The following is a 54,262-nucleotide window of genomic DNA, read 5'->3' as shown; positions in this document are numbered from 1 at the left end:
CCGGGAGAACCTGGCCGCGCTGCGAGGGAATCCGCGGTTCGAACTGGTGGAGCGCGACATCGGCGCCGCGCCGGTGCTCGACCTCGGCGACCGCGAGGGCTTCGACCTGGTGGCGCACCTGGCCTCGCCGGCCTCCCCGGAGCACTACTTCCGGCTGCCGCTGGCGACGCTGCGCGCGGGCAGCGCGGGCACCGAGCACGCGCTGGAGCTGGCCGAGCGCACCGGCGCCCGCTTCCTGCTGGCCTCGACCAGCGAGGTCTACGGCGACCCGCTGGTGCACCCGCAGCCGGAGGACTACCGGGGCAACGTCAACCCGGTCGGCCCGCGCGCGGTCTACGACGAGGCCAAGCGCTACGCCGAGGCGATCACCACCGCCTACCGCGCCCGCGGCGTGACCACCCGGATCGCCCGGATCTTCAACACCTACGGGCCGAGGATGCGCGCCGACGACGGCCGGATGGTGCCCACCTTCATCCGGCAGGCGCTGCGCGACGAGCCGATCACGGTGACCGGGGACGGCGAGCAGACCCGCTCGCTGTGCCACGTGGACGACACGGTGCGCGGCCTGCTCGCGGTGGCCTCGGGCGAACGCGCCGATCCGGTCAACATCGGCAATCCCGACGAGCTGCGGGTCCGCGACCTCGCCGAGCTCGTCCGCGAGCTCGCCGGCTCCCGGTCGCCGATCGAGCACATCGCGGCGGCACCGGACGATCCGCGCCGCCGGTGCCCGGACATCGCGGTGGCCGCGGCGGAACTCGGGTGGCGCCCGGAGATCGACGCCCGCACCGGGCTGCGGTCCACCATCACCGAACGAGCCGAGGAGCGCCCCGCTCCCGTCGCACCTGGTCGATGACCGCGAGCCCGGCCCACCGCGCGACCTCCTCGGCCTCCGGGGCGAAGCGGCCGTAGAAGCTCAGCGTGCCCAGCAGCTCCGCGCGCTCGACCAGCGGCACGGCCACCACGCCCCGGATCCGGAACTCCCGCGCGGCGCGGGCGAATTCCGGCCAGAACGTGCGGATCTCGGTGACCGCGGCCAGCACCGGTCGTCCGCTGCGGGCGGCTTCCACGCAGGGACCGTCCCCGCGGGCGAACTGCACGTCGTCGATCGCGGCCGCGCGCCGGTCGGTGTGCACCGCGCCGAGGCCGTCGAGCAGCCGGGCGCACCCCATCTCCGCGCCCGGCACCGCGACGACGAGCCCGGTCAGGGCGCTGCGCAATTCCCTCACGTCGCCGGGCTCCCGTGCTCGGATTCGAGCACCTCCACCTCGTGCTCGACCCCCGCGGGAAGCCGGTGCCGGTGGGCCAGCGCGGAGGGCAACCGGCGCAGCGCGCCGAGCGCGGCCCGGCGGGCGGGCCCGGCGCGCACCGCCGCACCGGCCAGCCGGGCGGAGTCGCGCAAGGCGATGCCCACCGGGCGGCGCATCCAGGACAGCAGCACGGTGTTGCGCTGCTCCTGGGACAGCCGCCACCCGTCCCCGCCGCGCCTCGGCGACGGGTGGTGGTGGGCCACCACGTCGTCGACGTAGACCAGGTCCCACCCGTGCGCGGCGAGGTCGTAGGCCAGCAGCTTCTCCTCGGCGACGAAGAACAGCACCTTGCTGAAGCCCCGCGCCTCGCGGAAGGCCGAGCGCCGCACCACCGCCGCGCACGCGGTGAAGCCGAGGATCCGCGGGCCGGGCAGGCCGTCGCCGTCGGGCAGCGGGGAGGACCGCATCAGGTCGTTGACCGGGTCGGCCGCGCCCGCGTCGCCGACCAGCGTCCGCGCCGCGACCAGCCCGACGCCGGGGTGTTCGTCGAACACCTCCTCGGCGCGCGGCAACGCCCCCGGTCCCCACCACGAGTCGTCGTCGCTGAACGCCACGTACGGCGTGATGGCCCGCAGCAGCCCGACGTTGCGCGCCACCGCGCCGAGGTTGCGGTCCGAGCGCACCAGCGTCACCGCCGGGTGCTGCTCGGCGACCGCGTCCGGGGTCCCGTCGGTGGAGGCGTTGTCCACCACGATCACCGGCGGGCGCGGTTCGAGGCCTTCGAGGTGCCGCAGGGTGCGCAGCAGTTCCTCGCGGCGGTCGCGGGTCGCGATCACCACGCTGGTGCGGGCGACGGCGCTCACGGCCGCGCCCGCAGTTCCCGGACCAGCTCGGCCACCAGCGGTGAGCCGTCCTCGGCAGCGGCGGCGCGCTGCCGCGCCCGCGCCCGCCCGGTCTCCGACCGGCACCACGACCACCAGCGGTCCAGCGCCCGCCCCCGCTCGTCGCCGACGAGCTGCTCGGCACCGACCAGCGCGGGCCAGTCCCACGCCCGGGCCTGCTCGGTGACCTTCCCGCCGCCCGCGACCGGATCGACCGCCAGCGCGGGGACCCCCTCGCCGAGGGCGAACACCAGTCCGTGCAGCCTGCTGGTGAGCACCACGTCGACGCGCCCCAGCAACGCCGCGAACTGGTCGGCGGTCGAGCAATGCCGCCAGTCCGCGGTGTCCAACCGGGAATCCAGCACCACCGGGGCCGCGTCCAGCGCGCCCAGCCAGCTCCCGATCCGCTCGTGCACCACGTCATGCCTGCGGCGGGGGCCGTACTCGGGCTGGCCGGGGGCGAGCACCACGCCCACCACCGGCACGTCGTGCCTGCCCGGACGGGTCGCCAGGTCCAGTTCGGGCGGTGCGGTGCCGCCGTCGCGGGGCAGCACCACGTGGAACCCGTCCGCGCCACCGTCCACGACCGACACCCCGACGGCGATCCGCCTGCTGCGCGGAAACGCCTCGTGCAGGGCGTCGATCCGGTCCCCGGCCACCGGGCCGCAGGCGAAGACCACGTGGCTGTACTCGGTGCCGCGGGCGGCGTCCAGGTCCCACCCGCCGGGCACGAACCGGGGGCTCCACGCCACGTCGAGCGGGATGCCGTGATCGGACAGCCCGGCGGCCACCCGGCACATGCTGCGCACGTCGCCCGCGGTCGCCTCACCGCGCACGAAGCTCGGCCACCCGGTGATCAGCACCCGCATCGGCTCCTCCCTTCGCGTCTCACGCCCGTGTGCTACCCGCAACGGCCGGTCCGCAAGCGCACTCGACTGCACGGGGTGAGCGACCGGCGCGCATCGGGGGACGTGGTTTCCCGCGTCGCTCCGGAGGGTAGCGGTGTAGTGGGGCCGCCCGCCCCGGCGCAGCTCAGGGGGACGGGACGGCCGAAGTGGACGAAGCGGTGGAAGGCGGCACAGTGCGCGTACTCGGCATCAACGCGGTGTTCCACGACCCGGCCGCAGCGCTCGTCGTGGACGGACGGGTGGTGGCCGCCGCCGAGGAGGAGCGCTTCTCGCGGCGCAAGCACGGCAAGAGCCCGGTCCCGTTCTCGGCGTGGGAGCAACCCGAGCAGGCGGCGGCGTGGTGCCTGCGGCAGGGCGGGATCGACGCCGCGGAGCTCGACGCGGTGGCCTACTCCTACGACCCGGCGCTGGTGGACGTGGCACTGCCCGGCACCGACCCGACCTGGGAGTGGTTGCGGACCAGGTACGCCGAACGCGCGCCCGCCTTCCTGCGGACCGCGCTGCCCGGTCTCGACCCGGAGATCGTCCACTTCGTCCCGCACCACGTCGCGCACGCCGCCTCGGCGGGCCTGGCGGCGCCGGTGCAGGAGTGCGCGGTGCTCACCGCCGACGGACGCGGCGAGGACGTCTCGGCCCTGCTGGGCAGCTACCGGGGCGGCGTGCTGGAGGTCCTGGCCACGCAGTCCCTGCCGCACTCGCTGGGCCTGATGTACGAGGACCTCACCGAGCACCTCGGGTTCCGGCGCTCCAGCGACGAGTACAAGGTGATGGCGCTGGCCTCCTACGCCAAACCGATCTTCCGCGCCGATTTCGCCGAGCTGGTGCGCACCGACGGCGGGCGGTTCGAGATCGGCCGGATCGACTGGTCGCGCTGGGCGCCGCCGCGCCACGCGGGCGAACCGCTCGACGAGACCCACGCCCAGCTCGCCGCCAGCGTGCAGACCCGGCTGGAGGAGGTGCTGCTGGACCTGGCGTCCTGGCTGCACCAGCGGACCGCGCAGCGGGCCCTCGCGCTGGCCGGCGGGGTCGCGCTCAACTGCGTGGCCAACACCCGGCTGGCCGCCGAGGGCCCGTTCGACCAGGTGTGGGTTCAGCCGGCGGCGGGGGACTCCGGGACCGCGCTGGGCGCCGCGCTCCAGGTCTCCGCCGAGCGCGGCGGACCGGTCACCCCGATGCCCGGCGCCGACCTGGGCCGGGGCTGGACCGACGCGGAGCTCGAACAGGTGCTCGTCGACGCCGACCTGCGCTACGAACGCCCCGACGACCTCGCCGGGGTCGTCGCCGAGGCGCTGGCCGACAACCGCACGGTCGGGTGGTTCCAGGGGCGGGCCGAGTTCGGCCCCCGCGCGCTGGGGCACCGCTCGCTGCTGGCGCACCCCGGGCACGCCGACAACGTCGAGCGGCTCAACGTGATCAAGGGGCGCGAGCAGTTCCGCCCGGTCGCCCCGATGGTGCTGGCCGACCGGGCGCACGAGCTGTTCTCCCGCGGACCGCTGCCCAGCCCGTACATGCTGTTCGTGCACGACGTCGCCGAGGAGTGGCAGGAGCGCATCCCGGCGGTGGTGCACGTGGACGGCACGGCCCGCATCCAGACCGTGGACCGCGCCGATGAACCCCTGCTCGGCGCGGTGCTGGCGGAGTTCGACGCCAGGACGGGGTTGCCCGCCGTGATCAACACCAGCTTCAACACGGCGGGCCGGCCCATGGTGGACAGCCCGGTGGACGCCCTGGAGTGCTTCGGCGCCTCGCCGATCGACCTGCTGGTGCTGGGCCCGTTCGTGGTCCGGCGGCACGGGAGGTCGGCATGAGCGCCCCGCAGCGGCACCGCTACGCGGTCGTCATCCCCACCACCGGGCGGGAGAGCCTGCTGGCGCTGCTGCACGCCCTGGAGACCGCCGCGGGCCCACCGCCGGAGGAGGTCGTGGTCGTCGACGACCGGCCGCGCCCCGAACTCCCGCTCGCCCTGCCGCCGACCGGGCTGGACCGCCGGGTGCTCACCTCCGGCGGCCGGGGGCCCGCAGCGGCCCGCAACGCCGGGTGGCGCGGCACCGAGGCGGACTGGGTGGTGTTCCTGGACGACGACGTGCTGCCCGGCCCGTGGTGGCGCGAGCAGCTCGCCCAGGACCTCGACGACGTCGCGCCGGACGTCGCGGCGTGCCAGGGCCGCATCGTGGTGCCGCTGCCCGCGCACCGCAGGCCCACCGACGCCGAGCGCGGCACGGCGGGGCTCGCCGGGGCCTGGTGGATCACCGCCGACATGGCCTACCGGCGGGACGTGCTCACCGCCACCGGCGGCTTCGACGAGGACTTCCCGCGCGCATTCCGGGAGGACGCCGATCTCGCGCTGCGGGTGCAGGCGCTCGGGCACCGGCTGGTCAACGGCGGCCGGACCACCGAACACCCGGCCCCGGTGGGCTCGCTGCTGACCAGCGTCCGCGCCCAGCGCGGCAACGCCGACAACGCGGTGATGCGGCGCAAGCACGGCCCCGGCTGGCGCCGGCTCAGCGGGGAGGGGCCGGGACGCACCCGGCTGCACCTGCTCACCACGGCCGCGGCCGGGCTCGCTCCGCTCGCGCTGTCCCGCCGCCCGGCCCTGCGCCGCGCCGGACGGCTCGGCGCGGCGGTGTGGCTGGCGTCCACGCTGGACTTCGCGGTGCGCCGGGTGCTGCCCGGCCCGCGCACGCCCGCCGAGCTCGGCCGGATGGCGGTGAGCAGCGCGCTGATCCCGCCCGCGGCGTGCTGGCACCGGCTGCGCGGCGAGGTGGCGGTGCGGCGCCGGGGCCGGATGCCCGCGGCCGTCCTGTTCGACCGGGACGACACGCTCATCCACGACGTCCCCTACAACGGCGACCCGGACCTGGTGCGGCCGGTGCCCGGCGTGCGCGCCGCGCTGGACCGGCTGCGCGCCAAGGGCGTGCCGCTCGGGGTGGTGAGCAACCAGTCCGGCATCGCGCGCGGTCTGCTCACCGGCGACCAGGTCGAGGCGGTCAACGCCGAGCTGCGGCGGCTGCTCGGACCGTTCGGCACCGTGCAGGTCTGCGCGCACGGCGAGGACGACGGCTGCGGGTGCCGCAAACCCGCCCCGGGCTGGTCCGCCGCGCCGCCGAGGCGCTGGCCGTGGAACCCGGCGGCTGCGTGGTCGTCGGCGACACCGGCGGGGACGTCGGCGCGGCGCTGGCCGCGGGCGCCCGCGCGTTCCTGGTCCCCACTCGCCGCACCCGGTGCGCCGAGATCGAGCACGCCGCGTTGTCGGCCCAGGTCGCGCGCACCGTCTCCGAGGCGGTGGACCGCTTGCTGCGAGGTGGGGTCCGATGACGGCGCTGGTGGTGCGGCAGGACAACCTCGGCGACGTGCTGCTCGCCGGGCCCGCGGTGCGCGCGGTGGCGGCGGCCGGTGAGCCGGTCGCGGTGCTGGCCGGACCGCGCGGCGCCGCGGCGGCCGGGATGCTGCCCGGGGTGGACCGGGTGCTGCGGTGGTGCGCCCCGTGGATCGACCCGGAACCCCCGCCGGTGCACCGGGACGACGTGCGCGCGCTGGTCGACGAGATCGCCGAGCTCGCCCCGAGCCGGGCGCTGGTGCTCACCTCGTTCCACCAGTCGGCGCTGCCGATGGCGCTGCTGCTGCGGCTGGCCGGGGTGGAGTGGATCGGCGCGATCAGCGAGGACTACCCCGGCTCCCTGCTGGACCTGCGCCACCGCGTCGACGGCGACCCGCCGGAGGCCGAGCGGGCGCTGTCGCTGGCCAGGGCCGCCGGGTACGGGCTGCCGCCCGGGGATTCCGGGCGGCTGGCGATCGAGGGCCCGCTGCCGGACGTCTCCGGCCTGGTGGGCGAACCCGGCTACGTCGTGCTGCACCCAGCGGCCACCGCCCCGGCCCGGGAGTGGCCGGTGCACCGGTGCGCGGAGGCGGTGGCGCGGCTGTCCGACGCGGGCCACCGCGTCCTGGTCACCGGTACCGCCGCCGACCGGGAGCTGACCGCCGCGGTGGCGGGGGACCGGGGCGCGGACCTCGGCGGGGCGACCGACCTGCGGGAGCTGGCCGCGGTGCTGGCCGGGGCGGACGCCGTGGTGGCGCCCAACACCGGCCCGGCGCACCTGGCCGCGGCGGTGGGCACCCCGGTCGTCTCGTTGTTCGCCCCGGTGGTGCCGGCCGCGCGCTGGGCGCCGTACGGGGTGCCGACGGTCCTGCTCGGCGACCAGCACGCCCCGTGCCGGGACACCCGGGCGCGGGTCTGCCCGGTGCCCGGCCACCCGTGCCTGTCCGGCGTCGGGGCCGGGGACGTGGTCGCGGCGGTGCGGCGGCTCGGCGCGGTGCGGAGGGCGGCATGAGGATCCTGATCTGGCACGTGCACGGCTCGTGGACGACGGCCTTCGTGCGCGGCGGGCACCGGTACCTGGTGCCGGTCAACGCCGAGCGCGACGCCTGGGGCCGGGGGCGGGCCCGGACGTTCCCGTGGCCGGACGACGCGGTGGAGGTCGCGCCGGAGCAGCTGCGCGACGCCGACATCGACGTGGCGGTGCTGCAACGACCGTCCGAAGTGGAGCTCGTCGAGCGCTGGACCGGCCGCCGGCCGGGGGCCGACCTGCCCGCCGTCTACGTGGAGCACGACACGCCGCGCGGCCCCGCGGCGGCGACCCGGCACCCGCTGGCCGACCGCACCGACATCCCGATCGTCCACGTCACCCCCTTCAACGAGGCGATGTGGGACTGCGGCCGGGCCCCGACCACCGTCGTCGAGCACGGCATCGTCGACCCGGGCCATCGCTGCACCGCCGAGCTGCCGCGTGCCGGGGTGGTGATCAACGAGCCGGTGCGCCGGGCCCGCATCGCCGGGACCGACCTGCTGCCGCGGATCACCGGCGGCACCCCGCTCGACGTGTTCGGCATGGGTGTGCGGGACCTGCCCGGCTGGCTCGGCGACGACCGGGTGCGGGTCCACGAGGACCTGCCGCAGCGGGACCTGCACGCCGAGCTGGCCCGCAGGAGGGTCTACGTCCACCCCTACCGGTGGACCTCGCTCGGGCTGTCGCTGCTGGAGGCCATGCAGCTCGGGATGCCCGTGGTGGCCTTCGGCGCCACCGAGGCGGCCCGCGCGGTGCCGCCGGAGGCGGGCGTGGTCTCCACCCGGCCCGACGTGCTCGCCGACGCCGTCGCGAAGTTCGTCGCCGATCCCGATCTGGCCCGGGAAACCGGAGCTGCCGCGCGGCGCACGGCGCTGCGCGAGCACTCGCTCGGCCGGTTCCACGCCGCGTGGGACCGCTTGCTGGAGGAGGTGCGCGGATGAAGGTCCACCTGGTCTCCGAACACGCCAGCCCGCTGGCCGTCCTCGGCGGCGTCGACGCCGGCGGGCAGAACGTGCACGTCGCCGAACTCGCCACCGGCTTGGCCCGGCTCGGTCATTCGGTGGTCGTGCACACCCGCCGCGACGGCGCCGACCTGCCCGAACGCGCGGAGCTCAGCCCCGGGGTGACCGTCGAGCACGTGCCCGCGGGCCCGCCGAAACCGGTGCCCAAGGACGACCTGCTGCCCTACGTGGACGACTTCGGCGACCACCTGGCCCGGCGCTGGGCGGCCGACCCGCCCGACCTGGTGCACGCGCACTTCTGGATGAGCGGGCTGGCCGCCTGCCGGGGAGCCGCTGGGCTCGACCTGCCGGTGCTGCAGACCTTCCACGCGCTGGGCCGGGTGAAGCGGCGCCACCAGGGCGAGCTGGACACCAGCCCGCGGGACCGCCCGGCGCTGGAGGCGGGCCTGGCCGGGCGGGTGGACGCGGTGCTGGCCACCTGCTCCGACGAGGTCGACGAGCTCGCCGGGATGGGGATGCCGCGCGACCGCGCCGCCATCGTGCCCTGCGGCATCGACCTGGCCAAGTTCCGCCCGGACGGCCCCCGCTTCCCGCGCGGCGAGCGGCCTCGCGTCGTCAGCATCGGGCGGCTGGTCGAGCGCAAGGGGGTGGACGCGGTGATCGAGGCGCTGGCCGCGGTGCCCGACGCGGAGCTGCTCGTGGCGGGCGGTCCTGCCCCGCCCGCCTGGGACACCGACCCGGAGGTGGCGCGGCTGCGCCGGATCGCCCGGGAGCGCGGGGTCGCCGACCGCGTCGTGTTCCTCGGGCCGATCGACCACGACGACGCCCCCGCGCTGTACCGCTCGGCCGACGTGGTGGTCACCGCGCCGTGGTACGAGCCGTTCGGCACGGTGCCGCTGGAGGCGATGGCCTGCGGCGTGCCCCCGGTGGCGACCGCCGTGGGCGGCCACCTGGACACCGTCGTGGACGGCGGCACCGGACTGCTCGTGCCGCCCCGCGACCGCGCCGCGCTCGCCGCGGCGCTGCGCGACCTGCTGACCCGTCCCGCCCGGCGCGCCGACCTCGGTGCCGCCGGGGTGCGCCGGGTCCGGGAGAAGTACGCGTGGGACCGGCTGGTCCGCGACACCGAGACCGTCTACCGCGGTGTGCTGGCCGCCCGGCGCCCGCGCGCCACCGCGACCGGAGGTGCCCCGTGATCGAGGAACACTTCACCGCGCTGGGCGCGGCCGCGCAGCGATCCTGCGAGGCCGCTCCGACGCTGCGCCGCTGGGCGGCCCGGCTCGCCGAGGTCCTCGAATCCGGCGGGCGCCTGCTCACCTGCGGCAACGGCGGCAGCGCCGCCGAGGCCCAGCACCTCAGCGGTGAGCTGTCCGGCAGGTTCCTGCGGGACCGCAAGCCGTACGCGGCGATCCCGCTGCACGCCGACAGCTCGGCGTTCACCGCCATCCTCAACGACTACGGCGAGCAGGAGGTCTTCGCCCGCGGGGTGCGCGCGCACGGCCGCCCGGGCGACGTCCTGATCGCGCTGTCCACCAGCGGCCGCAGCCACAACATCATCGCCGCGGCCAAGACCGCCCGGGAGCTCGACATGGCGACCTGGGCCATGACCGGCCCGCTGCCCAACAGCCTCGCCGCGGTGTGCGAGGACGCGATCGGCGTCGAGGCGCCGAGCGTGGCCACCATCCAGGAGATGCACCTCGCGCTGGTCCACGCGCTCTGCGCGGCGTTCGAGGAGGAGATCTGCCGTGAACCTGGTGATCATCGGGGACGCCCTGCTTGATGCCGACCTGACCGGAACAGCGACGCGGCTGTGCCCGGACGCCCCGGTTCCGGTGGTCGATCTCGACGCCCGCCGCCGGCGGCCGGGCGGTGCCGCGCTCGCCGCGCTGCTCGCCGCCGAGGAGGGCGCGGACGTCACCCTGATCGCGGGACGTGGGGACGACGCCGCGGGCCGCGAGCTGGACCGGTTGCTGGCCGGTCGGGTCCGGCTGGTCGACGTCCCGTTCCTGGGTGGCACGCCGACGAAGACGCGGGTCCGCGCCGACGGCCGCTCGGTGGTCCGGCTGGACGCCGGGGACGGCACCGCCGCGGACGTGCCGCTCGGCGAGGCGGTGCAGGAGGCGCTGCGGGACGCCGACGCGGTGCTCGTCGCCGACTACGGGCGCGGCGTGGCGCGCAACACCTGGCTGCGCCGGGAGCTGTCCCGGCTGCCGCCGCACGTCCCGCTGGTGTGGGACCCGCACCCGCGCGGCGCCGAACCGGTGGCCCGCGCCGACCTCGTGGTGCCCAACCACGCCGAGGCCGCCCGGCTCAGCGGGGCCACCGCACCGGACGCCGCGGCGACCGCGCTGTGGCGGCACTGGGAGTGCGGGGCGGTCGCGGTCACGCTCGGCGCCCGGGGCGCGGTCGTGGTGCCGCCCGGTGCCCACCTGCCCGCGCCCGAGGTGCCCGCGGGATCCGACGTCTGCGGTGCCGGGGACGGGTTCGCCGTGGCGGTGGTGCGGGCGCTGGCCGCCGGCGCGCCGATCGCCGAGGCGGTCCGGGCCGCGGTCGAGGAGGCGAGCCGGTTCGTGGCCGCGGGCGGCGCGGCGACCTGGACCACCGAAGCCGAGCAGGGCGCCGGCCGGCAGCCGGGCCGTTCGGCGTTCGACCTGGTGCGCCAGGTCCGCGGCGGTGGTGGGCGGGTGGTCGCCGCGGGCGGCTGCTTCGACCTGCTGCACCCCGGGCACGTGAACCTGCTGGACCGGGCCCGCTCGCTCGGCGACGCCCTGGTGGTGTGCTTGAACTCCGACGATTCGGTGCGCAGGCTCAAGGGTTCGGACCGCCCGGTGGTCCGCGCCGAGGACCGCCGCAGGCTGCTCGAAGCGCTCGAATGCGTCGACGCCGTGGTCGTCTTCGACGAGACCTCCCCGTGCGAACTGCTCGCCGAGCTCCGCCCCGACGTCTGGGTGAAGGGCGGCGACTACGAGGTCGAGCGGCTGCCCGAGACCCGCGTGGTGGAGAGCTACGGCGGGCGCACCGTGCTCGTCCCCCTGGTGGCGGGCTACTCGACCAGCCGGCTGCTCAGCGGGGCGGCGGGCTGAACGGCGCGGCGGCTCACGCGCGCCGGAACACGCGGGCCGCGCCCGGCCAGGACGGGCGCGGCCGATCGGAAGGAGGCGCATGGAACAGCTCGGCAACGTCCTCATCACCGGTGGGTCCTCCGGTCTCGGGGCGGCCGCGGTGCGCGCGGTCGCCGCGCACGGGGGCACCCCGCTGGTGCTCGACCGCAACGCGCCGGACGAGCCGGTGAAATACCGCGTCGTCGATCTGGCCGACGGCCGGGCCGCCGAGCAGGCCGTTCGCGACCTGGCCGATTCGGCGGGCGGGCTGGACGGCGTGTTCAGCGCGGCCGGGATCGATTCGTGCGGATCGCTGGAATCGGTGCCCGCCGAGGAGTGGGAGCAGGTCGTGCGGGTGAACCTGCTCGGCACCGCGGCGGTGGCCCGCGCCGCGCTGCCCTACCTGCGGCGGAGCCGGGGCACCTTCGTCACCGTCGCCTCGACGCTGGGCATCAACGCGGTGCCCGATGCGACCGCGTACTGCGCCTCGAAGTTCGGCGTCGTCGGGTTCAGCCGGGCGCTGGCCGCCGAGACCGCGGGCGAGGTCGGGGTGACCGCGCTGGTGCCCGGCGGGATGCACACCGCCTTCTTCGACGGCCGCGACGAGCAGTACAAGCCGCCGCCGGACGCCAAGCTCAACCGGCCCGAGCACGTCGCCGAGACCGTGGTGTTCGCGCTGCGCCAGCCCGCGGGCTGCGAGATCCGGGAAATGGTGGTCTGCGCGTCGGAGGAGGGTTCGTGGCCGTGACCCCCGTGGTGCTCGTGCTGCGCGCCCTGGGCCTCGGCGACCTGCTTACCGCCGTGCCCGCGCTGCGCGCCGTGCGGGCGCACTGGCCCGGCCACCGGATCGTGCTCGCCGCCCCGAGGGGCTGACCTGGCCGGCCCGCGCCACCGGCGCCGTGGACGAGGTCGCCGGGGTCCCCGACCTGGCCGCGTTCCGGTGGTCCGGGCCCGCTCCGGACGTCGCCGTCAACCTGCACGGCAGCGGACCGCAGAGCATCGCGGCGCTGCGCCGCACCGGAGCCAGCCGGGTGCTCAGCCACGCGCACCCCGACCACCCCGAGGTGCCCGGCCCCGACTGGTCCGCCGACGAGCACGAGGTGCGGCGCTGGTGCCGCCTGCTGGCGCACCACGGCGTGCCCGCCGACCCGGCGGACCTCGGCTTGCCGCCGCCGGGGGCGACGCCGCTGCCGGGCGCCGCGGTGCTGCACCCCGGCGCCAGCCACGCCGCCCGCCGGTGGCCCGCCGAGCGGTTCGCGCGGGTCGCCGCGGCGCTCGCCGACCGGGGCGAGCGGGTCGTGCTGACCGGTGACCGGCGGGAGCGGGCGGCGGCGCTCGCGGTCGCCTCGGCGGCCGGGCTCGGCGAGGAGGCGGTGCTGGCCGGGCGCACCGGGCTCCCGGAGCTGGCCGCGCTGGTGGCCGCGGCCCGCCTCGTGGTGTGCGGCGACACCGGGGTCTCGCACCTGGCGACCGCCTACGGCACCCCGTCGGTGATCCTGTTCGGACCGGTCGCCCCGGCGCAGTGGGGACCGCCGGACGATCCGCGGCACGTGGCGCTGTGGGCGGGCCGCCGCGGCGACACCTTCGCCGACCGGCCGGATCCCGGGCTGCTCGCGCTGCACCCCGAGGACGTGCTCGATGCGGCCGGTCCGCTGCTGCGCGCGGAGGTCCCGCGATGAGCTCCGCGCGTCGCCTCGCCGTGGTCGGCGCGGACCGCACCGCCGCCGCGCTGGCCACCGGGCTGGCCGGGCTCGGGCACGACGTGGGGTGGGCCGATGGTGCCGCCACCGCACCGCCGCGGGTGTCCGGAGCCGACTTCGTCTTCGTCTGCGGCGCCGCCCGGTCCGTGGTGGACCGGCTCGGGAGCTGGATGCCGACCGGGTCGGTTGTGGTGAACTGCTGCGTGCCGCCGTGGCACGACACGGCGGAACTGCGCGCCGCGGTGGGACGCGACGTCCCGGCCGCCAGCCACCCGCTGAACCTGCGCGCCGGGCGCGCGGCGCCGGACGTCGCCGCCCCGGACCGGATCGTCGTCGGGGCCGCCGACGAGCGGACCCGGGAGGACGTCCTGTCGCTCTACGCCGGGGTCGACGCGCCCGTGCTGCGGACCGGGGTCCGCGAGGCGGACGTGATCGCCGCGGCCACCGATGCCTACTGCGTGCTGCGGCAGGAATTCTTCGACCAGCTCGCCGGGCTGTGCGCGGCCGTCGGCGTCGACGTCGACGGCGTGGTGGCGGGGCTGCGGCCGGACGAGCGGATCGATTGCGACGTCGAGCCCGACGTGGTGCCGCCGGGAGTGGCGTCGCTGCTGGACTTCGCCGGGGAGCAGCCGGATCCCGTGCTGCTCGCCTGGCGGTACCGCGGAACCGCGTGAGAGGTGAGCGCTGTGCCTTGGTCTCGTCGGATTGTGGTGGTGGGGACCGGTTATGTGGGGTTGACGACGGGGGCGTGTCTGGCGTCGTTGGGGCATCGGGTGGTGTGCAGTGATGTGGATGCGGTGAAGGTGGCGGCGTTGCGTCGGGGTGAGGTGGGGATTCGGGAGCCGGGTTTGGGGGAGTTGGTGGCGGAGGGGTTGTCGGCGGGGCGGTTGGAGTTCGTGGTGGGTTCGGCGGAGGCGGCGGCGGGGGCGGAGGTGGTGTTCCTGTGCGTGCCGACGCCGATGGGTGCGGGGGGTTTGGCGGACCTGTCGGTGGTGGAGTCGGTGGTGGCCGAGGTGGGGCCGGTGCTGGCTCCGGGTGCGGTGCTGGTGACGAAGTCGACGGTGCCGGTGGGGACGGCGGCGCGGTTGCGGGGGTTGGTGGGGCGGCCGGATGTGGGGGTGGTGAGCAATCCGGAGTTCCTGCGGGAGGGTTCGGCGGTGGAGGATTTCCTGCGTCCGGACCGGATCGTGGTGGGGTCGGAGTCGCAGGACGCGGCGGAGCGGGTGGCGGCGTTGTACGCGCGGTTGGGGGCGCCGACGGTGCTCACGGATGCGGCGAGTGCGGAGATGGTGAAGTACGCGGCGAATTGTTTTCTGGCGATGAAGTTGTCGTATGTGAATGCGGTGGCGGAGTTGTGCGAGCGGGTGGGGGCCGATATCGGGGATGTGACCGAGGGGATGGGGTACGACCGGCGGATCGGGGGGTCGTTCCTGGCGCCGGGTCCGGGGTGGGGTGGGTCGTGCTTGCCGAAGGACACGGCGGCGTTGTTGGGGGTGGCGGAGTCGGTGGGGTTCGAGTTCGGGTTGTTGCGGGCGGCGGTGGCGGCCAATGAGCGGCAGCGGGAGCGGGTGGTGGGCAAGGTGGTGGCCGCGTGCGGGGGGTCGGTGGCCGGTAAGCGCGTGGGGTTGTGGGGGTTGGCGTTCAAGGCCGGTACCGATGATGTGCGGGAGTCGCCGGCGTTGGCGGTGGCGGGGTTGCTGGCCGAGCGGGGGGCGGAGCTGGTGGGGTGTGATCCGGGGCTGGCGCATCCGGTGGACGGGATCGCGTTGGTGGAGGATCCGTACGAGGTGGTCAAGGGTGCGGCGGGGTTGGTGGTGCTGACCGAGTGGCCGGTGTTCCGGTCGATGGACTGGGCGCGGGTGGCGGGGTTGATGGCCTCGCCGGTGGTGGTCGATGCCCGCAACCACCTGGATCCGGACGCGCTGGGCCGGGCGGGTCTGGTCTGGCACGGCATCGGCCACCCCGCCCCGGACACCACCGGAGTGTGACCCGGGCCGCTCGCTCGTCCGGGTGGTCGTGAACGGAGTGAGGGGCACCCTTGTCCCAGTGTGTTGGGCAAGGGTGTCCCTCACTCCGATCCCGTCCCCGCGCACTATCGCCCGGAAGGGTGAGAGGTGGCGGAGGGAGCGGACGTCCTGATCGGACCGTCGTGCGGGTGCACCGTGGACGATCCGTCCGTACCGGGTGGACGTCGCGGCGGGACGGTGGCCCGCGAGGTCGCCGGTGCCAGGGCTGGACGTTCGCCGGACCCCGCGATCAGCGCGGAGCGTGGTGTGCCCGCGGCCTCGGGCGGTGCGGGCGATCGCGGCGCGGTCCGCCGGTTCGCCGCGCGCCCGGTGCGGACCCCGCCCCTGTCCGGCGCGTCGTGGCGGGGCCTGGTTCTTGACCGGCTGACCGGGTGTACGCGGCGCCGCGCCGGTAGCTGGACCGAGTGACCACACCGATCGTGGTCTAGCTCTGGCAGGCGGTGGCGGGTTGTAGTGATCACCGTGACAGCGATCGGATTCCCGCGGCGGCCGGTGGACCCCGGCCCCACGCCCGCTCCCGCTCGGGAGAACACCCTCCGGGTGCAGCGGGGAGTCCGAGCCCGGTCCGGGACGCGGCGCGGTGGCGCACCGCCCCTCCCCGGCCCGGGGAAGCCCGCCACCACGGGCTGAGCCGGGCCGCCACGATCTGCCGGCGCGTCCGGCTCCTTCGCACGAACGTTCCCTGACGTCCCAGGTGCACCCTGCCGGATGGAGGAGGCGGTGATCTTGACCCGTCCCGACGAGCCGCACCACACCCGGCTCACGCGCAACCTCAACGAACTTCTCCAAGAACTGCGGGTCGCCCAAGCGGGCGTCCAGATCCTGTTCGCGTTCCTGCTCTCGGTGGCGTTCACCGAGAGGTTCCAGACCGCCGGGGAAGGGATCCACGACCTGCACCTGGTGATCGTGCTGCTGGCCACGCTCGCGGCGGCGCTGCTCATCGCCCCGGTCGCCTGGCACCGGGTGCTGTTCCGCAAGCGGCGCCGGGCCGAGATCATCCGGGCCGCGAACTGGTGCGCGCTGGTCGGGCTGACGCTGCTGGCGGCGGCGATGACCGGCACCGTGCTGCTCATCGTGATGGTGGTGCTCGGCTCGGGCTGGATCACGTTCGCGATCGGCTCCGCAATCGGTTTCGTGTTCCTGCTGCTGTGGTTCGCGATGCCGTTGCGGATCCGGTGGCGGTGAGGCCGCTCGGGGAGCGCCGCTAGGTGAGCTCGCCGGTGGTGGTGATCCGCTCGGCGACCTCGCGGAGCTTGATGTTGCGGTTCTGCGAGAGCGTGCGCAGCAGGTCGAACGCCTGGTCGGCGGGCACCTTGTAGCGCTCCATGGTGATGCCGACGGCTTCGCCGATGAGCTGGCGGGTGCTGATCGCGGTCTGGAGCTGGGCCTCGGTGCGGGCGGTCGCGTAGAGCACCGCCGCGTGCGAGGCCAGCAGCCAGCCGACCACTTCCGAATGTTCGGTGAACACGTCCGCTCGCGTGGAGTACAGGTTCAGCGCACCGAGTTCGCGTTCCTCGGTGTAGAGCAGGAAGCCCAGCATGCTGCCCAGCCCGAGATCCCGGGCGCGCGGACCGAACCGGGGCCACCGCTGGTCGCAGGTACCGATGTCGGAGATCCGGTAAACGGGTTCGCGGTCGACCAGCGCGCTGAAGCAGGGGCCTTCGCCGAGCTCGCTCTGCGACCGGTCGGACTCGCGGACGAGGTCGCTGGTGGCCGCCGGGGTTTCCAGCGACCGGTCCGGGTGCAGCAGCAGGATGCCCGCTTGGTCGCAGCCCTCCACCAGGTCGACCGCGTGCGCGACGATCCGCTCCAAGGTCGCCTGCACCGAGGCCTGCGCGGCGAGGTCGCGGGCCATCTCGGCGAGCGCCACGGAGAACTCCCGCAGTCCCTCCGCCATCCGCAGCACCTCCGGTCCGGCGGGGCCTCCCGTCCGGCGCCCGGCGTGGCGCCACTGTAGCGAACGCGCTGCGGCCCGGATCACCGGTCGCGGTCCAACGCCTCCACCAGCGTCGGGTAGCAGTCCACCAGCGCGTCGATCCCGCTGATGTGCAGCGCGTGGGCCACCTCGTGCCCGGCCACCACCAGCCGCAGGCCGATGCCGCGCTGCTGGCACCGCATGTGCGCCTGGGTGAGCAGTTGCAGGCCGGGGATCCCGAGGAAGCCCACGGCGGTCAGGTCCACCACGACCGAACGCACCGAGGCGGACAGCCGCGGCCACACCGTCTCCTGCAGGCGGTCGATGCTGGCGGCGTCGACCTCGCCGGAGACCGTGATGACCAGTCTGGTCGGGTCGGGGTAGCCGACGGCGACCCGGACCGAGGCATCCGGTCGGGTGGTGATCCAGTCCGGAACGACGCCGGTGAGTTCGTCGATGGGCCGGGACTCTGCGGTCACGATCTGCCCCTTCGCGTCGAAGGCGCCGGGCCGACAGCACGTCGCCTCCCCCTCGCCGGGGGTGGACCGGCCTGCTGCGCTCGGGCGCATTCGTCCGGTATCGGCTGGGTGCTCAACCACCCGCAGCCTACCAACGGCGCGCGGATGCCACCACGAAGTCGCCGACCTCCGGCCCGGCCGGAGGTCGGCGACTCCGCCGATCAGGGCTGGAACAGGACCTTGATCGCGCCGTCGGCCTTGCGCTGGAACATGTCGTAGGCCTGCGGGGCCTCCTCCAACCCGACGCGGTGCGTGGCCAGGTCCTGCACGCCCAGCGGATCGGACTCGTCGGAGGCCAGCGGCAGCACGTCCGGGATCCACTTCTTGACGTGGGCCTGGCCCATGGCCAGCCGCAACCCCTTGTCGAAGAGCGTGAGCATCGGCAGCGGATCGCTCATCCCGCCGTAGACGCCGCTGAGCGAGACCGTGCCGGAGCGGCGCACCGCGTCGACGCACTGCTGGAACACCGCGAGCCGGTCCACCCCTGCCTTGCTCATCAGCGGTTCGGAGATCGACTCCGGCAACGCGCTGGCCAGCTTCTGGGCGAACTCGGCGCCGGGCGAGCCGTGCGCCTCCATCCCGACCGCGTCGATGGCCGAGTCGGCGCCCCGGCCGCCGGTCAGGTCCCGCACGGCCGTCGGCACGTCGTCGGCGTCGCGCGCGTCGATCACCTCGATGCCGTTCCGCCGGGCCATCTCCAGCCGTTCGGGCACCAGGTCGACGCCGATCGCGCGGGCGCCGAGGTGGCGGGCGATCCGGCTGGCCAGCTGCCCGATCGGTCCCAGCCCGAAGACCACCACCGAGCCCTCGGGCGGGATGTCGGCGTAGGCGACGGCCTGCCACGCGGTCGGCAGGACGTCGGAGAGGTAGAGGAACCGCTCGTCGGGCGGTCCCTCCGGGACCTTGACCGGACCGAACTGGGCCTGCGGAACACGCAAGTACTCGGCCTGGCCACCGGGCACGCTGCCGTACAGCCGGGTGTAGCCGAACAGCGCCGCCCCGCTGCCCTGCTCGCGGACCTGGGTGGTCTCGCACTGGGCGAAGTACCCCCGCAGGCACATCCAGCAGTGCCCGCAGGAGATGTTGAACGGGACCACCACGCGGTCGCCCGGCTTGATGTCCTTGACCCCGGAGCCGACCTCCTCGACGTAGCCCATCGGTTCGTGCCCGAGCACGTCGCCCGGGTCCAGGAACGGCGCCAGCACCTCGTAGAGGTGCAGGTCCGAGCCGCAGAGGCCGGAACTGGTGACGCGGATGATCGCATCGGTGTCGGTTTCGAGCTTCGGGTCGGGGACGTCCTCGACGCGGACGTCCCGCGGCCCCTGCCAGGTCACTGCCCTCATTCGGCTCCTCCGGTCGTCAGGCTCGCGAGCGGTGGAAGATCAGTCGGTAGAGCACCAGCAGGATCAGCGACCCGATGACGGCCCAGACGAAGCTCATGACGTTGAAGCCGGAGACGCCCTCCGCGCCGAGCAGGGTGCTGCCCAGCCAGCCGCCGAGCAGGCCGCCGACCACGCCGATCAGCATCGTGACGATGATGCCGCCCGGATCCTTGCCGGGGAGGATGAACTTGGCGATCGCGCCGGCGATCAGGCCGAACACGATCCAGGCGAGGATGCCCATGACGGCTCCCTCCTTCGGTTGCTCGCGCCCGGTGGGTTCCCCGGTGGCACGCCGGTCATGCACCCACCGTGTCCGCGCCGGTGGAGCGGACCGCCGGGCGGGTGGACCGGGTGTGCCGCTTTCGCGAGGCCCACGTCACCTTGACGTCGATACCCCCGGGGGTACATTCGGAGATGAGCGAGGAGGTGGTCGTTGTGGAGATGACGCCGGAGTTCGTCGGCGACGCGCTGACCAGGCTGCGCCGGGCGCGCGGGCAGCTCGACGGCGTGATCGAGGCGATCGAGGAGGGCGGTGACTGCGCCGCGGTCCTCACGCAGCTCGCGGCGGTGTCGCGGGCGCTGGACCGGGCCGGTTTCAAGATCGTGGCGAGCGGGATGCGCTACTGCGCCCGCTCCGGCGAGGACGGCGAGGAACCGAGGATGACCGAGCAGGAGCTGGAGCGCCTGTTCCTCTCTTTGGCGTGACGTGGGACCACTCCCGGGTGTTTACCCCGGGGGTATGTGGAAGGGAGCATTCCGGATGGTGCCGGAGATCGAGGTGGCGGCGCTGGCCGCCGCCCGGGACCGGGGAGCGCGGATCGTCGATGTGCGCTCGGCCGAGGAGTTCGCGCGGGGGCACGTCCCCGGCGCGGAGAACGTGCCGCTGGAGGAGGTGCTCGCCGCACCGGAGCGCTTCGCGGGGGCGGCGCCGCACGTGGTGTGCCAGGCGGGCGGCCGCAGCGCGACCGCGACCGAGGCGATGAACGCGGCGGGGGCCCGCGCGGTGTCGGTGGCCGGTGGCACCGCGGCGTGGGCCGAGGCCGGCTACGAGATCGCCACCGGCGACGCAGCAGGAGGAGGTGCGCGGTGCTGAGCGCGACGGGGGAAACGCGGGTGGAGGTCATCGAGACCTCCTCGCTCGGCGATCGCAGCTACCTGGCCACCGACGGCGAGGTCGCCGTGGTGGTCGACCCGCAGCGCGACGTGGACCGGGTGCTGGCCCTCGCCGGGCGGCTGGGCGTGCGCATCACCCTGGTGCTCGAGACCCACGTCCACAACGACTACGTCTCCGGCGGGCTGGAGCTGGCCCGGTTGACCGGTGCCGACTACGGGGTGGCGGCGGCCGACAAGGTCGCCTTCGAGCGGTTGCCGCTGCACGACGGCGACGAGGTCGCGGTGTCCGACGGGTTGCGGGTGCGGGCGCTGGCCACGCCGGGGCACACCTTCCACCACCTGTCCTACGTGCTCGTCGGCGCGACCGGACCGGTGGGCGTGTTCACCGGCGGCTCGCTGCTGTTCGGCACCACCGGGCGCACCGATCTGCTGGGCGAGCAGCACAGCGAGGACCTGGCCCGCCACCAGCACGCTTCGGCGGCCCGGATCGTTGAGGCGTTGCCCGATGGCGCGCAGATCTGGCCCACGCACGGCTTCGGCAGCTTCTGCTCGGCGTCCCAGGCGTCCGGCGATTCCGCCACCGTGGGCGAACAGAAGGAGATCAACCCGGCGCTGACCCTCGGCGAGGGCGAGTTCGTGGAGCAGACCCTGCGCGGGCTGGACACCTACCCGGCCTACTACGCGCACATGGGCGTGCAGAACACGGCGGGAGCGCCGCCGCTGGACCTGCGGGCCCCGGCCCGCGCGGACGCCGGGGAGCTGGCGCGGCGGCTCGACCACGGCGAGTGGGTCGTGGACCTGCGCTCCCGCACCGCGTTCGCCGTCTCGCACCTCGCGGGCGCGGTGAGCATGGGCCTCGACGGTCCGATGGTCACCTGGCTCGGCTGGATGATCGACTGGGGCGCGCCCCTCACCTTGCTGGGCGAGAGCCGCGAGCAGGTCGCCGAGGCGCAGCGGGAACTCGCCCGGATCGGCATCGACCGGTTCGCCGCCGCCGCGACCGGTGCTCCGGAGGAGCTCGCGGAGCACCCGGAGCGGCTGCGCGCCACCCCGACGGCCGACTTCGGGGACCTGGCCGCCGCGCAGCGCGGGCCGACCGCGCTGCCGCACCCGGACGTGGTGCTGGACGTGCGGACCAACGGCGAGTACCGCGAGTCCCACGTCGAGGGAGCGGTCCACGTGCCGCTCTACGACGTGCCCCGCCGGCTGGCCGAGGTGCCCTCCGGTGTCGTCTGGGTGCACTGCGGCAGCGGCTACCGCGCCGCGGCGGCGGCCTCCGTGCTGGAAGGCGCGGGCCGCGACGTGGTGCTGATCGACGACCTGTTCGGGTCCGCGGCGGAGTCGGGCGTGGCGATGGCGTCCTGAGGCGCCGCAGCGCGGCCCGCCTCGCGGGCGTCCGGTTTCGCGGGGGAGACCACCGGATATTCCCGGTGCGAGGGCCGGGGCTCCCCGGCCCTCGCACCGCCGGGGGTCCGGACCTCGGCCACCCCGCCACCCGTACCGGAGGGAACCAGATGAGCTCCGCAGCCCAGTCCCGCCGCGTGGTCGTCGTGGGCGGCACCGGCAACATCGGTACCAGCGTGCTCGAGGCGCTGTCGGCCGCCCCGGAGGTCGCCGGGATCACCGCGCTGTCCCGCCGCGCGCCCGAGGACCTGCCCGCCAAGGTCACCTGGCACGGCGTCGACCTCTGCGGTGACGACCTGGTCCCGCACTTCGAGGCGGCCGACGCGGTGCTCAACCTGGCGTGGATCTTCCAGCCGACCCGGGACCCGATCGCGACGTGGCGCAACAACGTGCTCGGCGCGCTGCGGGTGTTCGACGCGGTGGCCGCCGCCGGGGTGCCCGCGCTGCTGCACGCCTCGTCGGTCGCGGCGTACTCGCCGGGCCCGGAGCGACCGGTCGACGAGCGGTGGCCCACCCACGGTTGGCCCGGGGCCGCGTACAGCCGGGAGAAGGCCTACCTCGAACGGGTGCTGGACAGCTTCTCCCGGGAGCACCCGGAGATCCGCGTGGTGCGGATGCGCAACGCGTTCTGCTTCAAACCGGAGTCGGCCTCGCAGCAGCGCAGGCTGTTCCTCGGGCCGCTCGTGCCCGAGCAGCTCGTGCGGCCCGAGATGCTGCCGGTGCTGCCCGCGCTGCCGGGGCTGCGGTTCCAGGCGGTGCACAGCGACGACGTCGGGGACGCCTACCGGCGCGCGGTGCTCCAGGAGGTCTCCGGGGCGTTCAACATCGCCGCGGACCCGGTGATCGACAACGAGGTGCTGGGCGAAGTGTTCGGCGCCCAACGGGTGCGCACGCCCCGCGTGCTGGCGCGGACCGCGTTGGCCGCCGCGTGGCAGCTCCGGTTGGTGCCCGCCTCCCCGGAGCTGTTCGACACCTTCATGCGGCTGCCGCTGATGGACACCTCGCGGGCGCGCTCGGAACTGGGCTGGGAACCGGAGCACTCGTCGATCGACGCGGTGCGGGGCTTCCTGGCCGGGCTGCGCGCGACCGAGGGGGCGCCGACCCCGCCGCTGGCGCCGGAGCTGCCCGGCGGCCGGGCCGAGGAACTCGCCACCGGTGTCGGCCGGCGGCAGTGACGGCGGCACGGCGAAGTGCCCGGAGGGCGGCACGGGGAAGGGCCCGGAGGTTCGCCTCCGGGCCCTTCGCCGCTCGGCTCACACCGACAGCGCGTCCACCAGCTCACCGGTGCGCGGATGCGGCAACGACCGTGCCACGTCGGAGATCGCTATCATCCCGACGAGGCGGTCGCCGTCGATCACCGGCAGCCGCTTGACGCCGTGTTCGGACATCGTCGCCATGATCTCGTCGGGCGAATCGTCGGCGCCGATGGTGACCGCCTCGGCCTGGTTCAGGTCCCCGGCGGGGAAGGTCCCGGCGTCCCGGCCCTCCGCCACCACCTTGACCACCAGGTCGCGGTCGGTGATCACACCCTTGATCTTGTTGTCCGGGCCGCAGATGGGCAGGGCGCCGACGCCCTGCTCGGCCATCATCCTGGCCGCGTCCGCAGCCGTCTGGTCGGTGCGGACGCACTGCGGGTCCCTGGTCATGATCTCGCGCGCACTGCCCACGCTCATCTCGATCCCTCCACAGCGACAGGGGTGCACCGGGCGCGGGCCCGGCACCGCGGTCGTGGTCCGCGACCGGGAACGTCCCGGCCGCACGTCTGGCCTACCCGGCGTTCGCCGGTGCCAACCCCGGGCGCGGCGGCCGGTCGGTGCCGCGGTGGGCTCAGAAGTCCATCCCGGCGCGGAAGCGGTCCGCCAGCGCGCGCAGGTGGTCGACGGTGTCGTGGCGTTCCAGCGCGGCGCCGCGCAGCCGGTCCCAGGCGTCGACGAAGAGCTCGAAGTCCTGGTCGTCGTCGATGTAGAGGCCGCCGGCGACGTGCTCGACGAAGATGAAGTCCTTGGTGCCGTCGCCGAAGCGCATGATGGTGAAGTCGTTGGGCACGAACGGCAACCGCACGTCGAACGGCAGCACGTGCACGAAGACGCGCGGGTAGCGCCGTTCGAGCTGGAGCAGGTGCTCGACCTGGTCCAGCGCCACGGCGGGTTGCGCCCCGCCGGGCATCCGGTGGAACGCGCCCTCGCCGAGGATGAACCGGTAGTAGGGCGGCCGGTCGAGGTCGAAGACCTTCCGGCGGTCGAGCCGGTTGCGCACCAGCGGCGTCACGTCGGCGACCCGGTCCTCGGTGAACTGGGTGAGCATGTAGTGCTCGGACTGCAGCGGGCCGGGGATCCGCTCGCCGTGCCAGCTCAGCACCTCGGTCGCCGCGGGTTCCAGATCGGTGAAGGTGCGGAACCACTGCGGGATCGCGGAGCGGTAGCCGGACCACTGGCCGCGTTGGGTGCTGCTCGAACTCGCCAGCTCCAGCATCAGGTCGGACTCGGCCTTGCCTGCGCCGAACAGCTCGAGCAGGCGCTTGAGGTCGGCGGTCTTGACCGAGACGGCGCCCGACTCGATCTTGTTGACCTTGCCCTGACCGCAGCCGAGGAAGTCGGCGACCTCCTGCTGGGTCATCCCCGCCGCCGACCGCGCCCGGCGGATCTCGTTGCCCAGCTGCTTGCGCCGGGAGGTCACCGTGCTCGGCACCGAATCTCCGCTCGTCGCGTCGCCTCCACCGTTTCTCCCAGGGCCACTGTAGAACAGGTGATCGCCGGAGGTGGGTGGGCCGCGCGGCTGATCACAGCGCGATGCGGGCCGGGGAACTCTTTCGGATCAAGATTAATCCGGTAGGGGCGGGGTCGTCACGGACGGTCGAACCGACCGGCTCGTGCGGAATCGAGGAACGCCCGCCAGTCGGCGTTGCCGAAAACCAGCGCCACGTCGCCGGTGGCCCGCTTGGTGTCCCGGACGCCGACGGCATCGTGCCTGGTCAGATTGACCTCGACGCAGTTCCCGCCGTTCGGTCCGCACGCCTGTGCGGTCCGCCAGCCGGTTCCTGGCAGCGGAATCGGCGCGGGGGACTGGTCGTGCTGGCTCATGCCAATACTCCTTTCCGGCGAACGATCTTGGCGCAAGATTAATCTTGAATTAGGCTCGCTGGCAAGCAAGGGAAGAGGGTGAGCACCGCGGGGTCGGGGGGCTCCGGACGTTCTCCGGCGGGGAGTGCGTCGTGTGGCGGAGGGCGCGGATGCCCGGCGGGGGGCCGGGTGTCCGCGCCCTCGGTGGCGCCGCGTGGAGTTCGGCGGGAAGTTCCCCGTGCTCGCCGGTGCGACAGCTCCTTCCGCCCGCCAGCGAGCAGAGAGGTGTGCCGATTGCACCCGTTCCACTGGGTTCCCGCGGACGGGGAACGCCACGCCACCACCGCCGGACGTCCGCTCGGCGGATACTCCGATGGCACGGTGCTGGAGACGCTGTGCGGTCGTGAGCTCCGCGCGGTGAGCGGGGAGCTCGCCTGGCTGTGGTTCACCTGCCCGGACTGCGACCACGAGGCGCACCGCATGGCGGGTGCCCCGCTCCCGCGCCGCCACCGGAGCCGGGTCGTCCCTTCGTCGACCGTCTGAATCCCCGCCCGGCCGGGTCGTGCTCCCGGGGCCCGCGCCCCGTACCCATCGTGCGAACCGCGCCGGGCGGTCCCGAGGTGAGCGCCGCGCCGATCCGGCACCGGATCGGCGCGGCGTCGTGCGGCGGGTGCGCGCTCACTGCCGCCCGTTGAGGGCCTTGACCACCGCCGAGGTGCGGTCGCCCACCTCCAGCTTGGTGAAGATGCTGCGCAGGTGGTTCTTCACGGTGCGCTCCGAAATGCCCAGCGAGGTGGCGATCTGCCGGTTGGACCGGCCGTGCACGAGGTTGTCGAGGACTTCGCCCTCGCGCTTGGTCAGGTGGGTGAGGATCGGCGCGGGCACCGGGTCGTGGACGTGGTTGCGCGCCTGGCAGTCCCGGTCGAGCTGCGCCCGCAGCAGCAGGAGCTGGTTGATCTGTTCGAGTACCTGGTTGAGCGCGACCGAGTGCTCGACGGCTTCCCGCATCATGGTGGTGATCGCGGTGTCGAGGGCCCGGTCGTAGGAGCGGATCGTCACCGGACTCCGCCCGCCCTCGCTGTGCTCGCGTTGCTCGACACTGCTGCCCCCCGGTCGTTCCGTCATCCTCGCCGAGCCGTCTTCAGCGGCCACCTTGTATGTCGTCAGACAACCATCGGCGAGTGACCACGTCCGCCGATTTTCCCCCTAATGCCGTCGATCATGAGCCGAAATGACCACACCTGTGGTCCGGTCGGCGCACGCGAACCGAAAGTAGTAGGCCGAAGTGCTCATGGTCGTTTCCGGCTGACCGGCCGTAGGTTTGCGACCGCAAGCAGCACGAATCTCGGTGAACATGGGGGGTAGCCATCATGCGGGCTCCGTCGCCTGCGGGCCGCGTGTCCGGTTCTTCACCTGACGAGCACCAGAGCACCATCCCCGAACTCGGCGTGGACGCGGCCAAGGCGGCGGAGCTGGTCGGCGCACGGCTGAGCCAGGACGTCTCCCCGGACCGGAACCTGGCGACGTTCCTCACCACCTCCTACGAGCCGGAGGCGGCGCAGCTCTTCGGCGACTACCTCCGGTACAACCTCGTCGACCGCGAGCAGTACCCCGCCATCGAGCTCATGGAACAGCAGTGCATCCGGATGCTGGGCGCGCTCTGGGGCGAGGACCCCGGCCGCGTCGTCGGTTCGGCCACCACCGGGTCGAGCGAAGCGGCGCTGATGGCCGGGGTGTCGCTGCTGCGCCACTGGGAGACCAGCAGGGGCAGCGGCGGTCGGCGGCCCAGCCTGGTCATGGGGGCCAACGCGCACGTGTGCTGGCACAAGTTCTGCCGTTACTGGGGGGTGGAGCCGCGGGTCGCGCCCGCCCTGCCGGGTCGGCTGGGGCTGGACGCGTCGACCGCCCGGGAGCTGTGCGACGAGACCACCATCGGCGTGATCGGCATCCTCGGGTCCACTTTGGATGGGAGCTACGAACCGGTGGCCGCGATCGCCGGCGCGCTCGACGAACTCGAAGCCGAGCGGGGCGTCGACGTACCGCTGCACGTCGATGCGGCCTCGGGCGGGTTCGTGGCGCCGTTCCTCGATCCCGAGCTGGTCTGGGACTTCCGGCTGGCCCGGGTGCGCTCGATCAACGCCTCCGGGCACAAGTACGGGCTGGTGCCGCCGGGACTGGGCTGGGTGCTGTGGCGGGACCACGAGACGCGCAGCGGCAAGCTCACCTTCCGGGTGAACTACCTGGGCAGCCAGCACTCGCACGAGGAGCTGACGTTCTCCCGGTCGGCCGCGCCGGTGGTGCTGCAGTACTACAACTTCGTCCGCTTCGGTTTCCAGGGCTTCCGGTCGGTGCACGCCCGCAGCCGCGCGGTCGCCGTGCACCTGGCCGGGCAGCTCCGCGAGACCGGCCGGTTCGAGCTGCTCGGCGACGGTAGCGAGCTACCCGTGATCGCGCTGGCCGCCCATTCCGACGTCAAGCTCCGCCAGCTCTCGACCTACCTCGCCGACCTGGGTTGGGCCGTACCGGTGTACGAGCTCCCGCCGGACCTGGAGGACGTCGAGGTGCTGCGGATCGTCGTGCGCAACGACATGACCGCGGCCGCGGCCGACGCGTTCGCCGACGCCGTGCGCGACTACCTCTCCACCAGTACGAAGTGACCGAGGAAGGGGCACCCATGCATCCGATCCGCATCGTCAGCCGTCTGCTCACGAGCAGCCCGCCGGAACCGGGGGCAGGTCTGCGCCTCGGGATCTTCCAGGGCGAGAACCCGGTCGGTTCGCCGGGCGCCGTGGTCGAGAACCTCGACCGGATGGAGGAGGCGCTGGCGATCGCGGCCCGCTACGGCGCCCAGCTCTGCGTGTTCCCCGAGTGCTACAACACCGGGTACTCGCTGGGCCCGGCCCTGTGCCGGGAGCTCGCCGAGACCAGCGACGGGCACAGCGTGCGGACCGCCCGCAAGCTCTCCGAGCGCCACGGGGTGTCCGTCGTGCTGCCCTACGTCGAGCGCGGCGCCGGGGACGCGGTGCACGACTCGATCGCCGTGGTCAGCCGGGGCGAGCTGCTGGCGAACTACCGCAAGACCCACCTCTACGGCGCGGCGGAGCGGGCGAACTACGTGCCGGGGAGGAGCTGCCCCCGGTCGTCGAGCTCAACGGGTTCCGGGTCGGCGTGCTCAACTGCTACGAGTGCGAGTTCCCGCCGCTGTACCAGAGCCTGGTGCGGCGCGGCGCGCGGCTGGTGGTCGGCCCCACCGCCGCCGACCACCACTTCGTCCTGCACGACGGCGGTCCCACGCTGGTGCCCTACCCGGACGCCACCGAGCACATCATCCCGGCGATGGCCTCGGTGTGGCGGGTGTTCGTCGCCTACGCCAACCGGCGCGGCTGGGAGGTCTCCGAGCGCGGGCAGTGGGAATACCGGGCGAACTCCGGGGTCTGGGGGCCCGACGGGCGAGCGGTGGTCGCCGCCGGACCCGAGGAGCGCCACGAGGACAGCCTGCTGATCGCCGACTGCGTCCCCGCCGCGGTCACCCCGTTCAGCCCGGAGGGCGACCACACCGCCGACTCGCGGCTGCGCGTGGACGAGACGCTGCTGCCCGCTACCTGACGCGCTGGTCGGCGACCTCGGACAGGGGTGCGGTGCGCACCCCCTCGGCCTCGAACCGGTCGAGGATCGCCCGCGCGACCTCGACCGAGTTCGGCCGGTCCCCGTGCAGGCAGAGGGTGTCGGCGTCGACGGCGATCGCGGTGCCGCCGACCGAGGTGACCTCGCCCCGGAGCACCGCGATCGCCTGTTCGGCGCATCGCGCCGGATCCTTGGCCACCGGATCGGGTTCGATGATGATGTGCCCCGCGTCGTCGTAGTCGAGGTCGGCGAACGCCTCCCGCACCACCGGGTAGCCCTTCGCCGCGACCCGGTCGGCGGTCGGACCCGCCAGCAGCACGATCCGCACGCCGGGAGCGGCCTCGGCCACCGCGTCGGCCACGGCCTCGGCCACCGCCTCGTCCTTGATCGTCAGCCCGTACAGCGCGCCGTGCGGCTTGACGTGCCGCACCGGCACGCCCATCGAGTCGGCGATCGCGCGCAGCGCCCCGAACTGGTAGAGGCAGGCGTCGGCCGCCTCCTGCGGGGACATGGCCAGCGCCCGCCTGCCGAACCCGGTCAGGTCGGGGAATCCCGGATGCGCGCCGACCGAGGTGCCGCCGTCGGCGGCCAGCCGCACCGAACGCCGCATGGTCGCGGCGTCCCCGGCGTGCCAGCCGCACGCGACGTTGACCGACGTGACCAGCGGGATCAGCCGCTCGTCGTCGCCCAGCCGCCAGCGCCCGAAGCTCTCCCCCGCATCGGCGTTGAGATCGATCAACGTCCGCATCCGACCACCTCCCGGTCCGCTCCAGCACGCGCCGCCCCCCATTGAAGACCTCGGCCCCGGAGACTGCACCGCCCGCCGCTTGCCCGCGATACCCCGAAGGTGGGATCTTCGTTCGCGAGCACCATGCGCCGGTCACGCCAACGGCGCATCCTCGGATCAGGGTGAGGTACCTCTCCGCCGCTAGGAGGTCGACCGTGACCGGAACGAGGCTCCAGCTCCCGCCGGCCCGCTACGAGTTCGGCGGGGATGAATTCGTCTTCGTCGAGCTCGACCAGGAGATGAGCCTGCAGGCCAACTTCAAGGCCATGGCGATCACCGGGGACCTGCGACGGGAGGACATCGACGGCGTCATCGACATCTGCCCGTCCAACGCTTCCTACATGGTCCGGCTCGACCCGGACCGGCTCGACCCCACCGAGCTCGTCGACGAGCTCCGGCGCCTGGAGGGCTCGGCCGCCGAGATGCCGCCGGACTACTCGGTGCGGACCAGGATCGTCGACGTGCCGGTCCTGTTCGACGATCCCTGGACCCACGAGACCCTGATGCGCTTCCGGGATCGCCACCAGGACCCGGAAGTCACCGATTTGGAGTACGCCGCGCGCATCAACGGCTTCCGCGGCGTGCCGGACCTGATCGAGGCGATCTCCGCCGCGCCGTTCATCGTCACCATGCTCGGCTTCGTGCCCGGCCTGCCGTTCTGCTACCAGATGGTGCCCCGGGACCGGCAGATCGAGGTCCCGAAGTACGTCCGGCCGCGCACCGACACCCCGGAGCGTGCGTTCGGCTACGGCGGTGCGTTCGCGGTGGTGTACCCGGTGCGGGGCGCCGGCGGGTACCAGCTGTTCGGGATCGCCCCCGCGCCGGTGTTCGACCTGGCCCAGCGATTGCCGGACTTCACCGGGGGCATCGCCTTCCCGCGCCCGACCGACATCCTGCGGTACCGCCCGATCGACCGGGGCGAGTACGACGCGCTCCGCTCGGAGGTGGAGGCGGGCACCTTCCGCTACCGCATCCGGGACGTGGAGTTCTCCCCGCCCGAATTCCTCGCCGATCCCGACGGGGTGAACCGCGAGCTGCTGGAGGTGCTGTACCGGTGAGCGAGGTCATGGTGCGCAAGGGCGGCCTGTCCACCACGGTGCAGGACGCCGGGCGGGACGGGCAGTACGCGATCGGGATGCCGCCCTCCGGGGCGATGGACCAGTTTTCCTACGAGGTGGCCAACCTGCTGGTCGGCAACGACGCGGGCGCGGCGGTGCTGGAGGCCACCTACCTCGGCCCCGAACTGGAGTTCACCGACGCGCGGCGGGTGGCGATCACCGGCGCGGACAGCGCGGTGACCCTCAACGGCGAGCCCGTCGAGATGTGGCGGACGACGTCGGTGGGTGCCGGGGACGTGCTGGCGTTCCAGGGCATCCGGGCCGGGGCGCGACCCTACATCGCGGTCTCCGGCGGCATCGACGTGCCGCCGTACCTGGGATCGCGGTCGACCTACATGCTCACCGGGATCGGCGGCTTCGGCGGTCGCGCCCTGGCCGACGGCGACCGGGTGCCGCTGGGCGAGCCGGGCGCGCCGCCGCCGGAGGGCATCGAGGTGCCCGCGCGGTTGCGCCCGGAGCTGCCGGACGCGGTGGAGCTGCGCCTGGTCGTCGGGCTCTGCGCCTACCGGCTCACCGAGGAGGCGCTGAAGTCCTTCCTGGACACCCCGTGGAAGGTGACCAAGGACGCCGACCGGGTCGGGTACCGGCTGCGCGGCGGCACCCTCGGCTTCATCGAGCGGGAGCAGCCCTTCGGCGCGGGCAGCGACCCGGCCAACGTCGTGGACCTCGGCTACCCGGTGGGCTCGGTCCAGGTCCCCGGCGGGGACGAACCGATCGTGCTGCTCAACGACGCGGTCACCGGCGGCGGGTACGCCACCATCGGCACCGTGATCTCCGCCGACCGCGACCGCATCGCCCAGGCCCGCACCGGCAGCACCGTCTCGTTCGCCGCCGTGGAGGTCGATGCGGCGCTGGCCGCGCGCCGGGAGCGCAAGGCGCGGCTGGACGAGGTCCGAACAGCGCTGTCCGCGAACGTCCGATGAGAGGAGTGGTGCTGATGTCCACGGTGAACGCTCAGATGCCGGGCGTGTTCTACCGCCGACCGGCTCCGGACAAGGAGGCCTTCGTGGAGGAGGGCGTGGTCGTCGAGGTGGGGCAGACGATCGGCCTGATCGAGGTCATGAAGACCTTCAACGAGATCAAGGCCGACCAGGGCGGGCGGATCAGCAAGATCCTGCTCGAGGACGGCGACGAGGTGGAGCCGGGGCAGAGCCTGTTCGAAGTCGAGGACGCATGACGGGCCTCGGCCGGGTCCTGGTGGCGAACCGGGGCGAGATCGCGGTGCGGACCATCCGCGCCTGCCACGCGCTGGGCGTCGAGGCGGTCGCCGTGTACTCCGATGCCGACGAGCACTCCCGGTGGGTCCGGATCGCCGACCACGCCGTGCACATCGGCCGCTCGGCGGCGAGCAAGTCCTACCTGGACGGTGAGGCGCTGCTCAAGGCGGCGAAGCAGTCCGAGTGCGACGCGGTGCACCCCGGCTACGGGTTCCTCTCGGAGAGCGCGGAATTCGCCCGCTCGGTGCTGGACGCCGGACTGGTGTTCGTCGGCCCGACGCCCGAGGCGATCGAGCGGATGGGCGACAAGGCCACCGCGCGGCGGACCGCGCGCGACGCCGGGGTGTCGGTGGTGCCGGGCAGCGGTGCGGTCGCCGACCTGGCCGAGGCGGAGGCGGCGGCCGGGGACGTCGGCTACCCGATGCTGATCAAGGCCGCGGCGGGCGGCGGCGGACGCGGTATCCGCCCGGTCCGGGACGGCGCGGAGCTCGCCGCGGTGCTGCCCTCGGCGCAGGCGGAGGCGCGTTCGGCCTTCGGCGACGGCACCACGTACCTGGAGCGGGCGATCCCGCACGCCCGGCACATCGAGGTGCAGGTGCTCGCCGACGAGCACGGCAACGCGGTGCACCTGTTCGAGCGGGACTGCTCGGTGCAGCGGCGCAGGCAGAAGCTGATCGAGGAGGCCCCGGCGCCGGGGCTGCACGAGGTGACCCGGCAGGCGATCACCACCGCCGCGGTGCGGCTCGCCCACCACGTCGGCTACCGCGGCGCGGGTACGGTCGAATTCCTGGTCGACGCCGAGGAGAACTACTACTTCATCGAGATGAACACCCGGGTGCAGGTCGAGCACCCGATCACCGAGGCGATCACCGGCGTCGACGTGGTGGCCGAGCAGTTGCGGATCGCGGGCGGCGCGCCGCTGTCGTTCGCGCAGGACGAGGTGGACCGGCGGGGTGCGGCCGTCGAGCTGCGGATCAACGCCGAGGACCCGGACCAGGACTTCGCGCCGTCCCCGGGCACCATCGAACGGCTCGACCTGCCCGGCGGGCCCGGCGTCCGGGTGGAGACCGGCGTGGTGCGCGGCGATCGGATCAGCCCGTTCTACGACTCGCTGATCGCCAAGCTGGTCTGCTGGGGCGCCGACCGGGACCAAGCGTACGCGCGGGCCCGCCAGGCGCTCGCGGAGCTCGAACTCGAAGGGGTGCACAGCACCGTCCCGCTGCACCGGCGGCTGGTGGCCGACGCGGAGCTGCGCGCCGGGCCGGTGCACACCCTGTGGTTGGAGCAGCGGTTGGGGGAGCGCCCGGCCGACGCCGACCGGTAGCGCGCCGGTGTGGCGGCGGGCGCTGCTGGGTAAGCCGGGGGCGCACCGCGCAGCAGACCGGAAGGACGACCGCGATGACCGACCTGCCCCGCACCGCGCCGGCGCAGCAGCAGACCCCGCCCGGCACCACCGGCCCGATGGACCCGAAACCGCGCGACGAGATGCGCGACTACACCGGGGCAGGCCACTTGGCGGGGCGCAAGGCCCTGGTCACCGGCGGCGACTCGGGCATCGGCCGCGCCGTGGCGGTGGCCTTCGCCAAGGAGGGCGCCGACGTCGCCATCGCCTACCTCGACGAGTCCGAGGACCACGACGCCGAGCACACCGCCACGCTGGTGCGCCAAGAGGGGCGGCAGTGCCACCTGTTCCGCGGCGACCTCGCCGACGAGCAGCACTGCCTGCGGGTGGTCGACGAGGCCGCCGACCGGCTCGGCGGGCTCGACGTGCTGGTCAACCACGCGGGCACCCAGATGCCGGTGGACGACCTGTCGGAGATCAGCACCGAGCAGCTCGACCGCACTTTCCGGATCAACGTCTACGCGCTGTTCTGGCTGTGCCAGGCGGCGTTGCGGCACCTGCCGGACGGCGCGGCGATCATCAACACCGGCTCGGTGAACGCCCTGCGCGGCAACAAGGGCCTGATCGACTACTCGGCCAGCAAGGCCTCGGTGCACTCCCTCACCCAGTCGCTGGCCCAATCGCTGACCCCGCGGCGGATCCGGGTCAACTGCGTGGCTCCCGGTCCGGTGTGGACACCGCTGATCCCGTCGACCTTCGGCGAGGGCAAGGTCGAGGGCTTCGGCGAGGGGACCCCGATGGGGCGGATGGGCCATCCCGACGAGATCGCGCCCTCCTACGTCTTCTTCGCCACCGAGCGGCTCTCCAGCTACTACACCGGTGAGGTGCTGGCCCCGGTGGGCGGTGAGACGCACCCCGGCTGACCCGTCCAGCCGCAGTGGACGATCATCGGCATTCGGCACCGCCCTGCACCTGGCCGGCCCGGGTTCGAGCTTCACCACCGCCGCGGTCATCCCGGTGGACGGCGGCCGGACCGCCAAGGCGTGACCGCTAGCGGGCCTTCCGCTCCCTGGACCGAGGTGCTGCCGGTGCGGGACTACCCGTCGGCTGGTGCCACGAACGGGACGAACCCGGTGCGGCGACCGTCGGGGCGCAGCACGTGCCCGAGCCGCTTGCCGAAGCGCGGGGTGATCCAGCGGTCGATCACCCGGGTGCCGGGGGAACCCGGCGGCCAGGTGCTCCTCGAAGCCGTCGAGGTCCTCCATCCGGTGCAGCCAGACCTGCACCACCAGGTTCGCCTCGCTGCCGACGGTGACGCACAACCGGATCTCCGGCAGTCGGGAGATCGCGGTGGCCACCGAGGTGAGCTCGCGCTGCGCCACGTCCAGCCACAGCGTCGCGGCCACCTGCCAGCCCGCGGCGTGGTGCGCGACCTCGCAGCGGACCGAGACGTGCTCGTTGGCCAGCAGCCGGCGGATCGCCCGGCTCGCCGTGCTCACCGAGCAGCCGAGGCGGGCGGCGACCGCCGTCGCGGGCAGCCGCGCGTCCGGGCCGAGCAGCCGCAGCAGCTCCAGGTCGCGGGTGCCGAGCGGCTGCCGGGTGCGGGCGTCGCCGGGCCCCAGCGCCCGCTGCTGCGCGGGGGACAGCGAATCCAGCCGCCAGGACGCGGCTTCGCGGATGACCCGGCGGAAGAAGTGGGTGCGGGTGGCCCGCACCCCGGGCAGCGTGGCGATGTCGGCGGCCACCTCCTCGTCGAGGGCGAGGATGCTGGGTGCGAGCACGGTCAGCATCAGCTCGCGCCGCCCGGAGGTGGCGTCGATGTTCCACACCGCGCGGCGCCGGGCCAGCCGCGCCATCACCGCATCGCGGGCCCCGGGCAGGCACTCGACCTCGACGAACGCCCCGGCGTGCCAGTCGTGCCCGGTCCAGCCGGGACCGGCCACCGGGTAGGTGCTGAACCACGCCAGCCCGTCGCGCTCCAGCCGGGCCCAGCGCCGGGTCAGCGTCGAGGCGTCCACCTCCAGCACCCGGGCCAGCCGGGCCCAGGCGATCCGGGGCCGGATCTGCAACGCGTGGACCAGGCTCAGGTCGGTCTCGTCGACCGGGCAAGGATCATGCATCCGGGTGACCCTAGTGCGAATTCCGTGCGACGTGGGCCCCTTGCGCGCCGGGACCGGCAGCCTTCGCCGGGTCCGATGCCCCCGCGCTCCCGGAGGTCGAGGTGGACCTGCCGCCCGCCGCCCAGTCGCCGGTCCTGTGGACCGCCGCGATCGGGGTGTTCGTCGTCATCGTCGTGCAGTCGGTGCTCTACTGGCGCGCGGCGGTGCGCGCGGCACCCGAGGCCGGGATGAGCAGGGCGGAGCTGGTCCGCGCCTTGCGCACCGGCGCGGTGACCGCCATCGGCCCGTCGCTGGCGGTGGTGTTCGTCGCGGTCGGCCTGCTCGCGGTGTTCGGCACCCCGGCGGTGCTCACCCGGATCGGGTTGATCGGTTCGGCCGCCTTCGAGACCGCCGCGGCGCAGACCGCCGCCGACGCCGCCGGGATCGAGCTCGGCGGCGTCGGGTACGATGACCGGGCGTTCGCGCTGGTGCTGTTCACCATGAGCATCGGCGGGGCGGCCTGGATGGTCAGCACGCTGGTGCTCACCCCGCTGCTGCGCCGGGCCGACCACCGCATCCGCGCGCTGAACCCGGTCGTGATGACGATCGTGCCGAGCGCGGCGATGACCGCCGCGTTCAGCTACCTCGGCTTGGCCGAGACGCTCAAGTCCGGCGTCCACCTGATCACCTTCGTCGTCGGCGCCCTGACCATGGTGCTGTTGCAGGCCGCCGCGGCGCGCTGGCGGCAGCGGTGGCTCAAGGAGTGGTCGCTGGGCGTGGCGATGGCCGTGGCGCTGGGCGCCGCCGCCGTCGCGCTGTGAACCGGAGGAGGAACCCGATGGTCGACGACTTCGAGCGCACCACCTCGCGGTGGGGGCGCCTGACCATGCTCGTCGGGCTGGTGCTCTCGCTGACCGGGCCCGCGTACCTGATGTTCGGGCTCGACCACTGGCCGGGACTGGACCTGGTCGGCCAGGCGTGGCTGGCGGTGGCGCTGGTCTACGGCGTGCTGTGGGTCGCCGAGCCGGTGTCCTACTACCCGATGCTCGGGTCGGCGGCGACCTACCAGGCGTTCATGATCGGCAACATCGCGAACAAGCTGCTGCCCTCGGCGCTGGCCGCGCAGCAGGCGGTCGGCGCCGCCCAGGGCACCCGGAAGGCCGAGATCGCGGCGGTCACCGCGATCATCGGTGCGGCGGCGGTGCACCTGGCCTCGCTCTTGATCCTGGTCGGACTGCTCGGCACCTGGGTGGTGTCGGTCATCCCACCGCAGGTGCAGGAGGTGTTCGGCTACGTGGTGCCCGCGATCTTCGGCCCGGTGCTGATCCAGTCGGTGCTCGCCGCCGACCGGCCGCGGACCGCGCTGATCGCCGGTGGCTGCGGCGCGGCCGGGGTGTTCGTGCTGGTCCCGCTGGTTCCCGCCACGCAGATGTTCGCGATGGCGCTGTGCGTGGTGGCGGCGGTGGTCCTGGCCCTGCTCGTCCGCCGCCGCGACGCCGCCTGAACCGCCCGCCGCGGTGGCCGGATGCGGGCGGGGACGGGCGGGTGCGGCAAGATGGCGGCCGAACCACGTCGCCGAGCCACCGCGAGGGCCGCCCGATGAGCGATCGCACCGCGCGCAGCGCCGCCACCCGGCGGCGCTTCGTGGACGTGGCGTTGCGGCTGTTCCGGGAGAAGGGCTACGCGCAGACGTCGATGACCCAGATCGCCGAGGCCGCGGGCGGCAGCAGGGCCAACCTCTACCTGTACTTCAACAGCAAACCGCAGCTCGTGCTGAGCCGGATGCGGGAGCTGGAGCCGGAGGTGGTCGAGCTGTACTCGGCGCTGGACGCGCTGCCGGACCACGGGCCGGAGGCGATGCGGGGCTGGATCGACCGCGCCCGGGGGATGTGGCGCCGGTACGGGGCCGAGTTCGAGGCGCTCACCCAGGCGACGAGCGCCGAACCGGACGTCCTGGAGGACTGGCTGGGGCTGCTGCGCAGGCTGTGCCGGAATCAGGTCGTCCTCTACCGGGACTGCGCCTCCGAAGGTGAGCGGCTGGACCGGGAGGCGCACCTGCTGGTCCTGATGATGAGCCTCGAACACACCTTCCACTTGTTGTACGTGCGCGGGCGCGTCGAGCAGGAGGAGCGGATCCTGGCCGCACTGGCCGTGCAGTGGGCGCGGCTGTACGGCCGCTGACCGAGCCGGGGACCGTCGGGGAGCTCGCCGGACGGCGGGGCTCACAGGTCGATGACGAGCCGGGGACATCCGCGGGCGGCGCGGGACACGCAGATCATCATGGTGTCCCCGGCCTCGTGCTCGGCCGCGGACAGGATCGAGTCGCGGTGGTCGGCGCGGCCGGACAGGACGCGGGTCTCGCAGGTGCCGCAGGTGCCCTCCTGGCACGACGAGAGCACCGGCAGCCCGGCGTTCGCCGCGGCGTCGAGCAGGGTCTCGTCGGCGCCGACGTCGACGACGGTGCCGGATGCGGCGCACTCCACCTGGAACGGGGTGTCCGGTTCGGCGCGTTCCACCGGTTTCGGGGCGAACCGCTCCAACCGCAGGGAGTCCTTCGGCCACCCGGCCGTGGCCCGCTCGACGGCCCGCAGCAGCGGTTCGGGGCCGCAGGCGTAGACCAGGGTGCCGCGGCGGGCGGTGCCGAGCAGGCCGGGCACGTCGATGAGGCCGGCTTCGTCCTGCGGGACCAGGGTGACCTTGTCGCCGTGCGCGGCGAGCTCGTCGAGGAAGGCCATCGAGGAGCGGCTGCGCCCGCCGTAGACGAGTTCCCACCGCGCTCCGGCGCGCTCGGCTTCGGCGATCATCGGCAGGATCGGAGTGATCCCGATGCCACCGGCGACGAACACGTACCGGTCGGCCGGGGCCAGCCGGAAGTTGTTGCGCGGCCAGGACGTCGTGACCGTCGAGCCGGGGACCAGCTCGTGCGCGGCCGCCGACCCGCCGCGGCCGTCCGGCTCGCGCAGCACCCCGATCCGGTAGGTGGTGCGGTCCTCGGGGTCGGAGGACAGCGAGTACTGCCGCACCAGCGTTCCGTCCGCGCCGGGCAGGTGCAGGTCGAGGTGCGCGCCGGGCTTCCAGCGGGGCAGGTCCCCGCCGTCGGGGTGGCCGAGGGTCAGCGCGACCACGTCGTCGGCCACCTGCTCGCGCGCGAGGACGCCGAGGTCGAGGGTGCGCGCGGTGCGCGTGCGGGAACGCCGCACGTCGGCGGTGTCCCAGCTGACCCGCAGGTTCCGGCGGATCGGGACCAGGGCGGTCCGCCGGAAGTCGAGCTCGACGGGTTCGTCGGGGCGCAGCGACGGCAGCCGCTCGAACAGCACCTGCAGCCCGGTGGGCCCCTGCACCCGGGCCAGCGGGTTGCCCAGGCAGGTGTGCCGCCCGGTGGAGAACGCGAGGTGGTCGGTGGGGTCGGGGCGGTGGACGTCGAACTCGAACGGCCGGTCGCGGTGCGCGGGGTCGGTGTTCGCGCTGCTCAACGCCACGTGGATCATGTCGCCGGCGGGAATGGTCACCCCGCCGATCTCGACGTCGGCGGTGGCGCGGCGCGAGGTGAACGTCGACGACGGTCGGCGGCGCACGGTTTCCTCGAACACCCGCGACCACAGCTCGGGTTCGGCCAGCGCGTCCCGCAGGGTGTCGGTGTCGCGGGACAGGAACAGGATCGCGTTGGCCATCGCCTGCGCCGTGGTGTCGGTGCCGGCGGCGGCGAACTCGGCGATGTGCAGGCCGATGCGCGCGGTGTCCAGGGACCAGGTCCCGTCGGCGTCGCGGGCCGAGGCCAGCACCGAGATGAGGTCGTCGGCCTCGGAACCGCGTCGGGACTCGATGATCTCCCGCAGTTCGAGGTTGGCGGCCACGAACCGATCCCAGATCGCCAGCCGGTCGTCCTCGGTGATGTCCTCGTGCGCGCTGGAGAGCACGACGAACAGGTCGTCGCGCACCTGTTGCAGCATGGGTTGCCGGCTGTGGTCGAGGTCGAGCAGCGCCATGATCGTCTGGGTGGTCAGCTCCAGGCAGTAGTCCTCGACGATGTTGCCGGAGCCGTTGTCCTCGAACCGGTCGACGATGCGGTGGGCGCGGGCTTCGATCTCGGGCTGGAGCCGGTCCATGCGGTCCTTGAGGAACCCGCGCTGGGCGATCCGGCGGGTCTCGGTGTGCTCCGGCGGGTCCTGGCCCACGATCATGTGGGACACGAGTTCGGGCGGGAACACCGCGCGGTGCTTCTCCGGGACCTGCGCGGCGGTGTTGGCCGCCGAGGAGAACGCCTGCCAGTCGCCGAGGACGCGCAGCGCGTCCTCCCGCCGGGTCACGACCCAGCCGTGCAGCCGCTCGTACCAGAACACCGGGGTGTCCTCGCGGGCGGCGGCCAGGTGCAGGGCGGGATCGCGGTAGTAGGCGTCGGCGAAGACGTCGAACCCGTGGGCGACCGGGCAGCGGCCGGTTCCGGGGCGCGTGCTGGTCATCGGGGTCACCTCACTGGTCGCGGACCGCCGCGGCGGTGATCGAGGACAACTTCTGGAAGCGGGCGACGTTGTCGCCTTCGTCCATCACGCCGGAGGACAGGAAGCAGAACGACACCCCGGAGGCGGGGTCGACCCACAGCAGGGAGGAACCGGCGCCGTAGGAGCCGAAGGTGCGCGGGGAGACGAACGGGCCGAAGAACCGGGCGTGCGTGCCGGTTCCGGCCAGGGCCATGCCCAGGCCCATGGTGCCCGGCGGCGGGTCCCACCTGCGCGCTTCGGCGACCATGCCGTAGAGGTCGTTGATCTCGTCCCCGGTCTGGTTCGTGGTGGCGAAGTCCAGCACCGCTTCGCCGATGAGCTGCTCGCCGGCGGCGGTGCGCCCCCGGTTGCGCAGCATCTCGGTGAAGGCGAAGACGTCGTCGACGGTGGACACCGCGCCGACCCAGGGCATTTCGGCGTCGGTGCGGGCGATGACCTCGTCGAGGCATTCGATGTCATCGGGTTCGAGCCAGGAGTCGCCGCCGGTGAGGACCTTCAGCGGCACGGCGCGGTCCCGCCACTCGGCGGGCAGGCCGAACCGGGTGTGCCGCATGCCGATCGGGGCGAAGACCTTGTCGTGCACGAGCTGCCGGAACGACTCGGCGCCGTAGGCGCGGCGGGCCATCTCGCCCAGCAGCGCGTGGTTGATGGCCGCGGAGTAGTTCAGGTTGGTACCGGGTTCGTGGACGACGTCGACGGAACCGAGCGCGTCGATGACGTCGGCGAGCACGGCGAAGCGGTCCGGGCCCAGTCCGGGGTTGGGGGTGGCGGGCATCCCGGCGCGGTGGGTGAGCAGGTGGGCGACGTTGATCCGGTCCTTGCGGGCGGCGCGGAACCGGTCGGCGCCGAGGAATTCCGGGACGAGGTCGACCACCCGCGTGGACAGCATCAGCTTGCCTTCGCTGAGCGCGCGCAGCACCAGGGCGTTGGTGAAGCCCTTGGACATCGACAGGATGCGGTAGACGTCGGTGGGTGCGGTGGGGCGTCCGGTGGCCGCCTCGGCGTGGCCGTAGCTGCCGCGCAGCGCGATCCGGCCGTGGCGGGCGACGACGATGTTGGCGCCGTGGTAGTCGCCGCGGGCGATGTCGTCGCGCAGGGTTTCGTCGAGCACGTCGAGGAACCGGCGTTCCAGCCCGGGGACGTCGGTGATGCTCACCTGGTGCTCGTGGCCGTCGGTCATGGCGGTTCGTGCGGAGGGATTCGGCGGCATCGGGGCCTCACACCATCAGGGCGCCGCCGGAGGGCGACAGCGTTTGGCCGGTGAAGTGCCGTCCGGCTTCGGAGGCCAGGAACAGGACGGTGCGGCCGACTTCGCCGGGGTCGGCCACGCGTTTGAGGGGTTGCAGCGCCAGCAGCGCCTCGACGTGGTCCGCGCCGGACGCGGTGAACATGGCGGTGTCGACACCGGCGGGCGCCAAGGCGTTGACGCGGATGTCGAACGGTGCCAGTTCGGCGGCCGCGGACTTGGTCAACCCGACGATCGCCGCCTTGGACGCCGGGTAGTAGGCGGGCATGGGCAGGCCGATGAGCCCGGCGACCGAGGCGAAGTTGACGATGCAACCGCCACCGGCGTTCTTGAGCAGCGCGACGGCGGCGCGGATGGCGTAGAAGGTGCCGTTGAGGTTGATGGTGACCACGCGGTCGAAATCGGCGTCGGTGATGCCGCCCAGGAACTCGGGGTGGAAGGACTCGCCGGCCTTGGCGGCGGTGACCATCCGGTCGTTGATGCCGTCGACCCAGGCCTGCTGCTGCGCGCCCGGGGTGGACACGCCCGCGGCGTTGACCAGGATGTCCAGCTTGCCGTGGTCGGCCCCGACCTGGGCGAAGACCTCCTCGACCCCGGCCGAGTCGGACACGTCCACGGCGAAGCCGCGGGTGCGCGGCAGGGCGCTGAACTCGCCGTCCAGCGCTTCGCGCCGGAGGTCGATGCCGTAGACGGTCGCCCCGGCGTCGGTCAGCGCCCTCGCCGTGGCCAGGCCCATGCCGGAGGCGGCTCCGGTCACGACCGCGATGGCGTCGTCCACTCTCATGCGGTTCTTCCTGTCGTCGCGGGACATCGGTGCTCGTGCGCGCGGCCACCGCCGCGGGATGCGGCGAGCATGCCAAAGAACCTAGACACCTGTCCAGATCCAATGGCAAGAAACTTGGACAACCTGTCCAAGTCTGCGTCCCGTTTCGGCGGCGGCCGGTCCGATCGCCGCTCGCAGCCGTGACCGCCCACGGCCGGTCGGCTCTCGTCCGGCCCCGAGGGCCTGCGGTCAGCGCGGTGGCCCACTGCGCGGTCTCCGGCCCGGCCGACAGCACTGCGCGCCCGGCGGATTCCCCGCCGGGCGCGCGAGCACCCCGATCAGCTCGGCAGCCCCAGGGCGGCCGGGAGGTCGCCGATCCCGGCGAGGACGTCGGTGGCGCCCGCGGCGCGCAGCTCGGTTTCGCCGTGGGCCCCGGTGCGCACCCCGTAGACCGCGCCCGCCCCGGCGCGGAGGCCGCTGACCACGTCCGAGGTGGTGTCGCCGACGACGACCATCGCCCGCACCGAGCTCGTCCCGGTGCGCAGCAGCGCGGTCAGCGGCAGGTCCGGATGCGGTCGGCCGCGGCCCGCGGTGGCCGGGCACAGCGCGACGTCGGCGATCTCCCGCCAGCCCAGCGCGTCGAGGATCGCCTCCTGGGTGGCCTGGGCGAAACCGGTGGTCAGCGCGATCCGCACGTCGGCGGCGCGCAGCGCGGCGAAGGTCCGCTCGGCGCCCGGCAGCGGGGTGCACGACCCCTCGGACACCAGCTCGGCGTAAGCGTTTTCGAAGGCCTCGTTGGCCTCCTGCGCCCGCTGCTCGTCACCGCCGGTGAGGTGCCGGAACACGGTGATCTTCGACTGGCCCATCGTGGCGCGCACGTGCTCCAGCAGCGGCTCGGGGCCGGCCGGGCCGATCAGTCCGGTGCGGTCGGCCGCGGCGCGGAAGGCGCGCTCCACCAGGCCGTCGTCGGCGACGGTGGTCCCGGCCATGTCGAACACGACGAGTTCGACGGACTCGGTGCTCATGCTGTCTCCTCCTGCTCGGACGCGATCTGGTCCAGGACCGACTCGGCCAGCCCCATGCTGGTGGTCATCCCGATCCCGGTGGTGACGGTGACGACCCGCACGCCCGGCAGCGGTCGCTCCACCATGAACTCGTGCTCGGGCGCGCTGGCGTAGACGCCCTGCCACCGCTCCCGCACCCGCGGCGCGCGGCCGAACAGCCGCTCGGTCTCGGCGAGCAGTACCTCGAAGCCGCGCTCGTCCTGGAACGGCGGCGCCGCGCGGTCCCGGGCGTGGGTGTCGCCGACGATGGTGCTGCCGTCGGGCAGCCCGGTGTACATCTGGTTGAGGTCGAACCCGGCGAGCTCGGGGTGCTCGGCGTGCAACCGGTCGCGCAGCGCGGTGGTGCTCGGGCAGGCCCGGAAACCGGAGTAGCGCACCATCGACCAGCCGGTGAACACCGGCAGCGGCAGCGCGGCCCCGAGGTCGGCGCGCAGCATGTGCAGCCGGCACCGCTGCACCCGGTAGGCGTCGGCGAGCTCCGGGAACAGGTCGCCGACGTCGTGGTTGAGCGCGACGACGACGTGGTCGGCGGTGAAGGTGCCGCGCGTGGTGCGCACCGAACCGGATTCCACGCCGAGCACCGCGGTGTCCCGGTGGAAGGCGACGCCCTGCTCGACCAGCCAGGCGGCGATGGCCGGAGCCGCGCTGCGCGGGTCGACCTGGAAGCACCAGGGCAGCAGCGCGCCGCCGCGCAGGGCCGGATCGGCGATCGGGGCGCGGGCGGTGACCTCGTCGGGGTCGAGCAGCCGGATCTCGTCGGCCTCCCGCAGTTCGGCGAACTCGCGCAGCACCTGCCACTCGTCCTCGGCGCGGGCGACGGCGAGGGTGCCCTGCTGGCGGTGCCAGAAACCGGCCCGTCGGGCCAGTTCCAGCCAGTGCGGCCGCCCGGCCCGGGCGAACTCCAGGGCGCGGCCGGACTGGGCGGTCACGCAGCAGTGCCCGAAGTTCTGCACCGAGGAGCCGGTGGTGGCGGCGCTGCGGTCGAGGACGGCGACCGACAGGCCGCGGCGGTGGGCGTGGTAGGCGTGCGCGAGGCCGACGATGCCCGCGCCCGCGATCACGACGTCGTGGCGGGGTGGATGCACGGGTCGATCCTGTCCTGGTCGACCCCGTCTTGTCCATACAAGTTTTGTCTTGTCACGACATGTTCACCCGGTGATCGTCCTCGGGTCCTCCCCGCCGAGCGCGTTGGTGATCGTGAAGGTGACCCGTTCCGGCCGGTAGCGGTCGTCGGAGTGCTCGAAGGGCACGCCCGCGGCGGTGCGGCTGGTCCGGCGCTGGCGCAGCAGCGGGGCCCCGCGCTCGATCCCCAGCGCCTCGGCGTCCACCTCGTCGGCGAGCACCGCGTCGAGCACGTGGGTGATGGCGGCGAAGTCGGCGCCGCGCGCGGTGAGGTGCTCGGTGATCGACCCGCTGTCCGGGTCGAAGGACAGCAGGTGCCCGCCGACGTCCTCGGTGAACGCGCTGCGCTCGACCAGCACCGGCTCGCCGTCGAGGTAGCGGGCCCGCAGCACCACCACGACGAAGTCGTCCGGACCGAGCCCGAGCGCCTCGGCCACCGGCCCGGGCGCCCGCCTGCGGGCCACCTCCAGCGTCCGGCTGCCGGGTTCCCGGCCGCAGTCGCGCGCCCACCGGGAGAACGGGGTGAAGCTCCGCAGGCTCTGGCTGGGCTCCGGGCTGCGCACCACCGCCGGGCGCCCCTGGGTGGCGGTGATCAGCCCTTCGGCCTTCAGCGCGGCCAGGGCCTGCCGGACCGGTCCCCGGCTGACGCCCCACCGGCGGCACAGCGCCGACTCCGAGGGCAGCGCCTCGCCGACCGCGCGCCGCCCGGTGCGGATGTCCTCGCGCAGCGCGTCGGCGATGAGCCGGTGCCGTGGTTGTGCCATGACCGCCTCCCGGGTGTCCGTCGCGGGCACGGTACCGCCCCCGGCTGCGCGATCCCTCCCCGGTCCACTGCGGACTCCGTTGTCCGTCTGCTGTGGACACCGCGGCGGGAGCGCCGGGCGGCCGGGTCCGCGCGCCGCGCAGCGACGTAGAATCGGCGCCGACGACGCGCCCAGCACCCCAGGACGACCATGAACGCGAAGGAACCCGGCGGGTCCCCGGTGGCGGGGGCCCAGACCCTCGACCGCGGCATCCGGGTCCTCTGGCACCTCGCCGGAGAGCCCGATGGCGCGACGCTGACCGAGATGGCCCGGTCGCTCGGGTTCAACCGCAACGCGCTGCACCGGATGCTGGAGACGCTGGCGGCGCACGACCTGGTGCGCCGCACCGAGGACAAGCGGTTCCACCTGGCGCACGGCCTGGTCGAGCTCGCCGCGGCGGTGGACGGCGACCTGCGGGCGCTGGCCCGTCCGGTGCTCACCGAGCTCGCCGACGCGGTGCTGGCCACCGCGCACCTGATGGTGCCGATCAGCGACGCCGAGGTGCAGGCCGTGCTCGTCGTGGAACCGAGGCTGACCGCGGCGCACATCGCCTTCCGCACCGGGCAGCGGCACCCGCTGCGCCGCGGGTCCGGCGGGCTGGCGATCCTGGCCGGTCGTCCGGCGCGCGAGGACGACCCCGCCGAGGTCGTGGAGGCCCGCGCGCAGGGCTACGCGGTCTCCACCGGCCAGGTGGTGCCCGGGGTGATCGGGGTGTCGGTACCGGTGCCCGCACCGCCGGGCCGCGCGGAGGCCAGCCTGGGGGTCTCCCTGGTCGACCCGGACGCGGTCGAGAAGGTGACCCCCGAGCTGGTCGAGGCCGCGCGGCGGCTCAGCGCGCAGCTGTTCGCCGCCGGATAGCGCCTGTACTCCTAACCCCTGTGCTCCTGGGGCCTGTGCTCATGGGAGCTGTGCCGCCGCGCGGCCTCGGTGCCCGCGGTGCGGCCCAGCACGAGGGCGTGCGCCACCGAGTTGCCGCCGCCGACGTAGCGCTCGCCGAGCACGCCGCCCGCCGCCTCCCCGGCCGCGTACAGGCCCGGCACCGCACGTCCGGCGGTGTCCAGCACCCGCGCCCGGTCGTCGATGCGCAGGCCGGTGTGGGTGCACACCAGCTCGCCCGGCACCATGCGCACGGCGTGGAACGGGCCGGTCGCCACCGGGGCGAGGTGCGGGTCGGCCCCTTTGGCGGCCAGCGATTCGTGGCGCAGGAAGTCCTCGTCCACGCCCGCGGCCAGCAGCGCGTTGAACCGCTCGACGCTCGCGGTCAGGTTCCGCGCCGGGACGTCGATCAGCGCGGCCAGCTCGTCGAGGGTGTCGGCCCGGCGCACCGCGCCCGACTCGACCTCGGCCAGCACCCGTTCGGCGGTCCAGTCCGCGTAGCCGGGCGGCAGCGCGGTGCGCGCGGTCTCGTCGAAGACCGCCCACACCCAGCCGCCGTGGTCGGCCAGGATGCCGGGGCTCACCGCGTACGGCGCGTCCTCGTCCATGCACCGGTTGCCCCGGGAATCGACGTGGATCCGGGACGGCGGCGGGAAGCCGCTGCGCCAGTGGTGGAAGCGCTGGAACTCGGCGGTGACCAGCAGCAGCCCCCAGCCGGAGCCGAACAGCGCGAGGTCGTGCCGCTCGGCCAGGCGGACGTGGTCGCCCCGGCTGCCCGGCGCGGCCACCACGAACAGGTGCTCGCCGGCGATCGCGGCGTCGGGGAGGTGCTCGCGCACCAGTTCGGGGTCGCGGGCCAGCCCGCCGCTGGCCACCACCACCGACTCCGCGGTGACCGAGGCGTCGTCGACCACCACGCCGCGCACCCCGTCCGGGCCGAGCAGCAGGTCGGTGGCCCGGCTGCCCAGCGCGAGGTCCACGCCGAGGCGCCGCCGGGCCCGGTCCAGTGCCAGCACGAGCCCGTAGCCCTGGTCGACGGGCACGTGCCCGCGCCACACGTCCTCCACGCCCGCGCGGGTCAGGCCCGGGGTGTGCGCGTCACCCGAGAACCGCGCGGGGATCTCGACGCCCAGGTCGAGCAGCCAGTCGACCATCGGTCCGGAGCGTTCGCAGAACGCGCGGGTCGGCCCGGGCAGCACCCGCCACTGGTTGAGGTCCATGTAGTGCTGGAACATCCGCGACGGCGAGTCGGCCACGCCGAGCTCCCGCTGCACGCCGGTGGCCGAGGCGGTGAGCATCCCCGCCGAGAGCTGCGTCGAACCGCCGATCTCGTCCTCGGATTCCAGCACCAGCACCCGGAGTCCGCCTTCGGCGGCCGACACCGCGGCGGCCAGCCCGGCGCCGCCCGCGCCGATCACCACCAGGTCGTAGTCGTGGTCCTCAGACATGCTGGGAGCCCCCGTCGACGGGCAGCACGGCGCCGGTGATGTAGCGGGCGCTGTCGGACAGCAGGAACTGCAACGCCCCGAAGACCTCGACGGGCGCGCCCACCCGGCGCAGCGGCACCGTGCTCAGCGCCCGGTCGAGGGCGGCCGGGTCCTCCCGCACCCAGCGGGTCATCTCGGTGTCGATGAAGCCGGGCGCGATCGCGTTGACCCGGATGTCGTCGGGCCCCAGCTCGACGGCCATGCAGCTGGTCAGGTGCCGGACGGCGGCCTTGGAGGAGTTGTAGGCCGCGCGGGTCACCCGGACCCGGACCCCGGCCACCGAAGCCATGTTCACGATCGCGCCGCCCCCGTGGCGCCGCAGGTGGCGGGCCGCGGTCTGCCCGCCGTAGACGACACCGTTGACGTTGACCTGGTAGGTGGCGGTGACCTGGTCCGGCGGGATGTCGGTGAACCCGGCCTGCGGGAACACGCCCGCGTTGTTCACCCAGTGGTCGACGCGGCCGAACTCCTCCAGCCCGGCCGCCAGCAGCGCGTCGTGGTCGTCGGGGTCGGTGACGTCGGTGCGGCGGGCCAGCACGCGGCCGGCGCCTTCGGTGGCACCGCTGTTGATCTTGTCGGCCAGCGCGGCCATGCCGTCGCCGTCGATGTCGCCGCCCACCGCGTGCACGCCGCGCCGGGCCAGCTCCTCGACGAACACGGCGCCCATGCCGCGCGCGGCACCGGTCACCACGACCACCTTGCCCACGAGCTCGGGGTAGCTCGCGGTCAGCGGTGCGGCGTTGGCCCGCGTCGGGTTGCTGCTGGACTCAGTCATGGGAATCTCTCCTGGTGTGCTGCGGGCGCCGGGCGGCGCCCGCGGGGATCAGTCGACGGAGACCGCGCGTTCGGCGATCAGCCACCGCCCGTCGACGCGGACGAGGCGGTCCCGCAGCGTCGTGACCCGCAGGATCCGCACCGCGCCGTCGGATTCGGTGCGCACGACGAGCAATGTCGAGCGGGCCACCAGTTCGTCCGCGCTGCCGGGATCGACGCAGGTGCCGGTGACGACGTGGCGGGTGCGGGGGTTGGCCGGCGCGAAGGCGGCGGCGAACCGGGTGAGCGCGGCCCGCCCGCGCACCGGCTCCGGGTAGGTGGGGGAGCGGAACACGCCGTCCGCGGTGAACGTCGCGGCCCACCCCGGCCCGTCCCCGCCGTCGATGGCGTGGGACTGGCGGCCGAGCAGGTCGAGGACTTCGGGCAACGCGGTGCTCATCGGTCCGCCAGGGCGCCGGTGATGCGGTGGTAGGTCCCGCCGGAGACCAGCCCGCCGTCGACCACCAGCTCGGTGCCGTTGATGTAGGAGGCGTCGTCGGAGAGCAGGAACGCCACCGCGCGGGCCACCTCCTCCGGGGTGGCGAGCCGCCCGGCCGGGACCGACCGCAGGCTCTCCTCGACGAACCGGGGGTCGCCGGAGTGCAGCAGCGGGGTGTCCACCAGCCCCGGGTGCACCGAGTTCACCCGCACGCCGCGGTCGGCGAGCTCCAGCGAGCCCACTTTGGACAGTCCGCGCACCGCCCACTTGGTCGTGCCGTAGGTCGCCGAGAAGTAGCCGAGCATCCCGGCGATCGACGACACGTTGACCACCGAGGCGCCCGGCGCCAGCGCCGGGTACAGGAACTTCATGCCGTAGAAGACGCTGGAGAGGTTCACCTCCAGCACCCGGTGCCAGTCGGCCACGGACGTCTCGGCGATGCCGGCGCGGAAGCTGATCCCGGCGTTGTTCACCAGCCCGTGCAGCGGGCCGTCGAGCGCGGTGGCCAGCTCCTGCCACCCGTCCGGGTCGGTGACGTCGAGGTGGTGGGCCCGGCAGCGGTCCCCGCCTTCGGCGGCGGCCGACTCGGCCGCGGCGAGGTCGATGTCGGTGACCAGGACCGAGGCGCCTTCGGCGGCCAGCGCGAGCGCTTCGGCGCGGCCCATCCCGCCGCCCGCTCCGGTCACCACCACGGTGCGGCCGTCGAAGCGGCTCATCGCGCCAGTTCCTTCCCCTTGGTCTCGGTGACGGTGATGGCGGCGCCGAGGCTGATCAGCGCGCACGCGACGAAGAACCACGACGGCGCCAGGTGGTTCCCGCTCATGCTGACCAGCAGCGTCGCGATGAACGGGGCGGTGCCGCCGAGCAGCATGTTGGTGATGTTGTTGCCCAGCGCGATGCCGCTGTAGCGGAACCGGGCCCGCAGCATCTCCGCGTAGGCGGCGAAGGACACGCCGTTGACCACCGAGATGCAGATCAGCAGCACGGCCGGGGCGAACAGGGCGAGCGCGGCGGGGCCGTCGGCCATGAGCATGAACATCGGCACGCCGAGCACCGTCGCGGCCACCGAACCGCCGATCAGCACCGGGCGGCGGCCGAACCGGTCGCCCAGGTACCCGGCGACGGGCAGCGTGATCACGCCGACGACCATCGCGACGCAGGTGGCGGTGAAGGCGAACTGCGGCGAGCGCCCGCCCGCGGTCTGCAGGTACGTGGCCGAGTAGACCGAGGCGATGTAGTAGCCCCCGGTGATCACCGCGCCCAGCAGGACGATCCGCACGATCTGCTGCCAGGCGGTGCGCACCAGCTCGAAAAGCGGGACCTCGGCGACCTCGTCGTCGTCCTTGAGCTCCTCGAACTGCTCGGTCTCCGACAGCGAGCTGCGGATCCACAGGCCGATGAGCCCGATCACGACGCTGAGCAGGAACGGCAGCCGCCACGCCCACGCGGTGACCTGCTCGGCGGTGAACAGCGAGGTCACGCCCAGGGCCATCAGGGAGGCGAACAGCGAGCCGAGGTAGGTGCCGGAGTTGACCATCGAGGTCTGGAACGCCCGCCACCGCCGGGGCGCGTGCTCGGAGACGAACGAGTTCGCCCCGCCGAGCTCCCCGCCCGCGGCGAAGCCCTGCAGGCACCGCGCCAGGGTCAGCAGCGCGGTCGCCCAGACGCCGAGGGTGGCGTAGGTGGGCAGCAGCCCCATCAGCGCGGTGGCCGCGGCCATCAGCAGGATGGTCCAGGTCAGCGCCTTCTTGCGGCCGTACTTGTCGCCGATGTGGCCGAAGAAGATGCCGCCGGGCACCCGGAGGAAGAAGGCCACCGCGAACGCCGCGAAGGTGCCCAGCAACGCGGCCGTGGGATCCTCGGCGACGAAGAAGTGCGTGCTGATCAGGGTGGCCATGTAGCCGTAGATCCCGAAGTCGTAGTACTCGACGACGGTGCCCAGGATGGCGCCGCGGATCACCTTGGCGTTGGCCTTGTCGGGGCGCGGTCCGGCCTGGTCCTCGGCAGGAGCGGATACACCCCCGGACGTGGAATTCACCATTGAATGTCCTTACTGGGCCCTCCGGGAGCCGGAGCCGCATCGGAGGTGAGTTCAAATAGTGAGCTGAGCGCTCAATTAATGGGAAGTATAGGAAGGCTGTCCCGGTCTTGGCAATGGTCCGCCGCCGCGAACGGGCAGTGCGATTCCGCGGGCAGTGCGATCCCGGCCGGTCGCGGGTGCGTCGCGCGGGTTCCATGAGATAGTTCAGGTATTGATTAGTTCGCCGCGACGGTGGGAGTGCGCATGTCCGAGCTGGACTTCTGGTCGTTCGTCGAGCGCGCCAACCGCCGGCTGGCCGCCGAGTACGGCTTCCGCCACCAGTTGGCGACCGAGGTCCTGCTGACCCTGAACCGGGCGTCCAACATCGTCACCTACGACCTGGAGGCGGCGGTGCACCGGCCCCGCGGCCGGTCCTGGTCGGGCTTCCGGCTGATGTTCGTGACCTGGCTGGCCGGTCCGCTGGAGCCGAAGAAGGCCGCCGAGCTCACCGGGATGAGCCGCGCGGCGGTGTCCAACCTGGCCAAGGGTCTGGTCGGGGACGGGCTGCTGGCCCGCGCCCCCGGGGAGCGCGACGGCCGGTCGGTGCTGCTGTCGCTGACCGAGGCGGGGCACCAGGAGATCGTCGAGGTCTTCCAGGCGCACAACGACCGCGAGCACGAGTGGACCAGCGTGCTCACCGAGACCGAGCAGCGCATCCTCGTGATGCTGCTGGACAAGCTGATCACCAACCGGGACCAGTTCGACGTCCGCGGCCGCAACTGAGCGCCCGCCCGCGGCGGTGCCGGGAACCGAGCACCCGGGCGGGTCTTGCGGTCCCACCGAGTTGGTAAATACATTAACTACCCGCGCCGCGGGCGATCCGGCCCCAGGTCTCAGCGAGGAGGCGAGGTCATGGCGTACTACCGGCAGATCGGTGAGGTGCCGCCGAAACGGCACACCCAGCACCGCGGGCCCGACGGCGGGCTCTACTACGAGGAGCTGATGGGGGAGGAGGGATTCTCCAGCGACTCCTCGCTGCTCTACCACCGCGCGCTCCCGTCCGCGCTGGTCGACTCGACCGAGTGGGAGCTGCCCGACCTGACCACCGAGCCGAACCACCCGCTGCGTCCCCGGCACCTCCGGCTGCACGAGCTGACCGGCGCCGACGGGGTCGCCGAGCGCGACGTCGTCACCGGGCGGCGCCTGGTGCTGGGCAACGCCGACGTGCGGATCTCCTACGTCGTCGCCGGGGCGGCGTCCCCGCTGTACCGCAACGGGATCGGCGACGAGTGCGTCTACGTGGAATCCGGCTCCGGCACCGTGGAGACGGTGTTCGGCGCGCTGCCCTTCCGCGCCGGTGACTACGTGGTCCTCCCCCGGGCCACCACGCACCGCTGGGTGCCCGCGGGCGCGGAGCCGGTGCGGGCCTACTGCATCGAGGCGAACTCGCACATCACCCCACCGCGCCGCTACCTGTCCCGGTTCGGGCAGCTCCTGGAGCACGCGCCGTACTGCGAGCGCGACCTGCACGGACCGACCGAACCGCTGCTGGCCACGGGCACCGACGTCGAGGTGCTGGTCAAGCACCGCGCCAGCACCGGGATCGTGGGCACCCGCTTCGTCGTCCCGGAGCACCCGTTCGACGTGGTCGGCTGGGACGGCTGCCTGTACCCCTACACCTTCAACGTCGCCGACTTCGAGCCGATCACCGGGCGCGTGCACCAACCGCCGCCGGTGCACCAGGTCTTCGAGGGCGAGAACTTCGTGATCTGCAACTTCGTGCCGCGCAAGGTGGACTACCACCCGCTGTCGATCCCGGTGCCCTACTACCACTCCAACGTCGACTCCGACGAGGTCATGTTCTACTGCGGCGGCGACTACGAGGCCCGCAAGGGCTCCGGCATCGGCCAGGGCTCGATCTCGCTGCACCCGGGCGGCCACTCGCACGGTCCGCAGCCCGGCGCCTACGAACGCAGCATCGGGGTGGAGTTCTTCGACGAGCTGGCCGTCATGGTCGACACCTTCCGCCCGCTCGAACTGGGCGAGGGCGGGCGCGCCGCCGAAGACCCGGAGTACGCCTGGACGTGGGCGGGAGGGCGGCGCCGGTGAGCGAGCTGCCCGCGTTCGCCCGCGCGCTCTGCGACGACGCCGCGGTGTTCCCCCCGGGGCTGGCACCGCTGGCCGAGGCGGTGCCAGCCCACCGCGCGCACCGCGCCGCCGCGCACGCCGACCTGGTCGGGCCGCTGGTGGTGGGCGCTGCGGCCCTGCCCGAGCTCGGCGGGCTGATCACCGACGCGCTGGACCTCGCGGTGACCGCCCCGGGCGGACCGGCGCAGCTCCCGGGGCTGTTCGCCGACCTCGCCGGGCTGCCGGTGCGGTTGGCGGCCCTGGAGGTCGCCGTGCCGGACGGGGCCGCCCCCGCCGCGTTCCTGGCCGAGCTGGACCGGGCCTGCGCGCCGGTCCCGGAGGTCGCGGTGTTCGTGGAGGTCCCCCGGGACGACCGGCGCCCGGACCTGCTCCGGGCCCTGGCCGGGACGCGGTACCGGGCCAAGTTCCGCACCGGCGGGGTCACCGCCGACCTGCACCCGGACGAGGCCGAGCTGGCCGCCGCCGTGCACGCCGCCGTCGGTGCCGGGATCCCGTTCAAGGCCACCGCCGGGCTGCACCACGCGCTGCGCAACACCGATCCGCGCACCGGGTTCGAGCAGCACGGCTTCCTGAACCTGCTGCTGGCCACCGACGCCGCCGCCGACTGCGCCGACCCGGCGGAGATCGCCGCGGTGCTGGCCGAGCGGGACGGCGAGCCGATCGCCCGGCGGGTGGCCGCCCTGGACGCCGACCGGGTCGCGGCCGTGCGCGCCCGGTTCCTGTCCTTCGGCACCTGCAGCATCATCGAGCCGCTGACCGAGCTGGTGGACCTGGGCCTGGTGCCCGCCGCCGCTCGCGGCGGAGGAGGGGACCACCCGTGACCGTCATCGACATCCCCGAAGGTTCGCCCTTCGGTCCCGCCAACCTGCCCTACGGGGTGTTCTCGACCCCGGGGATCGCGCCGCGCGTCGGGGTCCGCGTCGGCGACTCGGTGCTGGACCTCGCCGTCGCGCTGGACGAGGAGGTGTTCGCGCGACCGACCCTGAACCCGTTCATGGCCCAGGGCCACGCCCGCTGGGTGCAGGTGCGGGAGCGGATCACCGCGCTGATCGCCGGCGAGGTGCCGGACGCCGCGGTGCACCCGGTGGCCGAGGTGGAGCTGCACCTGCCGTTCGAGGTCGCCGACTACGTCGACTTCTACGCCTCGGAGCACCACGCCACCAACCTCGGCAGGCTGTTCCGCCCGAACGCCGAGCCGCTGATGCCGAACTGGAAGCACCTGCCGGTCGGCTACCACGGCCGCTCCGGGACCGTGGTGGTCTCCGGCACCGACATCGCGCGTCCGAACGGGCAGCGCAAGGCGCCCGACGAGGAGGCGCCCACCTTCGGGCCGTGCCGCCGGCTCGACATCGAGGCCGAGCTGGGCTTCGTCGTCGGCACCGGTTCCGAGCTCGGCAGCCCCGTGCCCTGCGAGGAGTTCGCCACCCGCGTCTTCGGCGCGGTGCTGGTCAACGACTGGTCCGCCCGCGACATCCAGGCCTGGGAGTACGTCCCGCTGGGCCCGTTCCTCGGCAAGAGCTTTGCCACCTCGGTCTCCCCGTGGGTGGTGCCGCTGCTCGCGCTGGAGGCCGCGCGGGTGCCGACCCCGGAGCAGGACCCGCGCCCGCTGCCCTACCTGCGGGAGGGCGAGCCGTGGGGCCTGGACATCGACCTCGCGGTGGACTGGAACGGTCGGCGCGTGGCGAATCCCCCGTACCGGGAGATGTACTGGTCGCCCGCGCAGCTGCTGGCGCACCTGACGGTGAACGGTGCTTCCACTCGGACGGGTGACCTTTACGCCTCGGGTACGATCTCCGGGCCGGAGAAGGACCAGCGCGGTGCGTTCATCGAACTGACCTGGGGCGGTAAGGAACCGATCGAGATCGGCGGTTCCGAGCGCACCTTCCTGCAGGACGGTGACGAGGTCGTGATCTCGGCCACCGCTCCGGGTGCGGACGGGACGCGGATCGGGTTCGGCCAGGTCTCCGGCCGGATCGTGCCTGCAGAAGGAGGAGCGCGTTGAGCAAGGTGGTCGCGACACCGGCCGAAGCCGTCGCGGACATCGGAGACGGTGCGTCGCTGGCGGTCGGCGGGTTCGGGGTGTGCGGCATCCCGGACCGCCTCATCGCGGCGATCGCCGCCGGTACGGCGTCCCGCTTGGAAGTCTTCTCGAACAACTGCGGCGTGGACGGCCACGGGCTCGGGGTGCTGCTCGACGCCGGTCGCATCGGGCGGGTCACCGCCTCCTACGTCGGG

At 73.8% G+C, this 54,262-nt stretch carries 54 protein-coding genes and 4 pseudogenes (2 of these 58 cut by a window edge); 34 read left to right on the top strand and 24 right to left on the bottom strand.

The window, feature by feature from the left end; all coding sequences use genetic code 11:
• Window positions 1–853, top strand: the 3' portion of a protein-coding gene (locus ACQP0T_RS16150; protein WP_433868807.1) for an NAD-dependent epimerase/dehydratase family protein. Its footprint begins 119 nt before the window's first position; 853 of the gene's 972 nt are visible here — the last part of the coding sequence; the start codon falls outside the window, past its left edge; the stop codon is at window positions 851–853.
• Here ACQP0T_RS16150 and ACQP0T_RS16145 read toward each other — a convergent pair.
• Genes ACQP0T_RS16145 through ACQP0T_RS16135 form a run of 3 tightly spaced genes read right to left on the bottom strand, consistent with a single transcriptional unit; the run spans window position 804 to window position 2,997 of the window.
• On the bottom strand, window positions 804–1,226 hold the full coding sequence (locus ACQP0T_RS16145; RefSeq protein ID WP_433868806.1) for a GAF domain-containing protein: 423 nt from the start codon (window positions 1,224–1,226) through the stop codon (window positions 804–806). The genes ACQP0T_RS16150 and ACQP0T_RS16145 overlap by 50 nt on opposite strands.
• Window positions 1,223–2,110: a glycosyltransferase family 2 protein gene (locus ACQP0T_RS16140; RefSeq protein ID WP_433868805.1), complete on the bottom strand. Its 888-nt coding sequence runs from the start codon at window positions 2,108–2,110 to the stop codon at window positions 1,223–1,225. The genes ACQP0T_RS16145 and ACQP0T_RS16140 overlap by 4 nt, the downstream gene beginning before the upstream one ends.
• Window positions 2,107–2,997 (bottom strand): polysaccharide pyruvyl transferase family protein, encoded by an 891-nt coding sequence (locus ACQP0T_RS16135; RefSeq protein ID WP_345360684.1) that lies wholly within the window; start codon window positions 2,995–2,997, stop codon window positions 2,107–2,109. Before ACQP0T_RS16135 ends, ACQP0T_RS16140 begins: the two co-directional genes overlap by 4 nt.
• A 212-nt stretch (window positions 2,998–3,209) precedes the next feature.
• On the opposite strand from ACQP0T_RS16135, the gene ACQP0T_RS16130 reads away from it, so the two are divergent.
• The 12 genes and pseudogenes from ACQP0T_RS16130 (at window position 3,210) to ACQP0T_RS16075 (ending at window position 16,354) form a co-directional block, all read left to right on the top strand.
• Window positions 3,210–4,844: a carbamoyltransferase family protein gene (locus ACQP0T_RS16130; protein ID WP_433868804.1), complete on the top strand. Its 1,635-nt coding sequence runs from the start codon at window positions 3,210–3,212 to the stop codon at window positions 4,842–4,844.
• Window positions 4,841–6,351 (top strand): annotated as a pseudogene (locus tag ACQP0T_RS16125) (HAD-IIIA family hydrolase). Before ACQP0T_RS16130 ends, ACQP0T_RS16125 begins: the two are co-directional and overlap by 4 nt.
• Window positions 6,348–7,364: a glycosyltransferase family 9 protein gene (locus tag ACQP0T_RS16120; protein WP_433868803.1), complete on the top strand. Its 1,017-nt coding sequence runs from the start codon at window positions 6,348–6,350 to the stop codon at window positions 7,362–7,364. The pseudogene ACQP0T_RS16125 and the gene ACQP0T_RS16120 overlap by 4 nt, the downstream one beginning before the upstream one ends.
• Complete coding sequence (locus ACQP0T_RS16115) at window positions 7,361–8,320, top strand: glycosyltransferase (RefSeq protein ID WP_433868802.1); 960 nt, start codon at window positions 7,361–7,363, stop codon at window positions 8,318–8,320. Before ACQP0T_RS16120 ends, ACQP0T_RS16115 begins: the two co-directional genes overlap by 4 nt.
• Window positions 8,317–9,537 (top strand): glycosyltransferase, encoded by a 1,221-nt coding sequence (locus ACQP0T_RS16110; RefSeq protein WP_433868801.1) that lies wholly within the window; start codon window positions 8,317–8,319, stop codon window positions 9,535–9,537. Before ACQP0T_RS16115 ends, ACQP0T_RS16110 begins: the two co-directional genes overlap by 4 nt.
• Window positions 9,534–10,121 carry a D-sedoheptulose-7-phosphate isomerase gene (locus ACQP0T_RS16105; protein ID WP_345360666.1) on the top strand — a complete coding sequence of 196 codons (588 nt, stop codon included), beginning with the start codon at window positions 9,534–9,536 and terminating at the stop codon, window positions 10,119–10,121. The genes ACQP0T_RS16110 and ACQP0T_RS16105 overlap by 4 nt, the downstream gene beginning before the upstream one ends.
• The gene (gene rfaE2, locus ACQP0T_RS16100; RefSeq protein WP_345360663.1) at window positions 10,087–11,424 is read left to right on the top strand and encodes a D-glycero-beta-D-manno-heptose 1-phosphate adenylyltransferase; all 1,338 of its coding nucleotides are present in this window, start codon (window positions 10,087–10,089) and stop codon (window positions 11,422–11,424) included. Before ACQP0T_RS16105 ends, rfaE2 begins: the two co-directional genes overlap by 35 nt.
• Window positions 11,425–11,503: 79 nt before the next feature.
• Entirely contained in the window at window positions 11,504–12,190 is a 687-nt protein-coding gene (locus ACQP0T_RS16095; protein WP_433868800.1) for an SDR family oxidoreductase, read from the top strand.
• Window positions 12,187–13,121, top strand: a pseudogene (locus tag ACQP0T_RS16090) (glycosyltransferase family 9 protein). The gene ACQP0T_RS16095 and the pseudogene ACQP0T_RS16090 overlap by 4 nt, the downstream one beginning before the upstream one ends.
• The gene (locus ACQP0T_RS16085; RefSeq protein WP_433868799.1) at window positions 13,118–13,816 is read left to right on the top strand and encodes a hypothetical protein; all 699 of its coding nucleotides are present in this window, start codon (window positions 13,118–13,120) and stop codon (window positions 13,814–13,816) included. The pseudogene ACQP0T_RS16090 and the gene ACQP0T_RS16085 overlap by 4 nt, the downstream one beginning before the upstream one ends.
• Before the next feature lie 12 nt (window positions 13,817–13,828).
• A complete protein-coding gene (locus ACQP0T_RS16080) occupies window positions 13,829–15,130 on the top strand; it encodes a UDP-glucose dehydrogenase family protein (RefSeq protein ID WP_433868798.1) in 1,302 nt (433 codons plus the stop codon).
• A 759-nt stretch (window positions 15,131–15,889) separates the two neighbouring features.
• Window positions 15,890–16,354, top strand: coding sequence for a DUF6328 family protein (locus ACQP0T_RS16075; protein WP_433868797.1), 465 nt, complete (start codon window positions 15,890–15,892; stop codon window positions 16,352–16,354).
• Window positions 16,355–16,373: 19 nt separating this feature from the next.
• Here the strand turns inward: ACQP0T_RS16075 and ACQP0T_RS16070 are convergent, their stop codons facing one another.
• The 4 genes from ACQP0T_RS16070 to ACQP0T_RS16055 all read right to left on the bottom strand — a co-directional run bounded on the left by ACQP0T_RS16070 (window position 16,374) and on the right by ACQP0T_RS16055 (window position 19,225).
• Window positions 16,374–17,066: a GAF and ANTAR domain-containing protein gene (locus tag ACQP0T_RS16070; protein ID WP_433868796.1), complete on the bottom strand. Its 693-nt coding sequence runs from the start codon at window positions 17,064–17,066 to the stop codon at window positions 16,374–16,376.
• Between the two features lie 80 nt (window positions 17,067–17,146).
• Window positions 17,147–17,563, bottom strand: a complete 417-nt coding sequence (locus tag ACQP0T_RS16065) for an STAS domain-containing protein (RefSeq protein ID WP_433868795.1) — start codon at window positions 17,561–17,563, stop codon at window positions 17,147–17,149.
• Window positions 17,564–17,763: 200 nt separating this feature from the next.
• A complete protein-coding gene (locus ACQP0T_RS16060; RefSeq protein WP_345365480.1) occupies window positions 17,764–18,945 on the bottom strand; it encodes a zinc-dependent alcohol dehydrogenase in 1,182 nt (393 codons plus the stop codon).
• Window positions 18,946–18,961: 16 nt separating this feature from the next.
• Window positions 18,962–19,225, bottom strand: a complete 264-nt coding sequence (locus ACQP0T_RS16055) for a GlsB/YeaQ/YmgE family stress response membrane protein (protein ID WP_345365482.1) — start codon at window positions 19,223–19,225, stop codon at window positions 18,962–18,964.
• A 194-nt stretch (window positions 19,226–19,419) separates the two neighbouring features.
• On the opposite strand from ACQP0T_RS16055, the gene ACQP0T_RS16050 reads away from it, so the two are divergent.
• The 4 genes from ACQP0T_RS16050 to ACQP0T_RS16035 all read left to right on the top strand — a co-directional run bounded on the left by ACQP0T_RS16050 (window position 19,420) and on the right by ACQP0T_RS16035 (window position 22,676).
• On the top strand, window positions 19,420–19,689 hold the full coding sequence (locus ACQP0T_RS16050; protein WP_425570122.1) for a metal-sensitive transcriptional regulator: 270 nt from the start codon (window positions 19,420–19,422) through the stop codon (window positions 19,687–19,689).
• A 34-nt stretch (window positions 19,690–19,723) separates the two neighbouring features.
• The gene (locus tag ACQP0T_RS16045) at window positions 19,724–20,077 is read left to right on the top strand and encodes a rhodanese-like domain-containing protein (protein WP_433868794.1); all 354 of its coding nucleotides are present in this window, start codon (window positions 19,724–19,726) and stop codon (window positions 20,075–20,077) included.
• Window positions 20,071–21,462 (top strand): rhodanese-like domain-containing protein, encoded by a 1,392-nt coding sequence (locus ACQP0T_RS16040; RefSeq protein ID WP_433868793.1) that lies wholly within the window; start codon window positions 20,071–20,073, stop codon window positions 21,460–21,462. Before ACQP0T_RS16045 ends, ACQP0T_RS16040 begins: the two co-directional genes overlap by 7 nt.
• A gap of 149 nt (window positions 21,463–21,611) precedes the next feature.
• Window positions 21,612–22,676 (top strand): NAD-dependent epimerase/dehydratase family protein, encoded by a 1,065-nt coding sequence (locus tag ACQP0T_RS16035; protein WP_433868792.1) that lies wholly within the window; start codon window positions 21,612–21,614, stop codon window positions 22,674–22,676.
• Between the two features lie 78 nt (window positions 22,677–22,754).
• Here the strand turns inward: ACQP0T_RS16035 and ACQP0T_RS16030 are convergent, their stop codons facing one another.
• From ACQP0T_RS16030 to ACQP0T_RS16020, 3 genes are all read right to left on the bottom strand, one after another.
• Entirely contained in the window at window positions 22,755–23,168 is a 414-nt protein-coding gene (locus ACQP0T_RS16030) for a CBS domain-containing protein (RefSeq protein WP_433873743.1), read from the bottom strand.
• A gap of 160 nt (window positions 23,169–23,328) precedes the next feature.
• Window positions 23,329–24,189: a helix-turn-helix domain-containing protein gene (locus ACQP0T_RS16025; RefSeq protein ID WP_433868791.1), complete on the bottom strand. Its 861-nt coding sequence runs from the start codon at window positions 24,187–24,189 to the stop codon at window positions 23,329–23,331.
• Between the two features lie 155 nt (window positions 24,190–24,344).
• Window positions 24,345–24,581, bottom strand: coding sequence for a DUF397 domain-containing protein (locus ACQP0T_RS16020; protein ID WP_433868790.1), 237 nt, complete (start codon window positions 24,579–24,581; stop codon window positions 24,345–24,347).
• Window positions 24,582–24,845: 264 nt separating this feature from the next.
• Here ACQP0T_RS16020 and ACQP0T_RS16015 point away from each other — a divergent pair, with 264 nt between their 5' ends.
• Window positions 24,846–25,103, top strand: a complete 258-nt coding sequence (locus ACQP0T_RS16015) for a zinc finger protein (protein ID WP_433868789.1) — start codon at window positions 24,846–24,848, stop codon at window positions 25,101–25,103.
• Window positions 25,104–25,238: 135 nt separating this feature from the next.
• Here the strand turns inward: ACQP0T_RS16015 and ACQP0T_RS16010 are convergent, their stop codons facing one another.
• Complete coding sequence (locus ACQP0T_RS16010) at window positions 25,239–25,619, bottom strand: helix-turn-helix domain-containing protein (protein WP_433868788.1); 381 nt, start codon at window positions 25,617–25,619, stop codon at window positions 25,239–25,241.
• A gap of 311 nt (window positions 25,620–25,930) precedes the next feature.
• Between ACQP0T_RS16010 and ACQP0T_RS16005 the strand changes: the two genes are divergently transcribed.
• Both ACQP0T_RS16005 and ACQP0T_RS16000 read left to right on the top strand, forming a co-directional pair.
• Complete coding sequence (locus ACQP0T_RS16005) at window positions 25,931–27,217, top strand: glutamate decarboxylase (protein WP_433868787.1); 1,287 nt, start codon at window positions 25,931–25,933, stop codon at window positions 27,215–27,217.
• Between the two features lie 17 nt (window positions 27,218–27,234).
• Window positions 27,235–28,166, top strand: a pseudogene (locus ACQP0T_RS16000) (nitrilase-related carbon-nitrogen hydrolase).
• Here the strand turns inward: ACQP0T_RS16000 and ACQP0T_RS15995 are convergent.
• Window positions 28,159–28,932 (bottom strand): LamB/YcsF family protein, encoded by a 774-nt coding sequence (locus ACQP0T_RS15995; RefSeq protein WP_433868786.1) that lies wholly within the window; start codon window positions 28,930–28,932, stop codon window positions 28,159–28,161. The pseudogene ACQP0T_RS16000 and the gene ACQP0T_RS15995 sit on opposite strands and share 8 nt — an antisense overlap.
• A gap of 194 nt (window positions 28,933–29,126) precedes the next feature.
• Here ACQP0T_RS15995 and ACQP0T_RS15990 point away from each other — a divergent pair, with 194 nt between their 5' ends.
• From ACQP0T_RS15990 to ACQP0T_RS15970, 5 genes are all read left to right on the top strand, one after another.
• Entirely contained in the window at window positions 29,127–30,029 is a 903-nt protein-coding gene (locus ACQP0T_RS15990; RefSeq protein ID WP_433868785.1) for a 5-oxoprolinase subunit B family protein, read from the top strand.
• Window positions 30,026–31,012: a biotin-dependent carboxyltransferase family protein gene (locus tag ACQP0T_RS15985; protein ID WP_433868784.1), complete on the top strand. Its 987-nt coding sequence runs from the start codon at window positions 30,026–30,028 to the stop codon at window positions 31,010–31,012. Before ACQP0T_RS15990 ends, ACQP0T_RS15985 begins: the two co-directional genes overlap by 4 nt.
• 14 nt (window positions 31,013–31,026) lie before the next feature.
• Window positions 31,027–31,266, top strand: a complete 240-nt coding sequence (locus tag ACQP0T_RS15980) for an acetyl-CoA carboxylase (protein WP_433868783.1) — start codon at window positions 31,027–31,029, stop codon at window positions 31,264–31,266.
• Window positions 31,263–32,630, top strand: a complete 1,368-nt coding sequence (locus ACQP0T_RS15975; RefSeq protein WP_433868782.1) for an acetyl-CoA carboxylase biotin carboxylase subunit — start codon at window positions 31,263–31,265, stop codon at window positions 32,628–32,630. The genes ACQP0T_RS15980 and ACQP0T_RS15975 overlap by 4 nt, the downstream gene beginning before the upstream one ends.
• Before the next feature lie 74 nt (window positions 32,631–32,704).
• Complete coding sequence (locus tag ACQP0T_RS15970; protein ID WP_433868781.1) at window positions 32,705–33,571, top strand: SDR family oxidoreductase; 867 nt, start codon at window positions 32,705–32,707, stop codon at window positions 33,569–33,571.
• 828 nt (window positions 33,572–34,399) lie between these two features.
• Here ACQP0T_RS15970 and ACQP0T_RS15965 read toward each other — a convergent pair.
• Window positions 34,400–34,768 (bottom strand): annotated as a pseudogene (locus ACQP0T_RS15965) (Lrp/AsnC family transcriptional regulator); the annotation flags it as partial.
• Between the two features lie 101 nt (window positions 34,769–34,869).
• On the opposite strand from ACQP0T_RS15965, the gene ACQP0T_RS15960 reads away from it, so the two are divergent.
• From ACQP0T_RS15960 to ACQP0T_RS15950, 3 genes are all read left to right on the top strand, one after another.
• On the top strand, window positions 34,870–35,568 hold the full coding sequence (locus tag ACQP0T_RS15960) for a DUF5058 family protein (protein WP_433868780.1): 699 nt from the start codon (window positions 34,870–34,872) through the stop codon (window positions 35,566–35,568).
• Window positions 35,569–35,585: 17 nt separating this feature from the next.
• Window positions 35,586–36,251 (top strand): hypothetical protein, encoded by a 666-nt coding sequence (locus ACQP0T_RS15955; protein WP_433868779.1) that lies wholly within the window; start codon window positions 35,586–35,588, stop codon window positions 36,249–36,251.
• Window positions 36,252–36,346: 95 nt separating this feature from the next.
• Window positions 36,347–36,928, top strand: coding sequence for a TetR/AcrR family transcriptional regulator (locus ACQP0T_RS15950; RefSeq protein WP_433868778.1), 582 nt, complete (start codon window positions 36,347–36,349; stop codon window positions 36,926–36,928).
• Between the two features lie 41 nt (window positions 36,929–36,969).
• On the opposite strand, the gene ACQP0T_RS15945 is transcribed toward ACQP0T_RS15950, so the two are convergent.
• From ACQP0T_RS15945 to ACQP0T_RS15920, 6 genes are all read right to left on the bottom strand, one after another.
• The gene (locus ACQP0T_RS15945) at window positions 36,970–39,207 is read right to left on the bottom strand and encodes a cytochrome P450 (protein ID WP_433868777.1); all 2,238 of its coding nucleotides are present in this window, start codon (window positions 39,205–39,207) and stop codon (window positions 36,970–36,972) included.
• Between the two features lie 10 nt (window positions 39,208–39,217).
• Window positions 39,218–40,426 carry a serine hydrolase domain-containing protein gene (locus ACQP0T_RS15940; RefSeq protein ID WP_433868776.1) on the bottom strand — a complete coding sequence of 403 codons (1,209 nt, stop codon included), beginning with the start codon at window positions 40,424–40,426 and terminating at the stop codon, window positions 39,218–39,220.
• Between the two features lie 37 nt (window positions 40,427–40,463).
• A complete protein-coding gene (locus tag ACQP0T_RS15935; RefSeq protein WP_433868775.1) occupies window positions 40,464–41,276 on the bottom strand; it encodes an SDR family NAD(P)-dependent oxidoreductase in 813 nt (270 codons plus the stop codon).
• Window positions 41,277–41,593: 317 nt separating this feature from the next.
• Entirely contained in the window at window positions 41,594–42,280 is a 687-nt protein-coding gene (locus ACQP0T_RS15930; protein WP_433868774.1) for a phosphonatase-like hydrolase, read from the bottom strand.
• A complete protein-coding gene (locus ACQP0T_RS15925; protein WP_433868773.1) occupies window positions 42,277–43,404 on the bottom strand; it encodes a TIGR03364 family FAD-dependent oxidoreductase in 1,128 nt (375 codons plus the stop codon). Before ACQP0T_RS15925 ends, ACQP0T_RS15930 begins: the two co-directional genes overlap by 4 nt.
• A gap of 63 nt (window positions 43,405–43,467) precedes the next feature.
• Complete coding sequence (locus ACQP0T_RS15920; protein WP_433868772.1) at window positions 43,468–44,205, bottom strand: GntR family transcriptional regulator; 738 nt, start codon at window positions 44,203–44,205, stop codon at window positions 43,468–43,470.
• A gap of 189 nt (window positions 44,206–44,394) precedes the next feature.
• Here ACQP0T_RS15920 and ACQP0T_RS15915 point away from each other — a divergent pair, with 189 nt between their 5' ends.
• Complete coding sequence (locus ACQP0T_RS15915) at window positions 44,395–45,102, top strand: IclR family transcriptional regulator (RefSeq protein WP_345365537.1); 708 nt, start codon at window positions 44,395–44,397, stop codon at window positions 45,100–45,102.
• A gap of 11 nt (window positions 45,103–45,113) precedes the next feature.
• On the opposite strand, the gene ACQP0T_RS15910 is transcribed toward ACQP0T_RS15915, so the two are convergent.
• From ACQP0T_RS15910 to ACQP0T_RS15890, 5 genes are read right to left on the bottom strand one after another with little or no spacing between them, the layout of a single operon-like run.
• The gene (locus tag ACQP0T_RS15910; RefSeq protein ID WP_433868771.1) at window positions 45,114–46,568 is read right to left on the bottom strand and encodes an FAD-dependent oxidoreductase; all 1,455 of its coding nucleotides are present in this window, start codon (window positions 46,566–46,568) and stop codon (window positions 45,114–45,116) included.
• A complete protein-coding gene (locus ACQP0T_RS15905) occupies window positions 46,561–47,382 on the bottom strand; it encodes an SDR family NAD(P)-dependent oxidoreductase (protein ID WP_433868770.1) in 822 nt (273 codons plus the stop codon). Before ACQP0T_RS15905 ends, ACQP0T_RS15910 begins: the two co-directional genes overlap by 8 nt.
• 48 nt (window positions 47,383–47,430) lie before the next feature.
• Complete coding sequence (locus tag ACQP0T_RS15900) at window positions 47,431–47,820, bottom strand: nuclear transport factor 2 family protein (RefSeq protein ID WP_433868769.1); 390 nt, start codon at window positions 47,818–47,820, stop codon at window positions 47,431–47,433.
• Window positions 47,817–48,575 (bottom strand): SDR family NAD(P)-dependent oxidoreductase, encoded by a 759-nt coding sequence (locus ACQP0T_RS15895; protein WP_433868768.1) that lies wholly within the window; start codon window positions 48,573–48,575, stop codon window positions 47,817–47,819. Before ACQP0T_RS15895 ends, ACQP0T_RS15900 begins: the two co-directional genes overlap by 4 nt.
• Window positions 48,572–49,900, bottom strand: coding sequence for an MFS transporter (locus tag ACQP0T_RS15890; protein WP_433868767.1), 1,329 nt, complete (start codon window positions 49,898–49,900; stop codon window positions 48,572–48,574). Before ACQP0T_RS15890 ends, ACQP0T_RS15895 begins: the two co-directional genes overlap by 4 nt.
• 243 nt (window positions 49,901–50,143) lie before the next feature.
• Here ACQP0T_RS15890 and ACQP0T_RS15885 point away from each other — a divergent pair, with 243 nt between their 5' ends.
• The 5 genes from ACQP0T_RS15885 to ACQP0T_RS15865 form a co-directional block, all read left to right on the top strand.
• Window positions 50,144–50,662 carry a MarR family winged helix-turn-helix transcriptional regulator gene (locus tag ACQP0T_RS15885; protein WP_345365549.1) on the top strand — a complete coding sequence of 173 codons (519 nt, stop codon included), beginning with the start codon at window positions 50,144–50,146 and terminating at the stop codon, window positions 50,660–50,662.
• A 129-nt stretch (window positions 50,663–50,791) separates the two neighbouring features.
• Window positions 50,792–51,988: a homogentisate 1,2-dioxygenase gene (locus ACQP0T_RS15880; protein WP_433868766.1), complete on the top strand. Its 1,197-nt coding sequence runs from the start codon at window positions 50,792–50,794 to the stop codon at window positions 51,986–51,988.
• The gene (locus ACQP0T_RS15875) at window positions 51,985–52,848 is read left to right on the top strand and encodes a hypothetical protein (protein WP_433868765.1); all 864 of its coding nucleotides are present in this window, start codon (window positions 51,985–51,987) and stop codon (window positions 52,846–52,848) included. The genes ACQP0T_RS15880 and ACQP0T_RS15875 overlap by 4 nt, the downstream gene beginning before the upstream one ends.
• On the top strand, window positions 52,845–54,029 hold the full coding sequence (fahA, locus tag ACQP0T_RS15870; RefSeq protein ID WP_433868764.1) for a fumarylacetoacetase: 1,185 nt from the start codon (window positions 52,845–52,847) through the stop codon (window positions 54,027–54,029). Before ACQP0T_RS15875 ends, fahA begins: the two co-directional genes overlap by 4 nt.
• Window positions 54,026–54,262 carry the 5' portion of a CoA transferase subunit A gene (locus tag ACQP0T_RS15865; protein ID WP_345365557.1) on the top strand. 528 nt of this gene lie beyond the right edge of the window, so only the first 237 of its 765 coding nucleotides appear in the window; it begins with the start codon at window positions 54,026–54,028; its stop codon lies off the right edge, out of view. The genes fahA and ACQP0T_RS15865 overlap by 4 nt, the downstream gene beginning before the upstream one ends.

It is taken from the genome of Saccharopolyspora sp. CA-218241 (genome assembly GCF_050954615.1).
Taxonomy (GTDB): domain Bacteria; phylum Actinomycetota; class Actinomycetes; order Mycobacteriales; family Pseudonocardiaceae; genus Saccharopolyspora; species Saccharopolyspora cebuensis.
The sequence above is the reverse complement of the archived record's forward strand: the minus strand, read 5'-3'. Positions and strand labels throughout refer to the sequence as shown.

What these genes read in the sequence shown, in the direction of transcription:
- ACQP0T_RS16135 (WP_345360684.1), bottom strand. Translation starts at nt 2,997, where the DNA reads ATGCGGGTGCTGATCACCGGGTGGCCGAGCTTCGTGCGCGGTGAGGCG.
- ACQP0T_RS16120 (WP_433868803.1), top strand. Translation starts at nt 6,348, where the DNA reads ATGACGGCGCTGGTGGTGCGGCAGGACAACCTCGGCGACGTGCTGCTC.
- ACQP0T_RS16115 (WP_433868802.1), top strand. Translation starts at nt 7,361, where the DNA reads ATGAGGATCCTGATCTGGCACGTGCACGGCTCGTGGACGACGGCCTTC.
- ACQP0T_RS16110 (WP_433868801.1), top strand. Translation starts at nt 8,317, where the DNA reads ATGAAGGTCCACCTGGTCTCCGAACACGCCAGCCCGCTGGCCGTCCTC.
- ACQP0T_RS16095 (WP_433868800.1), top strand. Translation starts at nt 11,504, where the DNA reads ATGGAACAGCTCGGCAACGTCCTCATCACCGGTGGGTCCTCCGGTCTC.
- ACQP0T_RS16085 (WP_433868799.1), top strand. Translation starts at nt 13,118, where the DNA reads ATGAGCTCCGCGCGTCGCCTCGCCGTGGTCGGCGCGGACCGCACCGCC.
- ACQP0T_RS16070 (WP_433868796.1), bottom strand. Translation starts at nt 17,066, where the DNA reads ATGGCGGAGGGACTGCGGGAGTTCTCCGTGGCGCTCGCCGAGATGGCC.
- ACQP0T_RS16060 (WP_345365480.1), bottom strand. Translation starts at nt 18,945, where the DNA reads ATGAGGGCAGTGACCTGGCAGGGGCCGCGGGACGTCCGCGTCGAGGAC.
- ACQP0T_RS16055 (WP_345365482.1), bottom strand. Translation starts at nt 19,225, where the DNA reads ATGGGCATCCTCGCCTGGATCGTGTTCGGCCTGATCGCCGGCGCGATC.
- ACQP0T_RS16045 (WP_433868794.1), top strand. Translation starts at nt 19,724, where the DNA reads ATGTGGAAGGGAGCATTCCGGATGGTGCCGGAGATCGAGGTGGCGGCG.
- ACQP0T_RS16035 (WP_433868792.1), top strand. Translation starts at nt 21,612, where the DNA reads ATGAGCTCCGCAGCCCAGTCCCGCCGCGTGGTCGTCGTGGGCGGCACC.
- ACQP0T_RS16020 (WP_433868790.1), bottom strand. Translation starts at nt 24,581, where the DNA reads ATGAGCCAGCACGACCAGTCCCCCGCGCCGATTCCGCTGCCAGGAACC.
- ACQP0T_RS16005 (WP_433868787.1), top strand. Translation starts at nt 25,931, where the DNA reads ATGCGGGCTCCGTCGCCTGCGGGCCGCGTGTCCGGTTCTTCACCTGAC.
- ACQP0T_RS15995 (WP_433868786.1), bottom strand. Translation starts at nt 28,932, where the DNA reads ATGCGGACGTTGATCGATCTCAACGCCGATGCGGGGGAGAGCTTCGGG.
- ACQP0T_RS15980 (WP_433868783.1), top strand. Translation starts at nt 31,027, where the DNA reads ATGTCCACGGTGAACGCTCAGATGCCGGGCGTGTTCTACCGCCGACCG.
- ACQP0T_RS15975 (WP_433868782.1), top strand. Translation starts at nt 31,263, where the DNA reads ATGACGGGCCTCGGCCGGGTCCTGGTGGCGAACCGGGGCGAGATCGCG.
- ACQP0T_RS15970 (WP_433868781.1), top strand. Translation starts at nt 32,705, where the DNA reads ATGACCGACCTGCCCCGCACCGCGCCGGCGCAGCAGCAGACCCCGCCC.
- ACQP0T_RS15955 (WP_433868779.1), top strand. Translation starts at nt 35,586, where the DNA reads ATGGTCGACGACTTCGAGCGCACCACCTCGCGGTGGGGGCGCCTGACC.
- ACQP0T_RS15950 (WP_433868778.1), top strand. Translation starts at nt 36,347, where the DNA reads ATGAGCGATCGCACCGCGCGCAGCGCCGCCACCCGGCGGCGCTTCGTG.
- ACQP0T_RS15945 (WP_433868777.1), bottom strand. Translation starts at nt 39,207, where the DNA reads ATGACCAGCACGCGCCCCGGAACCGGCCGCTGCCCGGTCGCCCACGGG.
- ACQP0T_RS15940 (WP_433868776.1), bottom strand. Translation starts at nt 40,426, where the DNA reads ATGACCGACGGCCACGAGCACCAGGTGAGCATCACCGACGTCCCCGGG.
- ACQP0T_RS15935 (WP_433868775.1), bottom strand. Translation starts at nt 41,276, where the DNA reads ATGAGAGTGGACGACGCCATCGCGGTCGTGACCGGAGCCGCCTCCGGC.
- ACQP0T_RS15930 (WP_433868774.1), bottom strand. Translation starts at nt 42,280, where the DNA reads ATGAGCACCGAGTCCGTCGAACTCGTCGTGTTCGACATGGCCGGGACC.
- ACQP0T_RS15920 (WP_433868772.1), bottom strand. Translation starts at nt 44,205, where the DNA reads ATGGCACAACCACGGCACCGGCTCATCGCCGACGCGCTGCGCGAGGAC.
- ACQP0T_RS15915 (WP_345365537.1), top strand. Translation starts at nt 44,395, where the DNA reads ATGAACGCGAAGGAACCCGGCGGGTCCCCGGTGGCGGGGGCCCAGACC.
- ACQP0T_RS15910 (WP_433868771.1), bottom strand. Translation starts at nt 46,568, where the DNA reads ATGTCTGAGGACCACGACTACGACCTGGTGGTGATCGGCGCGGGCGGC.
- ACQP0T_RS15905 (WP_433868770.1), bottom strand. Translation starts at nt 47,382, where the DNA reads ATGACTGAGTCCAGCAGCAACCCGACGCGGGCCAACGCCGCACCGCTG.
- ACQP0T_RS15900 (WP_433868769.1), bottom strand. Translation starts at nt 47,820, where the DNA reads ATGAGCACCGCGTTGCCCGAAGTCCTCGACCTGCTCGGCCGCCAGTCC.
- ACQP0T_RS15895 (WP_433868768.1), bottom strand. Translation starts at nt 48,575, where the DNA reads ATGAGCCGCTTCGACGGCCGCACCGTGGTGGTGACCGGAGCGGGCGGC.
- ACQP0T_RS15890 (WP_433868767.1), bottom strand. Translation starts at nt 49,900, where the DNA reads ATGGTGAATTCCACGTCCGGGGGTGTATCCGCTCCTGCCGAGGACCAG.
- ACQP0T_RS15885 (WP_345365549.1), top strand. Translation starts at nt 50,144, where the DNA reads ATGTCCGAGCTGGACTTCTGGTCGTTCGTCGAGCGCGCCAACCGCCGG.
- ACQP0T_RS15880 (WP_433868766.1), top strand. Translation starts at nt 50,792, where the DNA reads ATGGCGTACTACCGGCAGATCGGTGAGGTGCCGCCGAAACGGCACACC.